Annotated in this window: 38 protein-coding genes and 1 pseudogene; 21 read left to right on the forward strand and 18 right to left on the reverse strand. The window is 73.1% G+C overall.

The window, feature by feature from the left end:
• Positions 1–48 precede the first annotated feature (48 nt).
• From ACGF3I_RS26465 to ACGF3I_RS26510, 10 genes are all read right to left on the reverse strand, one after another.
• Positions 49–954 (reverse strand): DUF6282 family protein, encoded by a 906-nt coding sequence (locus ACGF3I_RS26465; protein ID WP_393136143.1) that lies wholly within the window; start codon positions 952–954, stop codon positions 49–51.
• Positions 941–1,639 (reverse strand): RraA family protein, encoded by a 699-nt coding sequence (locus tag ACGF3I_RS26470; protein ID WP_393136145.1) that lies wholly within the window; start codon positions 1,637–1,639, stop codon positions 941–943. The genes ACGF3I_RS26465 and ACGF3I_RS26470 overlap by 14 nt, the downstream gene beginning before the upstream one ends.
• A complete protein-coding gene (locus tag ACGF3I_RS26475) occupies positions 1,636–3,855 on the reverse strand; it encodes an isocitrate/isopropylmalate family dehydrogenase (protein WP_393136147.1) in 2,220 nt (739 codons plus the stop codon). Before ACGF3I_RS26475 ends, ACGF3I_RS26470 begins: the two co-directional genes overlap by 4 nt.
• Positions 3,852–4,784, reverse strand: coding sequence for an alpha/beta fold hydrolase (locus ACGF3I_RS26480; RefSeq protein WP_393136149.1), 933 nt, complete (start codon positions 4,782–4,784; stop codon positions 3,852–3,854). Before ACGF3I_RS26480 ends, ACGF3I_RS26475 begins: the two co-directional genes overlap by 4 nt.
• Positions 4,781–5,713 carry a hypothetical protein gene (locus ACGF3I_RS26485; RefSeq protein ID WP_393136151.1) on the reverse strand — a complete coding sequence of 311 codons (933 nt, stop codon included), beginning with the start codon at positions 5,711–5,713 and terminating at the stop codon, positions 4,781–4,783. The genes ACGF3I_RS26480 and ACGF3I_RS26485 overlap by 4 nt, the downstream gene beginning before the upstream one ends.
• Before the next feature lie 281 nt (positions 5,714–5,994).
• On the reverse strand, positions 5,995–6,897 hold the full coding sequence (locus ACGF3I_RS26490; protein WP_393136153.1) for a LysR family transcriptional regulator: 903 nt from the start codon (positions 6,895–6,897) through the stop codon (positions 5,995–5,997).
• Positions 6,898–7,060: 163 nt separating this feature from the next.
• On the reverse strand, positions 7,061–8,344 hold the full coding sequence (locus ACGF3I_RS26495; RefSeq protein WP_393136155.1) for a multidrug effflux MFS transporter: 1,284 nt from the start codon (positions 8,342–8,344) through the stop codon (positions 7,061–7,063).
• A gap of 44 nt (positions 8,345–8,388) precedes the next feature.
• A complete protein-coding gene (locus ACGF3I_RS26500; RefSeq protein WP_393136157.1) occupies positions 8,389–9,831 on the reverse strand; it encodes an FAD-binding protein in 1,443 nt (480 codons plus the stop codon).
• Positions 9,832–10,035: 204 nt separating this feature from the next.
• Positions 10,036–10,239, reverse strand: a complete 204-nt coding sequence (locus tag ACGF3I_RS26505; protein ID WP_164265867.1) for a 4-oxalocrotonate tautomerase family protein — start codon at positions 10,237–10,239, stop codon at positions 10,036–10,038.
• A gap of 245 nt (positions 10,240–10,484) precedes the next feature.
• A complete protein-coding gene (locus tag ACGF3I_RS26510; protein ID WP_393136160.1) occupies positions 10,485–11,711 on the reverse strand; it encodes an MFS transporter in 1,227 nt (408 codons plus the stop codon).
• A 70-nt stretch (positions 11,712–11,781) separates the two neighbouring features.
• Here ACGF3I_RS26510 and ACGF3I_RS26515 point away from each other — a divergent pair, with 70 nt between their 5' ends.
• Positions 11,782–12,765 carry a LysR substrate-binding domain-containing protein gene (locus ACGF3I_RS26515; RefSeq protein WP_393136212.1) on the forward strand — a complete coding sequence of 328 codons (984 nt, stop codon included), beginning with the start codon at positions 11,782–11,784 and terminating at the stop codon, positions 12,763–12,765.
• Here ACGF3I_RS26515 and ACGF3I_RS26520 read toward each other — a convergent pair.
• Together ACGF3I_RS26520 and ACGF3I_RS26525 are read right to left on the reverse strand one after the other, a co-directional pair.
• On the reverse strand, positions 12,719–14,473 hold the full coding sequence (locus ACGF3I_RS26520; RefSeq protein WP_393136162.1) for an MFS transporter: 1,755 nt from the start codon (positions 14,471–14,473) through the stop codon (positions 12,719–12,721). The two genes, ACGF3I_RS26515 and ACGF3I_RS26520, sit on opposite strands and share 47 nt — an antisense overlap.
• A 21-nt stretch (positions 14,474–14,494) precedes the next feature.
• The gene (locus ACGF3I_RS26525) at positions 14,495–15,856 is read right to left on the reverse strand and encodes an NAD(P)/FAD-dependent oxidoreductase (protein WP_393136164.1); all 1,362 of its coding nucleotides are present in this window, start codon (positions 15,854–15,856) and stop codon (positions 14,495–14,497) included.
• Positions 15,857–16,079: 223 nt separating this feature from the next.
• Here ACGF3I_RS26525 and ACGF3I_RS26530 point away from each other — a divergent pair, with 223 nt between their 5' ends.
• The 8 genes from ACGF3I_RS26530 (at position 16,080) to ACGF3I_RS26565 (ending at position 25,078) form a co-directional block, all read left to right on the forward strand.
• Positions 16,080–16,346, forward strand: coding sequence for an acyl carrier protein (locus ACGF3I_RS26530; protein ID WP_393136166.1), 267 nt, complete (start codon positions 16,080–16,082; stop codon positions 16,344–16,346).
• A 13-nt stretch (positions 16,347–16,359) separates the two neighbouring features.
• The gene (locus ACGF3I_RS26535; protein ID WP_393136168.1) at positions 16,360–17,676 is read left to right on the forward strand and encodes an NAD(P)/FAD-dependent oxidoreductase; all 1,317 of its coding nucleotides are present in this window, start codon (positions 16,360–16,362) and stop codon (positions 17,674–17,676) included.
• Complete coding sequence (locus ACGF3I_RS26540) at positions 17,676–18,488, forward strand: thioesterase II family protein (protein ID WP_393136170.1); 813 nt, start codon at positions 17,676–17,678, stop codon at positions 18,486–18,488. The genes ACGF3I_RS26535 and ACGF3I_RS26540 overlap by 1 nt, the downstream gene beginning before the upstream one ends.
• 11 nt (positions 18,489–18,499) lie before the next feature.
• Positions 18,500–19,606 carry a phenazine biosynthesis protein gene (locus tag ACGF3I_RS26545; protein ID WP_393136172.1) on the forward strand — a complete coding sequence of 369 codons (1,107 nt, stop codon included), beginning with the start codon at positions 18,500–18,502 and terminating at the stop codon, positions 19,604–19,606.
• 1 nt (position 19,607) lies between these two features.
• On the forward strand, positions 19,608–20,987 hold the full coding sequence (locus ACGF3I_RS26550; RefSeq protein WP_393136174.1) for an aldehyde dehydrogenase family protein: 1,380 nt from the start codon (positions 19,608–19,610) through the stop codon (positions 20,985–20,987).
• 92 nt (positions 20,988–21,079) lie between these two features.
• On the forward strand, positions 21,080–22,324 hold the full coding sequence (locus ACGF3I_RS26555; RefSeq protein WP_393136176.1) for an LLM class flavin-dependent oxidoreductase: 1,245 nt from the start codon (positions 21,080–21,082) through the stop codon (positions 22,322–22,324).
• A 136-nt stretch (positions 22,325–22,460) separates the two neighbouring features.
• Positions 22,461–23,594 (forward strand): acyl-CoA dehydrogenase family protein, encoded by a 1,134-nt coding sequence (locus ACGF3I_RS26560; RefSeq protein WP_393136177.1) that lies wholly within the window; start codon positions 22,461–22,463, stop codon positions 23,592–23,594.
• Complete coding sequence (locus ACGF3I_RS26565; RefSeq protein WP_393136178.1) at positions 23,591–25,078, forward strand: amino acid adenylation domain-containing protein; 1,488 nt, start codon at positions 23,591–23,593, stop codon at positions 25,076–25,078. Before ACGF3I_RS26560 ends, ACGF3I_RS26565 begins: the two co-directional genes overlap by 4 nt.
• A 46-nt stretch (positions 25,079–25,124) precedes the next feature.
• On the opposite strand, the gene ACGF3I_RS26570 is transcribed toward ACGF3I_RS26565, so the two are convergent.
• Positions 25,125–25,697, reverse strand: a complete 573-nt coding sequence (locus tag ACGF3I_RS26570; RefSeq protein WP_393136179.1) for a histidine phosphatase family protein — start codon at positions 25,695–25,697, stop codon at positions 25,125–25,127.
• A 198-nt stretch (positions 25,698–25,895) separates the two neighbouring features.
• Here ACGF3I_RS26570 and ACGF3I_RS26575 point away from each other — a divergent pair, with 198 nt between their 5' ends.
• Both ACGF3I_RS26575 and ACGF3I_RS26580 read left to right on the forward strand, forming a co-directional pair.
• On the forward strand, positions 25,896–26,870 hold the full coding sequence (locus ACGF3I_RS26575) for an ATP-binding cassette domain-containing protein (protein WP_393136181.1): 975 nt from the start codon (positions 25,896–25,898) through the stop codon (positions 26,868–26,870).
• A complete protein-coding gene (locus ACGF3I_RS26580; protein WP_393136183.1) occupies positions 26,867–27,661 on the forward strand; it encodes an ABC transporter permease in 795 nt (264 codons plus the stop codon). The genes ACGF3I_RS26575 and ACGF3I_RS26580 overlap by 4 nt, the downstream gene beginning before the upstream one ends.
• Here ACGF3I_RS26580 and ACGF3I_RS26585 read toward each other — a convergent pair.
• Positions 27,639–30,800 carry an ATP-binding protein gene (locus tag ACGF3I_RS26585; RefSeq protein WP_393136185.1) on the reverse strand — a complete coding sequence of 1,054 codons (3,162 nt, stop codon included), beginning with the start codon at positions 30,798–30,800 and terminating at the stop codon, positions 27,639–27,641. The two genes, ACGF3I_RS26580 and ACGF3I_RS26585, sit on opposite strands and share 23 nt — an antisense overlap.
• Before the next feature lie 362 nt (positions 30,801–31,162).
• Here ACGF3I_RS26585 and ACGF3I_RS26590 point away from each other — a divergent pair, with 362 nt between their 5' ends.
• The 5 genes from ACGF3I_RS26590 to ACGF3I_RS26610 all read left to right on the forward strand — a co-directional run bounded on the left by ACGF3I_RS26590 (position 31,163) and on the right by ACGF3I_RS26610 (position 35,250).
• On the forward strand, positions 31,163–31,366 hold the full coding sequence (locus ACGF3I_RS26590; RefSeq protein WP_329286651.1) for a cold-shock protein: 204 nt from the start codon (positions 31,163–31,165) through the stop codon (positions 31,364–31,366).
• Between the two features lie 352 nt (positions 31,367–31,718).
• On the forward strand, positions 31,719–33,254 hold the full coding sequence (locus tag ACGF3I_RS26595; RefSeq protein ID WP_393136187.1) for a DEAD/DEAH box helicase: 1,536 nt from the start codon (positions 31,719–31,721) through the stop codon (positions 33,252–33,254).
• 89 nt (positions 33,255–33,343) lie between these two features.
• Complete coding sequence (locus ACGF3I_RS26600) at positions 33,344–33,637, forward strand: SCO5918 family protein (RefSeq protein WP_393136189.1); 294 nt, start codon at positions 33,344–33,346, stop codon at positions 33,635–33,637.
• A 210-nt stretch (positions 33,638–33,847) separates the two neighbouring features.
• Positions 33,848–34,180, forward strand: coding sequence for a MerR family transcriptional regulator (locus tag ACGF3I_RS26605; protein WP_393136191.1), 333 nt, complete (start codon positions 33,848–33,850; stop codon positions 34,178–34,180).
• A 182-nt stretch (positions 34,181–34,362) separates the two neighbouring features.
• Positions 34,363–35,250 (forward strand): GyrI-like domain-containing protein, encoded by an 888-nt coding sequence (locus tag ACGF3I_RS26610; RefSeq protein ID WP_393136193.1) that lies wholly within the window; start codon positions 34,363–34,365, stop codon positions 35,248–35,250.
• A gap of 232 nt (positions 35,251–35,482) precedes the next feature.
• On the opposite strand, the gene ACGF3I_RS26615 is transcribed toward ACGF3I_RS26610, so the two are convergent.
• The 4 genes and pseudogenes from ACGF3I_RS26615 to ACGF3I_RS26630 form a co-directional block, all read right to left on the reverse strand.
• A complete protein-coding gene (locus tag ACGF3I_RS26615; RefSeq protein WP_393136195.1) occupies positions 35,483–36,190 on the reverse strand; it encodes a GntR family transcriptional regulator in 708 nt (235 codons plus the stop codon).
• Between the two features lie 53 nt (positions 36,191–36,243).
• On the reverse strand, positions 36,244–37,656 hold the full coding sequence (locus tag ACGF3I_RS26620) for an NAD(P)/FAD-dependent oxidoreductase (protein WP_393136214.1): 1,413 nt from the start codon (positions 37,654–37,656) through the stop codon (positions 36,244–36,246).
• A 420-nt stretch (positions 37,657–38,076) separates the two neighbouring features.
• Positions 38,077–38,346 (reverse strand): annotated as a pseudogene (locus tag ACGF3I_RS26625) ((2Fe-2S)-binding protein); the annotation flags it as partial.
• Between the two features lie 10 nt (positions 38,347–38,356).
• Entirely contained in the window at positions 38,357–39,541 is a 1,185-nt protein-coding gene (locus ACGF3I_RS26630; protein WP_393136197.1) for an NAD(P)/FAD-dependent oxidoreductase, read from the reverse strand.
• 207 nt (positions 39,542–39,748) lie between these two features.
• Between ACGF3I_RS26630 and ACGF3I_RS26635 the strand changes: the two genes are divergently transcribed.
• From ACGF3I_RS26635 to ACGF3I_RS26655, 5 genes are read left to right on the forward strand one after another with little or no spacing between them, the layout of a single operon-like run.
• Entirely contained in the window at positions 39,749–41,500 is a 1,752-nt protein-coding gene (locus ACGF3I_RS26635) for an ABC transporter substrate-binding protein (protein WP_393136199.1), read from the forward strand.
• 14 nt (positions 41,501–41,514) lie between these two features.
• On the forward strand, positions 41,515–42,462 hold the full coding sequence (locus tag ACGF3I_RS26640; RefSeq protein ID WP_393136200.1) for an ABC transporter permease: 948 nt from the start codon (positions 41,515–41,517) through the stop codon (positions 42,460–42,462).
• Positions 42,459–43,445, forward strand: a complete 987-nt coding sequence (locus tag ACGF3I_RS26645) for an ABC transporter permease (RefSeq protein ID WP_393136202.1) — start codon at positions 42,459–42,461, stop codon at positions 43,443–43,445. The genes ACGF3I_RS26640 and ACGF3I_RS26645 overlap by 4 nt, the downstream gene beginning before the upstream one ends.
• Complete coding sequence (locus ACGF3I_RS26650) at positions 43,445–44,449, forward strand: ABC transporter ATP-binding protein (protein WP_393136204.1); 1,005 nt, start codon at positions 43,445–43,447, stop codon at positions 44,447–44,449. The genes ACGF3I_RS26645 and ACGF3I_RS26650 overlap by 1 nt, the downstream gene beginning before the upstream one ends.
• Positions 44,446–45,486, forward strand: a complete 1,041-nt coding sequence (locus ACGF3I_RS26655) for an ABC transporter ATP-binding protein (RefSeq protein WP_393136206.1) — start codon at positions 44,446–44,448, stop codon at positions 45,484–45,486. Before ACGF3I_RS26650 ends, ACGF3I_RS26655 begins: the two co-directional genes overlap by 4 nt.
• The last annotated feature ends 506 nt before the right edge of the window (positions 45,487–45,992 follow it).

The raw sequence follows: 45,992 nt of genomic DNA on the forward strand, positions 1-45,992 counted from the left end.
GCACGAGGGGCAGGGAGAGCAGCAGTGCCGACAGGACGGACGGTCCGGTCACGGACTCAGCATCTTCAGCGGGCCGCCGTGCGTGACCTCGGCGACGCGCTCGGGCGTCAAACCGGCGTCTGCGTACGCCTTCTGACTCCACGTCAGCCAGTCAGGGATGTCCATCTGGGAGGGCTGCCCCAGGTCCGAGCTGTAAACGACGCGGGGCAGCAGGGACAGCACGTCCGCGAAGTCCGCCCGGTCCTGGTAGTCGAGGAGGCGGGTCAGCGCGGTCTGCTCGGTCCACACCTGTTCCGCCGCCGCCACCTCCACCAGGTCCTTGCAGCTGAGCCCGGTCATCGGGTTGGCGGGCTGGTTGAGCATCAGGCGCGGCACGTCCAGGCGTACGACCTCGTCGACGAGCAGCCGCACCTCGTGTCCGTCGGCGTGCCCGGTGGAGATGACCACCGGCAGATCCCGTGCCGCGCGCAGGAGTTCGGTGACCTCGGGGCGCAGCGCGCCGCTCTCGTCGGCGACGGTCAGCGCGGGCTGGCCGTCGGCGAGGAGCGGGTGGGAGGGGGTGCGGGTCAGACGGCTGCGGTGGGTGCGGCCGGTGACCGTGGGCAGGTGCACGATCAGGCGCAGCCCGCTGTCGTCGCCGTGCTGGATGACGGCCTGCTCCACGACCCGCGGGTCGAAGCCGCCCGCGAGCCGGTTCAGGACGATCGAGCCGGAGACCGGCAGGCCCTGCTGCCGGGCCTCCCACGCCTGGGCCGCGGTCGAGCCGAGGTGGTTCTTCAGGACGACCCAGCCACCGTGCTCGGCGTACAGCGCGCCGGCCGTGGCGGCGGTGTGGCGGCGCAGGAAGGCGTCCGGGCCCACGTGGTAGTGGACGTCGATGAAGCGGGACTCGGCCGCGGGCAGCGGGGCCGGCCCCGCGGTGGCGGCCGCCCCGGTGGGCTCAGCGCTGCTCATCCTCGCCGCCCTCCTCCCACGGCCGCGCGTAGCCGAACCGCGCCCGCGCCTCGTCCAGACGGGCGCCGCCGAGCGCGGCCTCGCGGATGCGGGACTCGGTGCGCTCGACCGCCTCGGCGCGGCGCACGACCTCCTCGACCAGGTCGGCCGGGATGCGCAGCGCCCCGTTGTCGTCGGCGAAGATCCAGTCGCCGGGGCGCACCGGGGTGCCGGCGACGTCGAGCTCGACGCCGGTACGGTCCAGGACCACCCGGTTCTTGCCGCTGACCATCGTCACATCGGTGCTGAACAGCGGGTATCCGGCGGTCCGCGTCTCCAGCACGTCGCGCACCGAGCCGTGCACGACCGTGCCGGCCACCTCGCGGTGCTGGGCGACGGAGCTGAGCAGCGAGCCCCAGTTGGTGCAGGTGCGGCTGCCGCCGTTGTCCACGACGACGACCGAGCCCGCCGGCACGTCGTCGATGTAGTTCGCGGCGTTGTGGAAGGTGGTGGCGTCGTCGATGGCGCGGTAGCGGACCGTGAAGGCGGGCCCGCAGGCGACGCTGCCGGGGGTGCGGGTGGCGATGCCGGGCAGCACGCACGGCGGGGTGCGCAGGCTGTCCATCGCGTCCGACAGGGCGGCCGTGTCCAGGCGGGACAGGCGCTCGCGCAGGGCGTCGGCTGCCACGGGGGCGGCGGTGGTCATGCGGTTTCCTCCGTGAGCGGGTGGGGGTGTGCGGTGAGGTGGCGGGCCAGCGACCAGGCGGCGAACTGGGCCGCGTACGCGGTGACTTCGGCGCCGCGGTTGGGCACGGTCAGCGTGTCGGTGTGCTCGCCGGACCCGTCGCGAACGGTGCGGACGAGGTCGAGCGTGCCGGTGTACTCCGTGCGCGAGCCGCCGTGCCAGACGCCGGACAGCGAGACGGCGAGGGTGCGGGCACCGTCGCTGGTGTCGCGCTCGCGGGCCAGTTCGGCCGCGAACACGCCCCCGGTGAGCCGGTCGTCCAGGTCGAGGACCAGGCCGCGCTCGTCCAGCAGCAGGGCGAGTTCCTGGACGGCGGTGTGGTCGCGGTCGGTGACGATGTGGCCGGCGAGGGCCAGGTCGAGGCGCTTGGCGAGGTCGTCGGCGGCCTCGGGCGGGCAGCCGAGCCGGACGTCGACGTACGGGTAGTGCCAGCGGTAGGCGGGCTTGACCGGCACACCGCTGTCCTTGACCAGCTCGTCCACCAGGGCCGCCGCGTCCGCCTCGATGATGCCGAGGGTGCGGCGGAAGACGGTCGTCACCTCGGGCGGCTCGGGCAGGTGCGGCAGACCGTCGCGCAGGACCGCCTCCAGCATCGGCAGGCATTCGCGCGGCGGCCCGGGGAGCATGATCACCGTGCTGCCCTGGGACTCGGTGCGGCAGCCCCAGGCGGTGCCGTTGGCGTTGGGCAGCAGATCGGCGCCCTCGGCGAACAGCGCCTGGCGGCGGTTGTCGTCGTGGATGGCGACCTGGAAGCGGGTGAGGCGTTCCACGACGCCCTGCCACGCCTCCTCGCGGTGTTCGAGGGGGCGGCCGAGCGCACGGGCCACCCCGCCGCGGGTCACGTCGTCGGAGGTCGGGCCGAGCCCGCCCATGACCACGATCACGTCGTCGCGGCCGATGGAGGGGCTGATGGCGTCGGCGATGGTGGCCTCGTCGTCGCCGATGGTGTGCCGCACCCGGACCGGGACGCCGCGCTCGCCGAGCATCCGCGAGGCGTTGGCGGCGTTGGAGTCCTCCAGGTCGCCGCGCAGCAGTTCGTCGCCGATGGTGATGACGGCCGCGGTCGGGGTGTGGGGCACCTCGCGGCAGGCGTCGATGACGGCCCGCGCCGCCTCGCCGGTGCTCGCGGAGCCCCCGAGGTCGTAGGTGACCCGGTCGCGCCGGCGCGTGACGTGGCGCACCGCGTCCTGGATGTTGGCGGCCTCGTCCGGGAAGCCGAGGTGTTCCAGCATCAGACCGATGGTGAGGAACGCGGCCACCGGGTTGGCACGCCCGCGTCCGGCCATCGCCGGGGCGCTGCCGTGCACCGGCTCGAAGTAGTTGCCGTGCTCGCCGATGTTGGCACTGGGCGCGAGGCCGAGTCCGCCCATGACACCGCCGCCGAGGTCGGAGAGGATGTCGCCGAACATGTTCTCGGCCACGATCACGCCGAAGCGCTCCGGGCGGCGGGCCATCCACAGGGCCACCGCGTCCACGTTGAGGACCTCGAAGGGGATCTCCGGGTAGTCGGCGGCGACGGCTTCCAGGCGCTCCAGGACGTAGGCGCTGCTGTGGCGCAGGACGTTGGGCTTGTCGGCGAGGGTGACCCGCTCGTAGCCGTGGGCCCTCGCGGTCTCGAAGGCGAACCGCAGGATGCGGTCGAGACCGTGCGAGGTCTGGAGCCGGACGCTGGCGGTGGCACCGTCGCGGCCGCTGCGCCGGACGTTGGGGTGCTCGGCCACCAGCGGCCACATCTCGTCCGGTACGTGGTTCCAGTCCAGGCCCGCGTACAGGCCCTCGGTGTTCTCGCGGACCACGCAGAAGCGGTACGGGGTGCCGCCGCCGAGGTAGTTCTCCACCGGCCGCAGATTGGCGAACAGGTCCAGACGCTGGCGGAGTTGGATGATCGGCGAGATGTACTGCGGGTCGGTGGCGCGCAGTTCGGGGCTCAGGTCGGCCAGCGCCTCGCGGCGCGGCTTGCTGGTGGTGGCGCCGAGCAGCACGGCGTCACTGCGGCCGATCAGGTCCCAGGTGCGGTCGGGGACGGGGTTGGCCTCGGTGCGCCAGCAGTCCCAGCCGATGTCACCGAATGCGAGGTCGATGGGCAGGCCGAGGGCGTCGATCACCGGCAGCGCGGCGTCCAGGACCTCGGGCCCGATTCCGTCGCCGGGCAGGACTGCGACGGTCTTGCGGTTCATGATTCTTCAGCTCCCAGGAAGCGGGCGATGGTGCCCCGGGTGAGGGCGGCCTGGTCGGCGTGCGGGCGCATGCCGGCCCCGGGGATGCCCACGAGGTGGTGGTCGGGGCGGGGGCCGGTGGCCAGATGGTGGCGCCGCACGAGCAGCGACTGTTCGCCGTACACGTGCAGCAGGGGTCCGGGGAAGCCGCGGACGGGCTCCCGGGCGTCGGCGTCGTGCAGCAGGCGCAGTCCGGCGGCGAGCCGCACACCCGCCAACTGCTCGTCCAGGGACGGCGGTTGGACCGGCCCGGTGTTTTGCGCGGTGTCCTGCGCGGTGTTCTGCGCGGTGTTCTGCGCGGTGTTCTGCGCGGTGTTCTGCGCGGTGTTCTGCTCGGTGTTCTGCTCGGCGGCGGGACGCGGGCCCGGCCCCCGGACGACCTCGTCCAGCAGCCCGAGGGCCGCGGCGAGGCCCCGGCCGGTGACGGCGGCGGCGATGCGTTCGAGGGTGGTGTTCAGTTCGTCGTCGGCGACGGTGGGCCCGGACAGCAGCACCACCCGGGAGCGGTGCGTCCACTCCCGGTCGAGCAGCGCCTGGACGACGGCGCCGCCCAGTGCGTTTCCGGCCAGCACGCTGGGGGCGGCGTCACCGCCACCCGCCTCGTCGGCGGCGGGGCCGCCCGGTGCGAGGTACTGGCCCCAGCGGTCCACGAGCGCCTTCAGGTCGTCGCCCTCGCGCAGCAGCGACAGGGTGTCGTAGACCGTGATGCGGTGCCCGTCGGCGAGCAGCGGCTCGGCGACGTGCCGGAAGAACGCACCCTGGTCCCAGCGGGGCATGACGGGCGCGAGGACGACCGCGTGGCGCGGCGCGCCGCGGTCGCCCAGGACGGCGCGGGCCGGAGCCGGCGCGCTGGTGCGCGCCGGCTCCGGGTGCGGGGGACGCGAGGTCACCTGGCGCCCGCCGCGGTGAGCTCGCGGGCCGCCGAGAAGGCGTCGGCGATCCGGTCCACGGGGAGCTTGGCGCGCTCCTCGACGGACAGGTCGAAGTGGCCGAGCACCAGGTCGGGCAGCGGCAGCGACGGCGCGGCCTCCGCGATCTCGGACTCCATGCGGTGCGCGAGGCTGAGGATGCGGCCGAGGTCGTACGCCTCGGTGCCGGCGCGCCGTCCGAGGTAGGCGAGCCACTGCTCGGTCACCAGGTTGCCCGGACCCTTGCCCATACCGAGGACCGAGGAGTCGATCCAGGTGGCTCCCGCGTCGATGGCCGCGATGGCGTTGGCCAGCGCGAGACCCAGGTTGTTGTGGGCGTGCAGACCGATGGCCGCGTCGGTCACCGACCGCACCAGGGTGACCAGTTGGGACACCTCGCCCGGGTGCATGCTGCCGTTGGAGTCGGCCAGGTAGACCACGTCCGCGCCGGCGTCGCCGGACATCGCGGCGAGGTCGACCAGACGGCGTCTGGCCAGCTGGCTCACCCGGGTGATGTTGACCGTGGTGGTGAAGCCGAGCTCGGCGGCCCGGGAGAGCAGTTCGAGCCCGGGCTCGGGCGTCGCGGAGGGAAGGCAGAACCGCAGGAGGCGGGCGCCCGCCTCGTACATGCTGCCGAGGTCGTCCTCGGTGATGTTCTTCGGGTGCAGGATCATGCAGAGGCGCTCGGGCGGGACCACCTCGGCGACCGCCCGTATGTACTCGTCCGCCCCCGTGCCGGTGCGGCCGAGGCCGGGCTTGGTCTTGAACGACCCGTTGCGGTAGCCGATCTCGACCCACTCCATGCCGGCCGCGACGCTCTCCCGGGCGTGGTGGAGCGCGTAGTCCAGCGGGAAGTCGAAGTTGTTGCGGTAGCCCCCGTCGCGCAGCGTTACATCAAGATTGACGATCATTACCCCTCCAGGCATGAGTTGGCAGGGCGACAGGTGGCATGTGAATCCGTCGTGACACGACGAATTGATGGAGAGTTAACTCGCTGTTGTTTTGGCGGGACTCCCACCAGGCCATATCAAAAATCACCCCGTTTACGAACTTGGCGATTCCACAGCCGGACGCCCATCAGCCGGAAAGAACATCGGCGGGACACCGGGCTGGAAGCTCGTTGCTCAGAACGTATCGCACCGTCGCCACCAAAAGCTAATGAGAAGGCAAAGAATCCGCCAAGCAGGCGGCCTCAACCCTCGCCCGCAACCTTTCGTCGAACCTGTCTACTTGCAGCCGTCAACAACTCAAGACGTGCGGGGTCGGCGTTTTCCTGCAGGGCGAGAAACATACGGATAGTGATCGGCTCCCCGTTAAGGGGGAGCAGCGCGATGCGGCGCGAGGACACCGTGTTGGTCGCCGTCGGGTACACCAGGGTCCAGCCGGAGCCGCCCGCGCCGATGTCGGCCAGGGTGTCCTGGAGCCGCGCCGAGGGCGGCCCGAGGAGCGGCTCGAAACCGGCCGCCCGGCACGCCGCGACGACCGTGTCGAACAGCACCGGATTCTCCCCGCGCCCGGCGATGCGCAACGGAAGTTCGGCCAGATCGGCCAGATCCAGGCGCTCACGTTCGGCCAACGGGTGCGCGGCGGGCAGCGCGACCACGAGCGGGTCGTACCAGAGCGTGAGAAGCAGCAGGCCAGGAGCGCGCTCGATGCCCCGGATGAAGGCGGCGTCCAGGCGCCCGGCACGTACCTCCTCCAGCCGCGTGTGGGCGTCCAGGGTCTGGAACTCGAAGCGGGTGTCGGCCCCGTGGCGCGGCAGCGCGTCCAGGAAGTCGTCCAGGCGCTGACCGAGGGCGGAGCTGATCCCGACGCGGAAGGTGGCCGCGCTCTGGGCCGCGAGCCGCTGTGCCTTGGAGGCGAAGGAGTCCAGCGCCTTCAGCAGTTCGCGGCCCTCGGGCAGCAGGGCCCGGCCGACCGGCGTGAGGGTCACGGTGCGGCTGGAACGGTCGAAGAGCTGGGTGCCCAGCTCCCGTTCCAGACGGCGCACCTGCTGACTCACGGCCGGCTGGCCTATGTGCAGGCGTTCGGCCGCGCGGCCGAAATGCAGCTCCTCGGCCACCGCCACGAAGTACTGAATCTGGCGTAATTCCACAGGATCCCCCCTATCGCTGGGGCGACCCCTTTCATTGAAAGTGCAACCTTCGGTGTCTGAGGGATCGCCACGACGGAGGAATCCTCGCACACCGACGAGCGGCACCTGCCACCGGGAGGGCCGCTCTGTCGGTAAAGGAGTTTTGTTTACCTCGGGAATTTATTTACTCTGCGGTAGCTTTCTGGAAATCCACGGCACGATCGTTGGTAATGCGAATTTCCCGGTCGAGCGCCTGCTCGCGGGCGGTCTGCCGGGCGGCCAGCGAAAGGAAGAGGGCGAACGCGGCGATTCCCACCGAGGCGGCCCCGAGGACGAACCAGCCGAGCGCGAAGAGGTCGCCCGCGGGCAGCCGGCTCGAAAGGAAGATGCCGAGCGAGGCGGCGAGCAGCTGGAGCGCGCCCATGAGGCCGGACGCGGCGCCGGCCGTCGCGCGGAAGGTCGTCACGCCCGCGCTCATCGACAGCGGGAGCAGGAAGCCGTTACCGAAGGTCATCACCGGCATGAAGACGAGGACCAGGAGGCCCCACCGCCCGCCGGCCCCGCTCAGGCCGAGGCCGACCATCATCAGCGCGCCGAGCAGGAAGAACCCGTGGCCCATCCAGAGCAGCTGGTTGACGGGCCGCTTGCGCACCAGGGTGCGCGAGGTGAGGTTGCCCGCCACATAGGCGATCGAGACGGTGATGTAGCAGTAGCTGGTGGTCTCGGTGGCCAGGCCCATCTTCTCGAAGACCAGCGGGGAGGCGGCCAGGTAGCCGAAGTAACCGCCGTACGCCACCGCCAGGTTGAGGGTGTAGGCCCAGAACAGGGGGCGGGTCAGCAGCTTCGGATAGTTGCGCAGCGTGGCGCCCAGGTGCTTGCTGCGGCGCTCGGGCGGCAGGCTCTCGGGGATGGAGGTGACCATCACCACCAGCGTCGCGAGCCCGATCAGGGCGGTCACCACGAAGGGCGCGCGCCAGGAGACGTACGTCGTCAGATAGCCGCCGACCAGCGGAGCGATGGACGGCGAGACGCCCACGATCGGCATGACCGTGGCGAACATCCGGGCCGCGTCCTTCTCCTCGTACAGGTCGCTGATCACGGCACGGCCGAGCACCATGCCCGAGCCGGCGCCGAGTGCCTGCAGGAGGCGGCCGGCGCCGAACACCTCGACGGTGGGCGCCGCCGCGCAGATCAGGGAGGCCACCACGAACAGGCCGAGCCCGGAGACGATGACGTGCTTGCGCCCGTAGGCGTCCGAGATCGGCCCGTAGATCGCCTGCGAGACCGCGATGCCGATCATGAAGGCGCTGAACGTCCACTGCACGGACGCGACCGGGGTGTCGAAGGCGTGCGCGGTGGCCGGCACGCCCGGCAGGTTGATGTCGGAGGCGAACAGGCCACCGGCGTTCAGCGAGCACAGGACGGCGAGCAACAGCGCGTAGGGAGTGCGTGTTGATGCGGTCTTCATGGCAACTGGCAACTTCCTCGGTGTGGGGAGGGGACTGGCGGTTTTCAGCCGGCCGGCGCCGTCACCTGGGCGATTTCCGCCCCGGCGAGCCGGCCGAACGTGAGCGCGCGCAGCACCGAGGTCGCCCCCGGGTAGCGGCTGTAGTAGAGGCCGGCGGTCTCGCCGACGGCGTACAGGCCGTCGATGGGCGTGCCCGCCGGTGTCAGCACCCGCGACCGGGCGTCGGTCCGCAGCCCGCCGAAGGTGAAGGTGATGGCGCAGTGCACCGGCCAGGCCATGAAGGGCCCGGTGTCGAGCTCCACGGCCCAGTTGGACTTGGGCGGCACCAGGCCGACGGTGTGCTTGCCGTCCAGACGCGTCGGGTCGTAGGGCACGGAAGGCCGGCAGGCGTCGTTGAACCGGGCCACGGTCCAGCACAGTTCGTCGGGGGCGATGTCCAGCTTGCGCGCCAGCTCGTCGATGGTCGGCGCGGTGATCGGGTCCTTGTCCGTGAGCAGCGACCGCTCGTGGCCCTCGATCCCCGTCAGCTTGGAGTCGCAGATCAGGTACGCCGACTGGCGGGCCTCCCGCCAGATCCGGTAGGCCACTTCCTCGAACGTGTTGTCCGGGGTGTCCGAACCCTCGTCCAGGAAGCGGCGCCCGTCGGAGTTGACGAGGATCCCGTAGGGGTAGGCCATCACGAGGGCCTCGGCCTGGTGGCTGCGCGGGTCCACGGGCTCGCCGTGGAAGCGGTCGTACTGTCCGCTGCGCGCGGCGCCCACCGCCACCGCCATCTCGATGCCCTCGCCCTTGTTGTGCTTGCCGCCGGGCGCGATGGGGCGCAACTCCCGTCCGGTGGGGCCGATGTGACGGTCCAACAGGTCCGGGTTGCCCTGGAAGCCGCCGCAGGCGAGCACGACGCGGCGGGCGGCGATGTGCCGCAGCCTGCCGCCCTCGCGCACCTCCACGCCGTTGACCGCGCCCAGCGCGTCGGTGCTCAGGGCCGTGGCCCGCACTCCGTAGGCGATCGAACCGCCCAGGCGTTCAAGGGACTTGGCGAGCTTGTCCACCAGGCTCGCGCCGCCGCCGGCCGGCATGAGCCGCGGGCCGCGGGCGGTGACGAAGTAGGTCGGCCGGGTCTCGAACTCCACCCCGTGGTGCTCGGCGAGCCAGCGCACGGTGGGCGCGGCGCTGCGGCTGAGCTCCGCGATGTAGTCGGCGTCCGACTGCCCCTCGCTCAGCTCGTGCATCCGGCTCTCGAAGTCGTCGGCCGGAGTGCCGTCCGCGGCGAGCCGGAAGAACGAGCCGGTCCAGGTGGTGTTCCCACCGCGGTTGTACCGGCTGGAGCGCTCCAGGACCAGGACCCGGCTGCCCGGGGCGTTCTCGGCGAAGCTGACCGCCGTCGCGAGGCCGCCCGCACCGCACCCCACGACCAGCAGATCCAGGGGACCCGCGGTGTCGGCTGCGGTGTCGGCTGACGGGACGGCGGTGTCAAGCACGTCGCTCACGACGGCTCATCTCCTGTTCGGGGTGGGGCCAAGGGGCGGCCTGGGCGACCGGGTTCTGGTGCGGGGGGGCGCCTCCGGGCCCGGCCCGGGCGGCCGGGTGCGGAGGCGAGGAGGCCGTTTCCGGGCCGGAACGGGGGAATCACGGCCCGGAAACGGCGGCTGCGGGGCCCGCGCGTCAGGCCTGCGGCCCGACGGGGCCTCGGGTCACTTGGCCGCTGCGGCGGCGCGGGCGGCGAGGGTGTCGCCGGCGATCGACCAGCTGTCGGTGGCGATCTCCTGCACGGTCACCCAGACGCTCTCCGGCTTGCTGCCGGTCGCCTTCACATACGCGTCGGTCAGCTCGCGGACCAGCTCGGCCTTCTGCTCGGCGGTCTTGCCGGGGGTCTGCTGCACGTGGATGAGAGGCATGGTGTTCTCCGCTGGATCGAGGTGGAACGGCTGAGGCGCGCTCCCTCTGGCCGGGGGAACCGCCGTGGATCCAGTCCAACACCGGGCCGTGCGCCGTCCAAGACGCAATCCGATCTGACACCGATCACGAATCGTGATGCGTGAGGGGGGGGGCGGGCCGCGGGAGGGTACGGCCTGCTCATGACGGGCCGGCCGACGTGAGGGGGCGGCCCGTTCATGGCGCGCGGCCCGTTCATGGCGCGGGGTCAGATCCTGCGTACGGCGACGAGCGCCGCGAGGCCCATGGCGGTCAGGCACACCACGACCACACCCGTCCACCCCGCGCCGTGGTACGCGGAGGCGGCCAGGGTGCCGCCGACGCTGTTGGCGACGTAGTAGATCGTCAGGTAGACGGCGGACGCCTGGGCGCGGCCGGTGGTCGCGGTGGCGCTCACCGAGCTGGAGGCGATCACATGGCCGGTGAAGAACCCCGCCGTGATCAGGACCAGACCCGCCACGATCGCGGCGACGCTGTCGGCCACGGTCACCAGGACGCCCGCCGAGGCCACCACGATGCCGCCGTACAGGGCGGTGCGCCGGTCGAAGCGCTCGGCGATCCGGCCGACGCGGGCCGAGGTCACCGTGCCGACGAGGTAGATCAGGAAGAACGCGCCGATCACGCCCTCCGGCAGATGGAAGGGCGCGGCCGACAGGCGGTAGCCGAGCACCGTGAACACCGCGCCGAAGACCACCATGAACAGCGCGCCGAGGACGTAGAGCCGTAACAGGAGCGGGGTGCGCAGATGGCCCCCCACCGTGCGGGCCACGGCGCGCGGATGGATGGGCGCGGCGCGGAAGTGGGCGGCCTTCGGCACGGTGACGCGGAAGACCACCGCGCAGCACAGCGCGATGACACCGAGCACCCCGAGCGAGACCCGCCAGCTGCTCCACTGCGCGACGAGACCCGCCACGAACCGCGAGCTCATCCCGCCGATGCTGTTGCCGGCCAGGTACAGGCCGATCGCCGAGGACACCGCCGCGGGCGAGACCTCCTCGGCGAGGTAGGCCATGGCGGTGGCCGGCAGCCCCGCGAGCGCCACGCCCTGCAGGGCGCGCAGCGCGATGAACGGGCCGAGGCCGGTCACGAACGGCAGCACCAGACCGATCACCGCGGCGGTGAACACGGAGGCCGTCATGACCCGGGTGCGGCCGTACTTCTCCGACAGCGCGCTCAGCGGCAGCAGCGCGAACGCGATGGCGGCGGTGGTCGCCGAGACGGTGAGGCTGGCCTCGGCCGGGGTGATCCGCAGCTCGTCGGAGATCTCGGGCAGCAGTCCCTGGGTGACGTACAGGAGCAGGAACACGGCCACACCGGCGGCGAACAGCGCGGTGATGGCACGGCGGTAGGCGGGGTCGCCGGGGGCGAGCCGTGCGCCGCCGGTCGCGGGCGTCACGGGCGAGGGGGCGCCGGCCCCCGTAGTTGTCTTCACCATGCCCGTCACGCTAGGAAGGGGCCCCAGATGCGTCCAATGACGTCATAATGCGCCGCTGATGCGTATCCGCATGAGAGGAGGTGGGCGCGTGTCCCAGACCGCCGACGAGCCGGTCAACTCGCCCGCGCCCGGCCGCGTTTCCCTGTCCCCGGACTCCGCCGCGCTGCTCCTGTCCCCCGCGCTCACCCAGTTCGTCGCCGTCGCGCGGGGTGAGCACGTGAGCCGGGCGGCGGCCGAACTGGGGCTCCCGCAGCCGACGTTGAGCCGTACCGTCGCACGCCTCGAAGCCGGGCTCGGAGTGCAGTTGCTGTCCCGGCACGGCCGCAGCGTCCGGCTCACGCCCGCCGGCCGCACCCTGCTCGACCACGCCGAACGCGCCCTGGCGCACGCCGAACGCGGGGGCGCGGCGGTGCGGGAGGACGCCGATCCGGACAGCGGCCGGATCGCGTTCGGCTTCCCGCACACCCTCGGTCCGTCCACCGTGCCCGATCTGCTGCGCGAGTTCAGCGAGCGCCGGCCGCGCATCCGCTTCCAGCTGATGCAGGACTACGGCGCCGCACTGCTGTCCCGGCTGCGTACCGGCGAGCTCGACCTCACGCTGATCTCACCGGCTCCCGACGAGCGCGACGTCATCGCGCGCCGGGTCCACCGGCAGCGGCTGCGCCTGGTGGTGCCGGCGGGCCACGCGCTGGCCGGGCGCCGGCGGGCACGCCTGGCGGAGGTGCGCGAGGACGCCTTCGTCTGCCTGCCCGCGGGGTACGGGCTGCGCCAGATCACCGACCGGCTGTGCGCGGCCGCCGGGTTCACGCCGCGGATCGCCTTCGAGGGCGAGGAGGTGGAGACGCTGCGCGGTCTGGTGGCCGCCGGGCTCGGGGTGGCGCTGCTGCCGGCTCCGGCGGTGCCGCGGCCCGGCGTCGTCGAGCTCGGGCTCGACGGGCCGGGCGCGGTCCGCGACATCGCCCTGATCTGGATCCGGGGGCGCCAGGAGAGCGCCCCCGTCGCCGAGTTCAGGCGATTCCTGCTGGCTCAGCGAGACCGTCTGCTGCGCGACTGACGGCCACCGGCGGCTCCGCCCGCACCTCCTCCAGGTCGCGGCCCGCCGTCTCCCGTCCCTTGAGCGCGATGGCGAGGGTGGCCAGGGCCATCGGGGCCGCCGCGCACAGCGCGATGACCCGCATGCCGGGGTAGTGCGCGAGCAGCAGCCCGATGAGCGGCGGCGCGAAGAGCCCGCCGGTCTTGCTGCAGGCCGCCACATAGCCGCCGGCCGCGCCCCGCACGTCGGTCGGGTAGATCTCGGCGGCGTACGGGGCGAGCGTGGCGATCACGCCGCTGGTGCCGACGAGGAGCAGCGCGAGCGGCAGATAGCTGCCGAGGCCCGCGTCGGCCCGGCCGAGTGCGGCGAGGGCGAGCAGCGCGAGGACGGTCACCGCGCCGGACAGGACCATGGTGCGGCGGCTGCTCCAGCGGGCGTAGAGGTAGGCCACCAGGGCCGTGCCGGGGATGGCCAGGAGCGAGGACAGCGGCAGCACCCGGCCGCCGGCCGCCTTGCCCATGAGGGTGGGCAGGAAGGTCATGAACCCCCAGTTGACCACCGACCAGGAGAGCGCGTACGCCCCGACCACCAGGGACTTGACGAGCATCCGCCGCCCGAAGAGCGCCGCGAGCGCGCCCTCCTTGGCCTGCGGGGCCGGTGCCCCGGAGACCGGCCGCGCCGCACCGCCGCCGCCCGGACCCGTGGCGTCCGCCGGCGCTCCGTCCGGCCCGGCCGGCAGTCCGTCGTCGACCAGCACCATCCGGTAGTCGGCGACGATCCGCTCGGCCTCGGTGATGCGCCCGTACCGCAGCAGGAAGCGCGGGGACTCGGGGATCCAGCGGTTCACCAGGACGATCGCGACGGCGAACGGGAAGTGCACCAGCCACATCACGCGCCAGCCGAACACGGGGATCATCAGGGCGGCGAGCGCGCTGGTGAAGAAGTACGCGGCGACCGTGGCCAGGCCCGCCTGGAGCACCATGATGACGCTGCGCTGGCGGGTCGGCATCGACTCCGCCATCAGCGCGTAGGCGACGGGCAGCAGCCCGCCGGCCGCGGCCCCCATCCCGACGCACATCACGATGTTCCACGCGAAGGTCGGCATCACCGCGCACACGGTGGTCGTGATGAACATCAGCGAGGACAGCAGGATGGTGGCGCGCCGCCCGAGCCGGTCGGCGAGCCAGCCCCAGACGATGGAGCCGATGATGGTGCCGGCCAGCGCCCCGACCGGCAGCCAGGCCGCCTCGGGGGCGCTGATCCCGTACTCCTCGCGCATGCCGGGAATGATGAACGCGAGGGTGGCGGGCTTCATCACGTCGATGATGAGAGCGAGTGAGATCGCCGCGATCAGCCGCCGGTGGGCGGGGCTCAGCCGGTCCTGCGGGCCGGGCACGACGCGGTAGCGGCCGGCCCGCGAGGCGGCCTCGTCGGACGGGCGGTGCCGCACGAGGCCGTAGACCGCGGCGACCAGGCCCACGACCAGCAGGACCATCCCGGCCACCATGGCGGCCGAGGAACCCGCCCCCATGCCGTCCATGCCGCTGCCCGGCATGGGGTGGCCGGACATGGCGGACCCGGACATGTCCATGCCCGCCATGTCGTGGTCCCTCGCGCGCATGGCGAAGTACATCGGCAGGTGGAGCAGCACCCCGGCGCAGGAGAGCACCACACCGGTCCAGAACCAGCCGGGGCGCGCGATGTCGACGCGTGTGTCCGTACGGGACATGGTGACGGTCCGCCTTCGCCGTCAGACGCCGGGGGCGGCGGCGGGGGCGGGGGCGGTGGCCCGCAGCGAGCCGAGGTGGCGGTGCCACAGGTGCCCCGGGTCGGCCTCGACCTCGCGCAGCACCTCGCGCATCGCGGACAGCGCGGCCGGCTCCTCGTCGTCGTAGACGTCGCCCTGGAGCATCTTCAGGACGTCGACGCGGTAGCGCGGGTCCTGTACGAAGGCGGTGAAGAGGATGTTGAGCCGGTAGTAGACCGAGATGAACTCGTACCAACTGCTCACCGCCTTGCGCAGCTTGGTCTCGTACGTGGTGAAGCGCTCGCGGGAGAAGTCGCCGGCCGCGTGCGCGGCGATGATGTCGCTCGCCGCGAGGCGGGCGCTGTTGAGGGCCACGCTGACGCCGCTGGAGAAGATCGGGTCCACGAAGCGGGCCGCGTCACCGATCAACAGCCAGCCGTCGCCGCACAGTTCGCGCATCGCGTAGCTGTAGTCGCCCTCGGCCTTGAAGGGACGTACCCGCTCGGCCCCGCGCAGCGCGCGGCCCAGCTCGGGACGGGAGTCGACGCAGTCCCAGAAGAAGGACTCCAGGTCGTCGGCGGCGGCCTCCTTGAACCGGCTCTTCTGGGTGACGACACCGATGCTGGTGACGGTGTCGGTGATCGGGATCTGCCACACCCAGGTGTCGGACAGCGGCAGGAAGTGGATGAAGATGTAGTCCGCGCGGTCCTCGGAGCCGCTGACGGCCTGGCGGTCCAGACCCTCGAACCAGGCGTGCACGGCGTACTGGTTGAAGACCGGGTCTGGCTCCTTCAGCTTCAGCTGCCGGCCGAGCAAGGTGCCGCGGCCGCTCGCGTCGACGACCATCCGGGCGCGGACGGACGACTCGGCGCCGCCCTCGGTGAAGGTGACGCGCTTGGTCCCGCCCGCCAGGTCGACGCGCTGCACGCGGGCGCCCTGGCGTATCTCGGCGCCCTGCTGACCGGCGTGCTCCAGGAGGATCTCGTCGAAGCGCGCGCGGTCCACGTGGTAGGTGTGGTCCTGGTGGACGCCGGGCTGGTCGCGCTCGCTGAACTGGACGTCCGCGAGGCCGAATCCGCCGGTAAGACCCTGGAAGCCGAGCCGCGGGATGGACTCGTCCACCGCGGCGGTCCAGGCCGCGCCGAACTTCTTCGGGAAGCCCTCCTTCTCGATCTTCTCCAGGGCGCCGATCTCCCGCAGGACGGGCGTGGTGGCGGGCACCAGGGATTCACCGACGTGCGGGCGCGGGAAATGTTCGGCCTCGAGCACGACACAGGAAAGTCCTGCCTGCGCCAGATAGGACGCCATGGTCGACCCGCCGGGCCCACCGCCGATGATGACGACGTCGTACAGGGAATCAGACACAGAAAGTCCTTTCAGGGGTTGGCCGGAAAATTAGCAGCCCGCAGTCCCGCCATCAACCATTGCCGGAAAGGAGCGACGGGCTCCGTTGGTGCATACCAAAAGCCACCGGGGAATCGATCAGGAACCGTGATCGATTCATTTCGGATCGGGTATGGATCGCCCGCTGCGGCTGTGGTCAGCTAGCCCGGTCCGCATGGCACGGCCGTACGAGAGGTGCACCACGATGACCAAGGACGAGGCGGCCGAGGCCGTACGGGAGTACCTCCAGAACGCGGTCCTCGGCTCCGCGTCGGAGGAGATCGCGCCGGATGCGCCGCTCCTGGAATGGGGAATTCTGACCTCCCTCACCACGGTGCAGCTCATCGGCCACCTTCAGTCGGCCTACGGAATCACCATTCCGCACGACCAAGTTGTGGGCTCGAATTTCGCCACGCTCGACAGTATCGCGACCCTGGTCTCGAAATTGTCGGACACCGCGGCGCGGGCCTGAGGGGGAAATCACTGTGACCGATTTCGACATCGGAATCATCGGGGGCGGTCCTGGAGGTTCCACCGCCGCGTCCTATCTGGCCCGGGCCGGTCTTTCCGTCGCCGTTTTCGAGGGCGAGAATTTCCCGCGTCCGCACGTGGGCGAATCCCTGGTGCCGGCCACCACGCCCGTGCTGCGGGAGATCGGCGCCCTGGACAAGGTCGAGGCGGCCGGCTTCCCGAAGAAGTTCGGCGCCGCCTGGACCTCCCCCGGCGGCGAGCGCGCCAGTGACCGGTTCGGCGTCGCCGACCTCGCCTTCGCCGAGGACGAGGACGTGCTCGGCGGGCAGGCCCACACCTACCACGTCGACCGCGGCCGCTTCGATCAACTCCTCCTGGAGCACAGCGCCTCGCTCGGCGCGAAGGTCTTCGAGGGGGCCCGGGTGCGCCGCGTCGACTTCGACGGGCCGCACCCCGTCGTCGTGCACGCCTCCGGCGGCGGCGAGAGCAGCACCGGTGTCCGGATGGTCATCGACGCCAGCGGGCGCGGCACCGTGCTCGGCCGCCAGCTCGGCCTGAAGGTCAGCGACCCGGCCTTCGACCAGTACGCGGTGCACGGCTGGTTCACCGGACTCGACCGCGAGGCCATCGCCGGCCGCGACGCGATGTCCGACTACCTCTTCGTGCACTTCCTGCCCGCCGAGGACAGCTGGGTGTGGCAGATCCCCATCACCGACACCATCACCAGCGTCGGCGTGGTCTCCCGCAAGAGCCGGCTGCGCGAGGCGGCCGGCGACCGGGAGGCGTTCTTCTGGGGCGCCCTCGACCACCGCCCGGACCTCGCCGCGGCCCTGCGCGCCTGCACCCCCGCCCGCCCGCTCCAGGTGGACGGCGACTTCAGCTACGCGATGCGCCGGATCACCGGCGACGGCTGGGCGATGGTCGGCGACGCGGCCCGCTTCGTGGACCCGATCTTCTCCAGCGGCGTCGGCATCGCGATGCACGGTGCGCGCCTGCTGTGCCAGGACGTGCTCGCCGCCGCCGAAGCCGGCGACTTCACCCGCGCCCGCTTCGAGCGGTACGAGGAGAACCAGCGCCGCGGCCTGACGAACTGGTACAACTTCATCGCCCTCTACTACCGGCTGAACATCCTGTTCACCGTCTTCGTGCAGGACCCGCGGTACCGCCTCGACGTGCTGCGGCTGCTCCAGGGCAACGTCTACACCGCCGAACAGCCGCCCGTCCTCGCCACCATGCGCTCGGTCCTGGAAACGGTGGAGAACAACCCGGACCACCTGTGGCACCCGCACCTCGGCTCGCTGCGCGCCCCGGCCGGCACGCCGCTGTTCTGATGTCCGGCCCACGGCAGCGGGAGCGGCACTGGCTGCGCGCCCTCGCCGACAGCGACGACGCGCACACCACCCTGGTCTGCCTCCCCTACGCGGGCGGTACGCCCCGCATCTACGACGGCTGGCTCCCCCATCTGCCCGACGGGGTACGGCTGTTGGCGGCCGACCTGCCGGGCCACGGGTTCCTGCGCGGCGACGAGGCGGTGTGCGACGACCTGGCGTACGTCACCGGACGGCTGTGCGCCGAACTGCCCGCGCCCGAGCGGGCCGGGCGGCTGGTCCTGTTCGGCTACAGCCTCGGCGGCTGTCTCGCCCACGCCCTCGCGCACGCCTGGCGCGAGCGGTGGGGGCGGGCGCCGTACGCCCTGGCCGTCGCCGCGCTCGACGCGCCCTGGGCGCCGCGCGCACTGCCGTACTTCGCCGGGCTCCCGGCCGACGAACTCTGGTCGCGCGTCGGTGCGTTTGGCGCCATCCCGGAACCGCTGCTCGCCCACCGGGAGCTCGCGCCGCTGCTGGTGCGGGCGCTGCGCGCCGACATCGCCATGGCCGAGGGCTACCAGCCGAAGGCGCCGCCGCTGGAGTGCCGGGTGTCGGTGTTCGGCTGGAGCGGCGACCCGCTGACGACGCGGCCGGGCCTGGCCGCCTGGTCGGCGGAGGCAGCGCCCGGCGCACACCGCGAGCACCTGTACGCCGATCCGCCCGGCGGCCACTTCTTCGCCGAGCGCGACCCGGGCCCGGTCGTCGCCGCACTTTTCGCCGACCTCGCCACCCCGGCCCCGGCCCGGCCGCTCCGCCCGACTTCCAGCACTGTGTGAAGGACACCGCGATGAGCACCCCGACCATCACCCCCCTCGCCCCCTCGGGCGGCTCCGGCTTCCGCGCCGACGACCTCGTCGGGGCGGCGATGGACTGGCACTTCGGCCCGGAGACCGGGTCCCGTTTCTGGCTGGAGAAGGCCCGCGGCTTCGCCTTCGACCCGCGCAAGGACATCACCACGCTCGCCGACCTGGCGCTGCTGCCGGACGTCACCGACGACATCCGCCGGGTCCCGGTCGCCGACCTGGTCCCCCGGGGGCTCGCCGGCTCCGGACCGATGCGGGTCTTCGAGACCGGTGGCACGACCGGGCGCCCGCGCCGCATCGTCGACTTCACCGAGTTCCGCCGCCAGGCAGGCTGGTGGTCCTCGTTCCTGGACCGCGAGCAGGTCCCGCACGGCGGCACCTGGCTGCTGATCGCCCCGACGGGCCCGCACGCCGTCGGCCACGTCCTGCGCGAACTGAGCGCGCAGCGCTCGGCGGTGCCGCTGCACATCGACCTCGACCCGCGCTGGGTCAAGGAGTTGATGCGCGCGGGCCGCGGCGCCGAGGCGCAGGCCTACATCGAGCACCTGGTCGGCCAGACCATGGACCTGCTGACCACCCAGAGCGTCGACGTGATGTTCTGCACCCCGCCCCTGCTCGACGTGCTCGCGCAGTCGCCGCGCGCGGTGGAGCTGATCAACCGGACCGTCCACACCATCTTGTGGAGCGGTGCCTCGATGGACCGCGACACCCGCGACATCCTGCGCCACGAGGTCTTCCCCGGCATCAAGCTGCGCGGCGCCTACGGCAACACCATCACCGGTGTCTCGCCCGAGTACGTGCCGCTGGACGGCGAGAAGCCGGTGCTCGACGACAGCAGCGCCGTCTTCGTGCCCTGCTACACCGGCTTCCTCATGGAGATCGTCGACCCCGCCACCGGCGAACGCGTCCCGTACGGCTCCCGCGGCCGGGTCCTCGCGCACACCCTGACCCGCGAGACCCTGCTGCCCAACAACCTCGAACGCGACGTGGCGACCCGCGTCGCCCCGCTGCCGGGCCACCCGGCCGACGCGGTGGCCGACGTCGCGCCGTACACCGAGGGCGAGAGCGAGATCATCGAGGGCGTGTACTGACATGCCCGCCACCACCACCGCCGTGCGCACCGTCAACGCGCTGGTGCCGAGCGGCAGTTACGCACCGCACCGCCGCGAGGCGGTCCCCGACGTGGCCGGCCGGCCCTTCGCCGACCTGGCGATGGTGCCCCGCCTCGCCGTGGCCCGCACCGTCGAGGCGATGCGCCGGTCCGCGGCCCCCGTGCCCAAGGCCGCCCGCGAGGTGATCGCCGCCGCCGGCCGGCTCTTCGCCACCGCCACCCTGGACGGCGAGAGCCCCGCGGACTACTGCCACGCGGTGTCCCGCACCGCCGGGCTGCCGCTGGCCACCCCGCGCGCCGCGCTGCGCCTGTTCGAGACCGGCGCCGGGGACATCGCGCGGGGCGCCGAGGGACAGCGGCCGACGGCGCTCGCACCGCATCGCCCCCACCGGGGCGATGCGCCGGGCGCCGTGTGGACCCGCCGGGGCGACGTGCTCGCCGTCCTGGCCCCCGGCAACCACCCCGGGCCACACCTGGAGTGGCTCACCGCGCTCGCCCTCGGCTACCGCGTCGCCGTACGCCCCTCGCGCCGTGACCCGTTCACCCCCGCCCGCCTGGTGCACGCGCTGCGGGCGGCCGGGCTCGACCCCGCGCACTGCGTGCTGCTGCCCGGCGGGCACGAGGTGGGCGACGCGCTGGTGGCCGCCGCCGACCGGTCGGTGGTGTTCGGCGGCGACGACGTGGTGCGCCGCTACGGCGGGGACGCGACGGTCTTCACCCAGGGCCCGGGCCGCTCCAAGATCCTGCTGGCCGACGGCACGGACGGGCGCCAACACCTCGGCGTCATCGAGGAGTCCCTCACCTCCGGCGGCGGTCTCGGCTGTGTGAACGCCACCGCCCTGTTCGTCGAGGGCGACCCGCGGCCGGTCGCCGAGGCGCTCGCCGCCCGGCTCGAAGCGCTCCCGGCGCTGCCGCCCGAGCACCCCGATGCGGCCCTGCCCGTGGTCCCGCTGGCCCGCGCCCACGCGCTGCGCGACCACCTCGCCCGGCGGGCGTCGGGCAGCACCGCGCTGCTCGGCGCGGACCGCCTGGTCGCCGACCTGGGCGACGGCAGTGCGGCGCTGCGCCCCGCCGTGCACCTCGTGGCGGACCCGTACGACGAGGTCGTGGGCGCCGAAATGCCCTTCCCCTGCGTATGGGTGGCGCCCTGGAGCCGCGCCGACGGCCTCGCGCCCCTGCGGCACAGCCTCGCCCTGATGACGCTCTCCGACGACCAGGAGCTGATCTCCGCGGCCGTCGCCGACCCCACCGTCCGCAACGTCTTCCTCGGCAGCCGCCCGACGAGCACCTACGTGCCCGGGCTCCCGCACGACGGGCACCTCGCCGAGTTCCTGATGACCGCGACCACCGTCGTGCCGTAACCGGGCACCGCCCGCCACCGCACACCCGCACCGCCCGTCACGTCACCGCAGTTGCCCCAGCCACCCAGCTACCGGAAGCAGAACGGCGCCCCATGAAGTTCCTGCTCTTCATCACCCCCACCATCCCGGCCACGTTCGAGGAGCGCGAGCGGCTGCGCCCGATCGGCCGCAACAACGAGAAGTACCAGGAGATGCTCACCGAGGTCCGCGAGATCGCCCAGCTCGCGGACGAGGTCGGCTTCGACGTGCTCTCCACCACCGAGCACCACTTCCACTCCGAGGGCTTCGAGATCTCCGTCGCCCCGCTGCTGCTCTTCGCCGACCTCGCCGCCCGTACGCAGCGGATCAAGTTCAGCCCGCTCGGCCTGGTCCTGCCGTCCTGGGACCCGCTGCGCGTCGCCGAGGAGATGGCGATGCTCGACCACCTCACCCAGGGCCGCGTCTACGGCGGGTTCGCGCGCGGCTTCCAGGACCGCTGGCTGAACGTGATGGGCCAGCACACCCGGGTGCGCGGCACCCCGATGGACGGCTCCGAGACCGACGACCACAACCGCGCCGTGTACGAGGAGTACATGAAGATCGTCAAGAAGGCCTGGACGCAGGAGACGATCGACCACAACGGCGACTACTACCAGGTGCCGTTCCCCTACGAGGAGGGCATCACGCGCTGGCCGGCCCGTGAGTGGACCAAGAAGTACGGCGCCCCGGGCGAGCTCGACGAGAACGGCGTCATCCGCCGCGTCTCGGTCGTCCCGGCCCCCTACCAGCAGCCCCACCCGCCGCTGATGCAGCCGTTCTCGCTCAGCGAGAAGACCATCCGCTACACCGCCCGCGAGGACATCACGCCCTGGATCCTCGGCCCGCGCCCCGAGAAGTTCGTCGAGCTGTGCCGCGCCTACCAGGAGACCGCCGCCGAGCACGGCCGCGACCTGAAGCTCGGCGAGGGCGTCGGGGCGATGCGCTCGCTGCACTTCGCGGACACCCCCGAGGAGCTGTACGACATCACCGAGCGCACCACCTACGCCGCGTTCAACGAGTACCTCGGCGACTTCGGGTTCTGGGAGGCGTTCCGGCTGGCCGAGGACGACGAGAAGTACCCGGGCCAGATGCTGCCGAAGAGCGAGTGGACCGTGCAGCGGATGTTCGACTCCAAGTACGCGCTCGGCGGCACCCCCGACCAGGTCCGCAGCCAGGTCGCGGACGTCGCCTCCTGCTACGGCAACGGCGGTGACCTGAGCTGGTTCGGCATCTACGTCGAGCAGGGCCTGATGCCGCTGGAGGAGACGAAGAAGCAGCTGCGCCTGTTCGGCGAGCACGTCATCTCCCAGTACCGCTGAGCCGCGGCCCGCGGGGAGCCCGGCCCGCCGCCGCGCCGGGCCCCCGGGCCGCCGCCCCGCCCGTCCGCCCGCCGGGCCCGGCCCGCACGCCCGCCCGCCGTGCCCCCGGCCCCGCCACCGTGAAGGACCCCCGCCCATGGACTTCTCCTGGACCGAACGCCAGCAGGCCGCCCACGACCGCGTACTGGCCGGCGCCCGCGCTCTCGGCGCGCCCGGCCCGGCCGCACCCGCCGACCTGCGCGAGCGCTGGGCCGCCTGTGCCGCACTCGGCCTCACCGGCCTCTCGGTCCCCGAGGAGCTGGGCGGGCAGGGGTACGACGCGCTGACCACCGCCCACGTGGTCGAAGCGGCCGGGCGGGGCTGCCCGGACATGGGCCTGCTCTTCGCGGTGACGGCCCACCTCTTCGCCACCGTCATGCCGATCGTCGAGCACGGCGACAAGGCGCTGCGCGAGGAGGTCGTGCCGCGCCTCGCCGACGGCACCTGGATCGGCGCCAACGCCATCACCGAGCAGGAGGCCGGCTCGGACGTCACGGCGCTGCGCACCACCGCCGTGCGCCACGACGGCCACTACGTCCTGAACGGCACCAAGACCTTCGTCAGCAACGCCCCGGCCGCCGACCTGCTGCTCGTCTACGCGGTCACCGACCCGGCGTTCGGCTTCCTCGGCGTGACCTGCTTCGCCGTGGACCGCGACACCCCCGGCGTCACCGTCGGCGCCCCCTTCGACAAGCCGACGCTCGACAGCTGCCCCGCGGCCACCGTGACCTTCACCGACGCGCGGGTGCCCGCGAGCCGGGTCGTCGGGCAGCCCGGGCAGGGCGCGGCCATCTTCCAGTCCTCCATGCGCTGGGAACGCACCTGTCTGTTCGCCGGCTACCTCGGACAGATGGCACGGCTGACCGACGAGGCGGTCCAACACGCCCTCGACAGGCGGCAGTTCGGGCATCCCATCGCCGCCAACCAGGCCGTGTCGCACCGCATCGCCGACATGCGCCTGCGCCTGGAGACGGCCCGGCTGCTGCTCCACCGCACCTGCTGGCTGATGGACCGGGGCGAGCACACCCCGCTCGACATCGCGCTGGCCAAGCTGCACACCGCCGAGAGCGCCGTACAGACCGCCCTGGACGCCACCCAGCTGTTCGCGGGCTCGGCGTACTCCACGCGTACGGACATCGCGCGGGCCCTCGGCGACGCGCTGCCCGCGCGGACGTTCTCCGGCACCTCGGACATCCAGCGCGAGCTGATCGCCAAGGGGCTCGGCCTGTGACCGCCGCCGTCCTCCTCCACGACCTGGTGACCCGGGCCGCCCACCGCACCCCCGGCGCGAGCGCCGTCAGCGACCCGGCCACCCGCGCCACCTACGCCGAACTGGACGCGCTGGCCGACCAGTTGGCGTACGAGCTGCACACGCTGGGCGTGGCGGCGGGCGACCGGGTGGTCCTGTGGAGCGACAAGAGCGTACGGGCCGTCGCCGCCACCCAGGCCGTCCTGCGGCTCGGCGCCGTCTATGTGCCGGTCGACCCGCGCAACCCGGCGCGCCGCGCCGCGCAGATCGTCGAGGACTGCGCGCCCGCGGCGGTCCTCACCACAGCGGACCGCGCGCGGTCCCTGGCCCTCGCGGACATCCCGGTCCTCCTGGACGAACCCGGGCCGCCGCCCACCCTGCCCCGCCCCTCGCCGCGCCCGCGCCTGTCCCCCGACGCCCCGGCGTACATCCTCTACACCTCCGGCTCCACCGGCCGCCCCAAGGGCGTGTGCCTGAGCCATCGCAACGCGCTGGCCTTCGTCGACTGGGCCGCCGAGACGCTCGGCGCCCACGCGGACGACCGCTTCGCCAACCACGCGCCGCTCAACTTCGACCTGTCCGTCCTCGACCTCTACGCCGCGTTCTCGGCCGGCGCCTCGGTCCACCTCATTCCGTCCGAACTGGCCTACACGCCCAGGGCGTTGACCGATGTACTGCACGAGCGGCAACTGACGGTCTGGTACTCCGTGCCCTCCACGCTGATGCTGATGATGCGCGACGGCGGCCTGCTGGACCGGCCGCTGCCGCACCTGCGCGCGGTGCTGTTCGCCGGCGAGGCCTTCCCGCCCGAGGACCTCGGGCGGCTGCGCGAGCACTGGCCGGCCAAGCGGTTCTGGAACCTGTACGGCCCGACCGAGACCAACGTGTGCACCGCGTACGAACTGCCGCAGCGTCCCGAGCCGCCCCGGCCCCTGCCCATCGGCCGCGCCGTCTGCGGCGACGAGCTCAAGCTCCTGCCGCCCGAGGACGACCCCGACTGCCCGCCCGGGACGGGGGAGTTGGCGGTGTCGGGCCCCACCGTGATGCTCGGCTACTGGAACCAGGCTCCGCACCAGGGCTGGTACCGCACCGGCGACCGGGTCCGCGTGGACGAGCACGGCGACCTCTTCTACCTCGGCCGCCTCGACGACACCGTGAAGATCCGCGGCGTACGGATGCACCTGACCGAGATCGAGGCCGCGCTGTCCACCCACCCCCAGGTCGCCGAGGCGGCGGCGCTCGTCACCGGCTCGGCCCTCGACACCCGGCTGACCGCCGTGGTCGTACCGGCCGAAGGCGCGGCCCCCTCGCTGCTGGCCCTCAAGCGCCACTGCGCAGCCCATCTGCCCCGGGGCGTCACCGTCGACACCCTGCGCGTCCTGGACGCCCTGCCGCGCAACACCAACGGCAAGCTCGACCGCCACCGGCTGCGCCGCGAGAGCGTCCAGGACGCGCGGGAGGCCTGAGGCCGCCCGGGCCCGGCGCCCGGGAGCGCTCGCCGGGCCCGCACCCTCACAACTCCCCTCCCACCCGCAGGTTCCAGCGCCCCGCCCGGCCGCTCAGTACGGTCGCGGTCAGCGGGGGCACGTCGAGGCGCCAGAACGCCGCCCCGGGCGCGTCCAGGGCCCGCAGCACCAGGGCCCGTACCAGCTCGGGCTCCACGACCACGAGGGTGCGGCCGTCCTGCGCGCCGGCCGCGTCCAGCCAGGCACCGGCCCGGGCGCACAGCTCCCGCACCGACTCCCCGCCGTGCGGTGCGGCGCCCGGATCGCTCAGCCAGGCCCGCACCGCGTCCGGCTCGGCGGCGCTCACCTCGGCCAGGGTCCGCCCCCGCCAGCGGCCGACGTCCAACGCGGCCAGCGCGGGCGCCCCGGTGATCTCCGCGTCGGCCGGGGCGAGCGCCCGCGCGGTCTCCCGGCACCGCACGGTCGGCGCGTGCACCACGCGGGCGGCGTCCGGCACGGCGCCCGCCGCCGCCCGCGCCGCCGCGAGCCCGGCCGGCTCCAGCGGGGCGCCGTCGTCGAAGCGGGCCTCGCGCAGTGCCCGGCTGAGGGCGGGCGAGATCAGCACCAGCCGCGTCGTCATGCGCACTCCCGGGTTCGACGGTGGTCGGCGGCCGGACACCGGGCGGCGTCCGGCACGGTCGCGCCACTGTAAGCCGGACGCCGGCCGCCACCGCGTACGGTCCCGCGCACCCGGCACCGGTCCGGGGGTTCAGCCCGCCGGCGCCCCTGAAACCCGCCTGAAACCGCGCTGAAGGCGGCCCCGCGCACTCTTCGGGACATGACGACAACGACCCACGCACTCGCGATCGAGGCCACCGGGCTCCGCAAGTCCTACGGGGACAAGACGGTCCTGGACGGCATCGATTTCCACGTCACGCCCGGCACCGTCTTCTCGCTGCTCGGCCCCAACGGCGCAGGCAAGACCACCGCCGTCCAGATCCTCTCCACCCTGATCGGTGCCGACGCCGGACAGGTGCGCATCGCGGGCCACGACATCGCGACCGCGCCCCAGGCGGTCCGCGCCGCGATCGGCGTCACCGGCCAGTTCTCGGCGGTCGACAACCTGATCACGGGCGAGGAGAACATGCTGCTCATGGCCGATCTGCACCACCTCTCGCGGCGCGAGGGGCGCCGGGTGGCCGCCGAACTCCTGGAGCGCTTCGACCTGACGGAGGCGGCGAAGAAGCCCGCCTCCACCTACTCCGGCGGTATGCGCCGGCGTCTGGACATCGCCATGACGCTGGTGGGCGATCCGCGGATCATCTTCCTCGACGAGCCGACCACCGGCCTCGACCCGCGCAGCCGCCACACCATGTGGAACATCATCCGCGGCCTCGTCTCCGGCGGCGTGACCGTCTTCCTCACCACCCAGTACCTCGAAGAGGCCGACGAACTCGCGGACCGCATCGCGGTGTTGAACGGCGGCAGGCTGGTCGCCGAGGGCACCGCACGCGAACTCAAGCAGCTCGTGCCCGGCGGCCACGTGCGGCTCCGGTTCACCGGACCGCAGGCGTACGAGAACGCGGCCGTCGCCCTGCGCGAGGCCACCCGCGACGACGAGTCGCTCTCCCTGCAGATCCCGAGCGGCGGCAGCCAGCGCGAGCTGCGCGCCATCCTCGACTGGCTGGATGCCGCGTCCATCGAGGCCGACGAGCTGACCGTGCACACCCCGGACCTCGACGACGTGTTCTTCGCGCTGACCAGCCACCCCGCCCCGACCGCCGCCGCCGCCCTGAAGGAGAACGTCCGATGAGTTCCCTGTCCCTCGCCCTGCGCGACTGCTCGACCATGCTGCGCCGCAATCTGCTGCACGCCCGGCGCTACCCGTCGCTCACCCTCAACCTGCTGCTGACGCCGATCATGCTGCTGCTGCTCTTCGTCTACATCTTCGGCGACACCATGAGCATGGGCATCGCCGGCGGCGGGCCCGACCGCGCCAAGTACATCGCCTACATCGTGCCCGGACTGCTCCTGATGACCATCGGCAGCACCGTGGTGGGCACCGCCATCTCCGTCTCCAACGACATGACCGAGGGCATCATCGCCCGCTTCCGCACCATGGCCATCCACCGCGGCTCGGTGATCGTGGGGCACGTCATCGGCAGCGTGCTCCAGTCCATCCTCAGCGTGGTCCTGGTCGGCGCCGTCGGCGTGGCCATCGGGTTCCGCTCCACCGACGCCACCGTCCTGGAGTGGCTCGCCGCGCTCGGGCTGCTCGTCCTGTTCGCCCTCTCGCTCACCTGGATCGCCGTCGGCATGGGTCTGATCAGCCCCAACGCCGAGGCCGCCAGCAACAACGCGATGCCGCTGATCCTGCTGCCGCTGCTGTCCAGCGCCTTCGTGCCGCTGCACTCGATGCCGGGCTGGTTCCAGCCGATCGCTCAGTACCAGCCCTTCACCCCCGCCATCGAGACCCTGCGCGGCCTGCTGCTCGGCACGGAGATCGGCAACAACGGATGGCTCGCCATCGGCTGGGCGCTCGCCCTCACCGTCCTCGGCTACTTCTGGTCGAAGGCCAAGTTCAACCGCGACCCGCAGCGCTGATGGCCCGCAGCACCCGCACGGCGGCCGCCTCAAGATCGTCGCGCCCCAGGGCGGCGTACTCCGACACCGCGTCGGCGTACGCCGCCCCGTCGGCGTCCTCGGCCGAACGGCGGGCCGCGGCGGCCGACATCGTCGGGAAGTCCCGGTGCACCCGCATCCGCTCGGCGAGCGCGAGCAGCCGCACGCCCGCGGTGCGGCCACGGGCGAGTTCGGCCAGACCGAGCGCGAGCAGCGTCGTGCCGGACACCGGAAGCTCGGCGGGCTGCGCCTCCTGGCCGGTGTGTGCCAGCAACTCCTCGGCCGTGGTCCGCAGTTGAGCAGCCAGCTCGGCGACCGGTTCGAGGCGGCCGTGCCGGGCGTGCGCGGCCACCGCGGTCGCCTGGATCTGGAGCGTCCAGGTGGTCACGAACGGATCGTCCGGATAGAGCGCGTCGGCCTCGCTCAGCTGCGCCACCGCCTGCCGCCACAGCCCGAGCCCCACCTCGGTGAGCCCCCTGAGCAGGGCGATCTCCGCCCGCGATCCGAGTTCCGCGCTGAAGACCTGCGCCGCGTCGGACGCCTGCTCCAGGGCCGCGAGCTCCAGCCAGCGCTCCGCCTCGTCCAGCTCGCCGCGCTGCAGACAGGCGAGGACCAGCGCCCAGCGCACCCCGACCGCGTCGTACCAGCCGGCCGCGTCCGCCCAGTCGCCGGCGCGCTCCAGGACCTCCATCGCGGCCATCAGGTGCCGGTAGGCCTCCTCGCCCCGCTCGGTCTGCAGGCACAGCTCGCTGATCCGGCCGTGGCCCAGCATCTCGGTGGCCGGATTGCCGAGTCCGGTCAGGGCGTCGAGTCCGCGGCGGGCCGACGCGAGCGCCCGGTCCACATCGCGCTCGGACTCCCACACATAGCTGGCGAAGCACTCGGCGACGCCCGCGAGCAGCGGCCTGTCCGAGGCGCAGAGCTCCAAGAGGCGTTCGTAGTGCGGTGCATGCACCTCGGGCAGGGTGCGCAGCACCACGTCCAGGGCCCGCATCAGGGTGTCCGGCTCGGCGTGCGGCAGCCGGCGCAGCGTCACCAACTGGCGTACGGCGTGCGGTCCGTAGCCCATGAACAGGCTCAGGGTGCACACCACGGCCGCGCTGCGGGCGGGCTCGACGTCGTCGGGTCCCGGTCTGAAGTGCGAGAGGGGGGCCGCGGTGTCGGCGGCGAGCCCGGTCAGCCGGCTGTAGTTGGAGTCGGTGGCCCACAGCGAGGCCAGCACGGCGGTGAGGCCCGCGATGGTGGGGCCGTCCTCGCGCGCCAGCGCGTGGCGCAGCGCCAGGACCAGGTTGTCCTGCTCGATGCGGGTGGTCTCCCACGAGCGCAGCGAGTCGGGGCTGAACAGCGCGTCGTGGTGCTCACGCCCGAACGCCCGCGCCCAGGACAGGAGTTGACCGATGACGGTGTCCTCACGCCCGGCGTCGGTACGGCGCGTCGCGCTGAACTCCCGGACCGTCTCCAGCATGTGGAAGCGCACCCCGGTCGGGGTGTCGGCGGCCTTGATCAGCGACTGGTCGGCGAGCTGTTCCAGGAGGGACAGGGCGTCGCCGCCGTCCAGGACGTGTTCGGCCGCCTCCTCGCCGAAGCCGCCGGGGAACACCGAGAGGACCTGGAGGGCGTCCTGCGCCTCGGGTTCGAGCAGGTTCCAGCTCCACTCCACGACGGCCCGCAAGGTGCGGTGGCGCTCGGGTACGTCCCGGCCGCCGCCGCGCAGCAGCGCGAAGCGGTCCCGCAGCCGGCGGGCGATCTCCGGCACGGACAGCACCCGCACCCGCGCCGCGGCCAGCTCCACCGCGAGCGGCAGCCCGTCGAGCTGGCGGCACAGCTCCTCGACGGCCCGCTCGGGCAGCTCGGCGTCCGGGCGCGCGGCCCTGGCCCGCTGCCGGAACAGCTCGATCGTCGAGCGCAGGCCCAGCTCGGGCAGCGCGTACACGGACTCGGAGGTGAGCCCGAGCGGCGCCCGGCTGGTGGCGAGCACCCGCAGCTCCCTCGATCCCGACACCAGGGACCGCACCAGGGCGGCGGCGCCCCGGATGACGTGTTCGCAGTTGTCGAGCACGAGCAGCGCCGGGCCGGTGCCGAGCGCCCCGGCGATCCCGGCGAGGACACCGGCGGGCCCGGGCAGGCCGCGGGCCGGGGCCGCGCCGAGCACCGAGGCGACCTCGGTGGCCACGTCGTCGTCGGCGGTGACACCGGCCAGCGGCACGAAGTGCACCACCCGCTGTTCGGCGGCCCGGCCCACGGCGTGCGCGATACGGGTCTTGCCGAGGCCGCCGGGGCCGACGACGGTGACGACGCGGGCCGCGGCGAGCAGCCCGCCGATCGCCGCGAGGTCCTCGTCGCGGCCGAGCAGCGGGTTCGGTTCGTGCAGCACGCCGTGGCGCACCAGCGGCGCCTCCCCGCGCAGCAACTCCTGGTGCAGCGCCGTGAGTTCGGCGCCCGGGTCCGCCCCGAGCTCGTCCCGCAGGGCGCGCCGGTAGAGGTCGTAGCGGGTGAGGGCGGCGGCCGGGCCCGCCGTGGCGGCCTCGCAGCGCAGCAGCTCCGCAAGGACCTCCTCGTCGCGCGGCAGTTCGCGGGCCAGCTGGGCCAGCGGACGCACCGCGTCCGCCTTGCGGCCGAGCCGGGCCAGCGCGAGCGCCCGGGACCGGGTCAGGGTGCGGTGGGCGCCGGCCCGGGACAGGCGCAGGGCGGCGACCGGGTCGTGCAGGTCCTCGCCGTCCCCGCCGCCGACGGCGCCGTCCCACAGGGCGAGCCCGGCCTCCGCCTCGGCCAGCGCCTCGGCGGGCCGGCCGGCCCTGGCCCCGGCCTCGGCGGCAGCGGCGTGCAGCAGCACGGCGGAGCTGTCGACCTGCTCCTCGGCTAGCGCGAGGCGGTAGCCGGCCGGGGTGCTGGCGACCACGTCCGGGCCGAGCTGTGCGCGCACCCGCGACACCAGGACCTGGACGGCCTTGCCGGGCCGCTCCGGCAGCTCGTCCGTCCACAGCCCCTCCACCAGACGTCCGGTGCTGCACCCGGCCCGCAGGTCTTCGGCGAGCAGCGCGAGGAGCCCGCGCAGTCGGGGCGCGGTCACTTCCCGGCCCCGGTAGGCGACGCGCGTCAGCAAGGTCAACTCGGTGGTCACCCGTGCAGAGTAGCCAGCGCGCGGCCCGCCGTACCCTCCCCGTCCGCACCGCGGCCCTTGGGGGAGCAGCGGTGCGCCCGCCCCGCGGGCCGCCGGGAGCGGCGGTGCGCCGCGCCGCGGTCCCCGCATTCCCGTTCGCCGGGTGCGCAGAATATCTGTCACCGCCGCACAAGAAATCGACCGTGCGCCGCCCTTAGAATTTCTCCCGCGACCGGCCGAGCGCCGTTATTGACCGTGCTCCCGCGATTGCGCCGTGCTACTGTCGATATCAGTTGCAGTTGTGGTTCCCGCTGGGGCAATCATCACAGTGACGCGGAGTCCGCACAGTGCCGGCTCCGGGAAATGCCCCGAAGGAGAATGACATGGCTGCAGGTACCGTGAAGTGGTTCAACGCTGAAAAGGGCTTCGGCTTCATCGAGCAGGACGGTGGCGGTCCGGACGTGTTCGCCCACTACTCGAACATCGCCGCCCAGGGCTTCCGTGAGCTCCAGGAAGGCCAGAAGGTCACCTTCGACATCGCGCAGGGCCAGAAGGGCCCGACGGCCGAGAACATCGTTTCGGCCTGACGCTCACCGCATACGTCGCAGCTGGGGCCCGCACCTTGGGGTGCGGGCCCCAGCTCGTCGCGTTTACGGGCCTCATCGGCCCGCCCCGCCGTGAGCGATCCGCCGGCGACAGCGCGTTTTCCCCGGCCCCGGATTTTCGCAGCGCCTCCGCGCGCGTCCGGGCACCCGCACGGCGGCGGCCCTCCGCCACCGCCGACCGGGCAATTTCCACCCCCTCATTCCAGCGACGCGCCCCGAACCACAAATTCGGCACGATGCGCTTTCGCATCCGCACGGCTCGTTCTTGCGATTCCCCGTACCGCTCGTTCTTCCGGGAATTCCTTGATACGCGCCGCATCAAGGAAGGTTCCGCATGAACCGCATCCGTACGAACGACCGCACCGCCCGCACCCGCTCCGCCGGCTCCGGAGCGCCCCGTGGCGCCGGCCGCTTCGGCGGCTCGTCGGGCTCCTCGGGCGGCAGCCGCTCGGGCGCGGGCCGCGCCGGCTCCACGGGCCGCTCCGGCTACGGACGCCGCCCGGCCCCGCAGGGCGAGTTCGCGCCGCCGGTGACGCTCACCCCCGCGCTGCCCGCCGTCGAGACGTTCGCCGAACTCGCCCTCGCGCCGCAGCTGTTGGCGGAACTCGGGTCCCAGGGTCTCAGCGTTCCGTTCCCGATCCAGGGCGCCACCCTGCCGAACTCGCTGGCGGGCCGCGATGTGCTGGGCCGTGGCCGTACCGGCTCGGGCAAGACCCTCGCCTTCGGCCTCGCCCTGCTCACCCGCACGGCCGGCCGCCGCGCCGAGCCGCGTCAGCCGCTCGCCCTGGTCCTGGTGCCGACGCGTGAGCTGGCGCAGCAGGTGACGGATGCGCTGACGCCGTATGCGCGGGCGTTGCGGCTGCGGCTGGCGACGGTGGTGGGCGGGATGTCGATCGGGCGTCAGGCCGGTGCGCTGCGCTCGGGTGCCGAGGTGGTGGTGGCCACTCCGGGCCGGTTGAAGGACTTGATCGAGCGGCGTGACTGCCGTCTTGACCAGGTGGACATCACGGTGCTGGACGAGGCCGACCAGATGGCGGACATGGGGTTCATGCCGCAGGTCACCGAGTTGTTGGACCAGGTGCGTCCGGGTGGGCAGCGGATGCTGTTCTCGGCGACCCTGGACCGCAATGTGGATCTTTTGGTGCGCCGTTACCTGAGTGATCCGGTGGTGCACTCGGTGGATCCGTCGGCGGGTGCGGTGACCACGATGGAGCACCATGTGCTGCACGTGCAGAGCGCGGACAAGTACGCGACGACGACGGAGATCGCGGCGCGTGAGGGCCGGGTGATCATGTTCCTGGACACCAAGCACGCGGTGGACCAGCTGACCAAGCACCTGTTGCAGAGCGGGGTGCGGGCGGCGGCGCTGCACGGGGGCAAGTCCCAGCCGCAGCGCACCCGTACGCTGGCCCAGTTCAAGACCGGTGACGTGTCGGTCCTGGTGGCCACGAACGTCGCGGCGCGCGGTATCCATGTCGACAACCTCGACCTGGTGGTGAACGTGGACCCGCCGACCGATCACAAGGACTACCTCCACCGCGGCGGGCGTACCGCGCGGGCCGGGGAGTCCGGCAGCGTCGTCACCCTCGTCACGCCCAACCAGCGCCGCGAGATGAGCCGCCTCATGGCGAGCGCCCGGATCGTCCCGCAGACCACCCAAGTACAGTCCGGGGACGCGGAGTTGACCCGCATCACCGGTGCCCAGGCGCCCTCCGGCGTCCCGGTCACCATCGCCGCGCCCGTCGTCGAGCGCCCGCGCCGCGGTGCCTCGTCCTCCTCCCGCGGACGCCGTGGCCGCCCGGCCCAGCGCTCGGGCCGGCCCGCCGGCGCCCGCGCCGCCGCACCCCACCAGAGCGGCACGGCGGCCTGAGCGCCGAAGCGCTCCCCCAGCCGGGCGTCCGCGCCCACCCCGCCGGCCGGAACCCCCGGCCGGTCCACCCCCCGAGCCCTGGAGGGCCCATGCGCTGCGTCATCGCCCGCTTCCCGTTCGACCTCTCCAAGAGCCAAGTGGTGGCCGCGATGAAGGGCGTCAAGCCCGAACCCGTCGTGGGCGAGTCCGTCCTCATCGGCCGCCGCCACTACCCCGTCAAGCAGGTGGGCGAGGTCGTCACCCGGCAGGACCGCCGCGACTTCACCGCGCAGGAGGTCACCCGGGCCATGACCCGCCTCGGCTTCACCTGCCAGGGCGCCCCGCAGGCCGCGCCCGCCCGCGCCCTGACCCCGCTCGAAGAGGCGACCGCCATGTTCGCCTGATCCGCCGCCGGGGCGGTGGCGCCGACCGCGCCCCGCCCCAGCCACGACGAAGGCCCCGCCGGATCACCGGCGGGGCCTTCGTCGTGCGCCCCTTCGGGCGCCCCGGCCGGTCGGGGCGGCGGCGGGACCGGGCGATGGTGTTGAATTTCCCCTCGGGTCCGCGGCCCGCAGGGGGCACGCGGGCCTTCGACGCGTTGCGAAAGAGGTGACATGACAGCGGACAGCCCGCTCGGCGGCCGACTGGACGACGACGACTACCCCGCCTACACCATGGGCCGGGCCGCCGAGATGATCGGTGCGACCCCGGGCTTCCTGCGGGCCCTCGGCGAGGCCCGGCTGATCACCCCGCTGCGCTCCGACGGCGGCCACCGGCGCTACTCCCGCTACCAGCTGCGCATCGCCGCCCGCGCCCGCGAACTCGTCGACCAGGGCACCCCCGTCGAGGCGGCCTGCCGCATCGTCATCCTGGAGGACCAGCTGGAGGAGGCCCAGCGCCTCAACGCCGAATACCGCGCCCGGGCCGGCGGCGACACGGCGCACTGACCTGCCCGCCCCGCTCGGCCGGCGCGGCGCCAACCTCCTCGTCCCGCAGGCCAATTGTGCGCGGTCCTCCACACGACGGCGCGGCTCCCGCGACCCGACCGGAGCGGGCACAGAAGGTCGGGCGGCGGGGGGCGGAGGGCTCCTAGCGTGGAGGTCACAGGGAAGGAAGAAGGGGGGCCGGGATGCTGAAGCGGCTCAACGAGGCGATGGCCCGGATCGAGGAGCACCTCGACGGGACCGTGCCCGGCGACATCGACGTGGCCGAACTCGCCCGCACCGCGATGACCTCGGAGTACCACCTGCGCCGGCTGTTCTCGGCGCTGGCCGGCATGCCTCTGTCGGAGTACGTGCGGCGCAGGCGGCTGACCATCGCGGGCGCCGAGGTGCTCGCCGGGCGGTCCACGCTGCTCGATGTGGCCGTCCGCCACGGTTACACCTCGGGGGAGGCCTTCGCCCGGGCGTTCCGTGCCGTGCACGGCATCGGCCCGGGGGAGGCCCGGCGCACCGGCGCGGCCCTGCGGTCGCAGCCCCGGATGTCCTTCCGCCTCGTCGTCGAAGGGAGCACCAGCATGCGGTACAGGGTCGTGGAGAAGGAAGCGTTCCACCTGGTGGGCAGAAAGGCGCGGGTGCCGCTCGTGCACCAGGGAGTGAACCCGGCTATCGCCGCGTTCGTCCAGGGCATCGGGCGGGACACCTCGCTGCGCATCCACCAGCTGTCCGACCAGGAGCCCGCGGGCATCGTCTCGGCGTGCGACGGGCTCGATCCGAGCCGGGCGGAGGGCACCGAACTCGACTACTGGCACGCCGCGTTGAGCAGTGCGCCGCCGCCCGCCGATCTGGACGCGCTGCTCGTGCCGGCCGGCACCTGGGCCGTCTTCGAGAGCACCGGGCCCTACCCCGAGGCGCTCCAGCTCCTGTGGCGCGACGTGTTCACCGAGTGGTTCCCGTCCAACCCGTACCAGAGCCGCCCGGGCCCGGAAATCCTGCGCACCCGGCCCGCGGAGACGGGCGCTGACACGGATGCCGTCCTGTGGATCCCGGTCGAGCGGACCGGGCCGGGCGGGGCCTAGGGAGTGTCTTCAAAGTGGCGTCGTCCGCCCGAAGGGCGGGGTCGGCGGGGTCTGGTGCGTGCGATCGCAAGGCGGAGGAGGGAGTCGACGCGATGGGGGTCCCCCCTGTTCGAGCGGAGCCGAGACCTCGGGGGAGTCGGCGACCGACGACAACGCCGCGAGCGTGCGTGCCAGACCCCGCCGACCAGACGGGACTTTGAAGACACGACCTAGAGGTCCGGGCGGCCCGGGATCAGCGGGCGGCGCCCAGGCGGCGCTTCGGCTTGAGGTCGGCCGCGTCGCTCCTGGCCCACAGCGAGCGGACGTGCCCGAGGTGGCGGGTCATGCACTTCTCGGCGCCCCGGGCGTCGCCCGCCAGCATCAGGTCGAGCAGCTCGATGTGCTCCTCGGCGGAAGGGATGAGCTCGTCGCGCTGGTCGAGCGCGGTCAGACCGTACAGACGGGAGCGCTTGCGCAGGTCGCCGACGGTCTCCACCAGGCGCTCGTTGCCCGACAGGGCGAGCAGCGAGAGGTGGAAGCGGCGGTCGGCCTCCAGATAGCCGATGAGGTCGTGGTCGCGGGCCGCCCGCACGATCTCCTCGGCGTCGGGCCGCAGCGCCTCCAGGGCGGCGCGGTCCGCGGTGCGGGTGATCCGGCCCACCATGGGGACCTCGATCAGGGCGCGGATCTCGGTGTACTGGTCGAGGTCGCGCTCGTTGACCTCGGTGACCCGGAAGCCCTTGTTGCGCACGGGCTCCACCAGGCCCTCGCGCGCGAGGTCGAGCATGGCCTCGCGCACGGGGGTCGCGGAGATGCCGAAGTCCTCGGCGAGGCCGGGCGCGGAGTAGACCTGGCCGGGGCGCAGTTCACCGGAGATCAGCGCCGCCCGCAGCGCGTGGGCGACCTGGTCGCGCAGTCGCTCGGTGGTGGTGATGACCTTGCTCTGCTTCAGGTGTCCCATGCTGCTGTTCCTCCGTACCGAGCGGAGAGCCAGAGTACAATGTCACGTTGCGTTTAGGGCCGGATCGGCTCCTCGTCCGCCCCCGCGAGGGCCTCCGGGGCCGACGCGGCGAGCGCTCCCAGCGGTACGGGAGTGGCGAACGGGCGCCGCGGGGCGGGGGGTTCGTCGTCTCCGGCCAGGCAGGACACCGCCTCCCCGCACGTGCGGCCCTGGCACCAGCCCATGCCCGCCCGGGTGAACAGTTTGACGGTACGGGCGTCGCGGGCGCCATGGTCGCGCACGGCTTCGCGGATCCGGCCGGCCGTCACCTCCTCGCAGCGGCACACCTCGGTGGCGTCGGGCAGCCAGTCGCTCCAGCCGGGGCCCGGCGCGTGCGTGGCGGCCATCGCCTCGGCGAAGGCGCGCAGCCGGGTGCGGCGCGCGCGCAAGCGCCGCACGCGCCCGCCGCGGCCCGGGTCGGCGCCGAGCCGCGCCGCGATGGAGAGTGCCGCCAACTCGCCCTCGATCATGGCCAGTTGGGCTCCTCCGACGCCGCCGGGTTCGCCCGCGGCCCACACGCCCCGCACCGAGGTCTCCAGACGCGCGTCCAGGGCCAGGGCGAGGGTGCCGTCCGGGGTGCGGCGGGTGGCGCAGCCGAGCGTGATGGCCAGGTCGATCGCGGGCACCAGGCCGTGGCCGACGGCCAGCGCGTCACAGGCGATCTCGCGCTCCGTGCCCGCCACCGGACGCCACCGGGCGTCGAGCCGGGTGACGGTGACGGCCTCGACCCGTCCGTCCCCGTGCACCTCGGTCACCGCGCTGCGGGTGCGCAGTGCCACGCGGTGGCGCAGCAGGGCGGCGCCGTGCGTCACGGCCTCGGTGAGCTTGTGCGGGTTGGCGGCGAGGGCGCGGGGGTGGCGGGCGTAGCCGAGGTAGCCGGATGCCTCGATCACCGCGGGGACCTCGGCGCCCGCCGTGACGAGGGAGGACGCGGCGGCCAGGAGCAGGGGGCCGCTCCCGGCGACCACGACGCGTCTGCCCGGCAGTACGAGGCCGCCCTTGAGCATGGCCTGCGCTCCGCCGGCGCCGACGACGCCGGGCAACGTCCAGCCCCGGAAGGGAAGTTGGCGCTCGTACGCGCCGGTCGCGAGCAGTACGGCCCGGGCCCGGATCCGTACCGGGCGGCCCTGCGCGCCGTCCGCCCCGGCGAGGGCGTGCACCGTCCAGTCCTCGTCGCCGTGCCGCTCCACGGCCCAGACGTGGTGGCGCCCGCGCCGCTCGACGCCTCCCGCCCGTCCGCGCAGGGCGGTGTACGCGTCCCAGTCGTGGTGCAGGGCCTCGGGGCGGGTGGGGGACAGGGCTGCGCCGGGCTGTCGGTAGTACTGGCCGCCGAGGTCCTGGGCCGCGTCCAGGAGCACGACTCGCAGGCCGGCCTCCGCGGCGCGGGCACCCCCCGCCATCCCGGCGGGCCCACCCCCCACCACCACCAGATCCCACCGCCCCGCGGGCCCGGGACTCCCAGCTCCCTCCCCAGAAGGTGCGGCCCCGTCCGCGCAGTTCCCCGCGCCCCTGGGGAGCTTCCCTTCTTCCTCATCCGCAGACCGTGCTGGGTTGCCCGCGCCCCCAGCAGTACTGCAACTCGGCCCAGCGGCAGGCCCCGAGGCCACGGAATCCGCATCCCCCAACCCTGCCAGGGGCGCGGGGAACTGCGCGCCCGGCCCAGCACGATCCGCACCCGGAACAGAACCGCCCGCCCCCGTCAGGGGCGCGGGGAACTGCGCGACAAGCCCAGCGCCATCCGCAGCCGAACCGGACTCGGCACCACCCCCCAGGGGCGCGGGGAACCCAGCACCATCCGCACCCGAACCGGACTCGGCCGGATGCCCGTGGCCGGGCTGGGTCGTGAGGGCGTCCCCGGGGGACGCGGGCACGAGGCAGGCCCGCCGGTTCGGCACCCCGTTCACCGTCGCGAGGCACTCGTAACACGCCCCGATCCCGCAGAACGCCCCCGCCCCCCGCTCCCCCACCCGCGTCCGGCGCCAGACGAACACCCCCGCCGCCCACAGCGCCGCCGCGAGGGACTGGCCGGGCAGGGCCGGCAGGGGGCGGCCGTCGAGGGTGATCTCGAACGGGGGGCCGGGCCGGGCGCCGGCCAGCTCCTCGGGGGTGCGCGCCACGAAGGCCTCCTCAGTGGTCAGAGCCCGCGCCGAAGCGGGAGGGGTCGAACGGGCTTGTGTCCAGGGGCGGTTGGCGGCCCACCAGGCAGTCCGCGATGATCCGGCCCGTGACGGGCGCGAGCCCGATCCCCGCCCCCTCGTGCCCGCACGCGTGCAGCAGCCCCGGCACCCGGGCGTCCGCCCCGATCGCCGGCAGGTGGTCGGGCAGATACGGCCGGAACCCCGCGTACGTACGGATCGCCCGGACCTCCGCGAGGAGCGGGAAGAGCGCGGTCGCCCCCGCCGCGAGCCGGCTCACCGCCTCCACCGAGAGGCTGCGGTCGAAGCCGACCCGTTCGCGGCTCGCCCCGATCAGGACGGGCCCGGCAGGCGTCCCCTCGACGACCGCCGAGGTCTGCAGCGCCGCCGAGCCGCTGGCGACGTCCGCCACGTAGTCGGCCGCGTACACCTTGTGCCGCACCACGCGGGGCAGCGGCTCCGTGACGAGGACGAAGCCGCGCCGGGGCAGCACGGGCAGCAACACCCCGGCCAGCCGGGCCAGTTCGCCGCCCCAGGCGCCGGCCGCGTTGACGACGTACGGCGCGTGCAGCACCCCGGAGGCGGTGCGCACCCCGCGCACCGCGCCGTCCGGGGCCGTGAGCAGCCCGACGACCTCCTGCCCGAGCCGTACCTCGGCGCCCGAGGCACGCAGCAGGTGGGCCGCCGCGAGGGCGGGCATGACCTGGGCGTCCTGCGGATAGAGGAAGCCCCCCGCGAGACCCGGGGCCAGGTGCGGCTCCAGGTCGTGCAGCCGGTCGGCCGCGATCTCGCGTACGGTCACGCCCGCCGCGTCCTGGCCGGCCGCGAAGGTGCGCAGCGCGGCCAGGCCGGCCCCGTCGGAGGCGACGACGAGGCCGCCCTTGGGCTCGTACTCGACCCCGCGCGGCAGCAGTTCGGCCAGCTCCCGCCACAACTGGGCTGAGTGCAGGGCGAGTTCCAGCTCGGGGCCGGGTTCCTTGTCGGAGACGAGGAGGTTGCCCTCGCCCGATCCCGTGGTGCCGCCGGCCACCGGCCCCCGGTCGAGGACGGTGACCCGCAGTCCGGCGCGGGCCGCGTAGTAGGCGCAGGCGGCCCCCACGACCCCCGCGCCCACCACGACCACGTCCGACACACTGCGCGCCGGGTGGGCGGGCGTCGCGGATCCCGTGGATCCCATGGGTTTCCTGGGCACGTCAGTAATATTTCACATGGCACTGCCTCTGCCAAGGGACCGCCGCCCCGGATGCCGTCCGGAGCGGCCAGAACGGCCAAGGCCGGATAAAAGAGTTCCCGACACCTTGTCAGTGCAATTTCACATTACTATGTTACGGGTCACATTCCAGCCGCTCCCCGGCTGGCCGGACCGTTCACGGAGTGACCACTGATGAACAAGCGCACCCGCACCGCCCTCGCCGCCGCCGTCGTGGCGACCCTCACGCTCGGCGCGGCCGGCTGCTCCGGGGAGAAGCACCCGGGCGCGGGCCCGGGGCAGGGCGGCAAGAACCCCGCCGCCGCCAACGACGGCAAGGTCGTGGGCGGCACACCGGTCAGGGGCGGCACCCTCACGGTCCTGTCCAACCAGGACTTCACCCACCTCGACCCGGCCCGCAACTGGGTCATGAACGACATGGACTTCGGCACCCGGCTGCTCTACCGCACCCTGGTCACCTACAAGGCGGCCCCCGGCACCGGCGGCAGCGAGCTGGTGCCCGACCTCGCCACCGACCTCGGCACCCCCTCCAACGGCGCCCGCACCTGGACCTTCCACCTCAGAGCGGGCCTCAGCTACGAGGACGGGTCACCGATCACCGCGCAGGACGTCAAGTACAACGTGGAGCGGTCGTTCTCGCCCGACCTGCCCGGCGGCGCCGACTACGCGGCCCGCTACCTCACCGGCGCCGAGGGCTACCAGGGCCCCGCCCAGGGCAAGCACCTCGACTCCATCAAGACCCCGGACGACCACACGATCGTCTTCGAACTGCGCAAGCCCTTCGCCGAGTTCCCCAACGCCACCGTCATGCCGACGTTCTCCCCGGTGCCGCAGTCCAAGGACACCGGGCCCCGCTACGACAACCGGCCCTTCTCGTCGGGCCCGTACAAGGTCGAGTCCTACGACCGCAACAAGCAGCTCACCCTGGTGCGCAACACGCACTGGGACGCCGCCGGCGACCCGGTGCGCAAGGCGTACCCGGACCGCATCGTGGTGACCATGGGCCTCAAGGCGACCCAGATCGACGACCGGCTCATCGCCAGCCAGGGCGCCGACGCCTCCGCCGTCTCCTGGGGGGCGCTGCGCCCCGAGAGCGCCCCCAAGGTGCTGCCCAGCGCGGAGGTGCGCTCGCGCCTGGTCGCCGAGTCCACCAACTGCACCGACATGATCCAGATGCACACCGGGCGGGCCCCGTTCACCGATGTGCGGGTGCGCCAGGCCGTGCTGTACGCGCTCGACAAGGACGCGGTGCTCACCTCCTCCGGCGGCCCCGCCTTCAACGACCTGTCCACCGCCTACATGCCGGCCACCCTCTTCGGCGGCAAGCAGCCCGACACGCTCAAGGTCCCCGTCACCGGTGATGTCGCCAAGGCGAAGGAGCTGCTCAAGGAGGCGGGCAAGGAGGGCGGCTTCGAGACGAAGATGACCGTCTCCACCGGCGACAAGGGCCGGGCCGAGGCCATCCAGCAGTCCCTCGCCAAGGCCGGGATCAAGCTCACCATCGAGACCGTCGACCCGTCCGCGTTCTACGCCACCATCGGCGACGTCAAGAACCGCACGGACCTCGTGTACTCGGGCTGGTGCCCCGACTACCCCTCCGGCTCCACGTTCCTGCCGTTCGTCTTCGACGGCCGCTACATCAAGGACAAGGGCAACTCCGGCAACCACTCCCTGTTCCGCGACGACGCCACGATGAAGCGCATGGACGAGATCGCGGCCATGACCGACACCAAGGCCGCCGACCAGGCCTGGCAGCGGCTCGACGGCGAGATCCTCGCCAAGGCGCCCGCGGTGCCCGTCCTGGTCCGCCGCTGGCCCCTGGTCCTCGGCAAGAACATCGCGGGCGCCTACGGCCAGACGTCCTTCGGCGGCCAGCTCGACTACGCCACCATCGGGCTCAAGAACCCCGCCACGAGCGGGAACTGAGGGAACGCGCCGCCATGACCACCACCCTCCTGTTCCGCAGGCGCCCGGCGGCAGGGCCCGCCGCCGGGCGCGGCCCCTGGCAGCTGGCCCGCGCCGAACTGCGCCGCCGCCCCGCCGTCAAGATCTCGCTCGCCGTCGTCGTCCTGTTCCTCGTCATGGCCGCCGGCGCCCCGCTGCTCGGCGCGCTCGGCGGCTGGTCGCCCGACGCGTTCGACAAGAGCGCCATCGACCCCTACCTCGGCGGCCAGCCGCTCGGCCCGCTCGGCGGGATGTCCGCCGAGCACTGGCTCGGCGTCGAGCCCGTCACCGGACGCGACCTGTTCGCGCGCGTGGTGTACGGCGCCCAGGTCTCCCTGCTCATCGCCCTCACCGCGACCGCCATCGTCGTCGTCGCGGGCACCGCGGCCGGGATCGCGGCCGGCTACTTCGGCGGGCGCACCGACACGGTGCTGTCCCGCCTGATGGACCTCACCATGTCCTTCCCGTCCCTCATCTTCATGATCGCGATGATGTCGGTGGCCAAGGACGTCAACCGCATCCTCCTGATGACCGCCGTCATCGGCCTGTTCGGCTGGCCCGGCATCGCCCGTTTGGTGCGCGGCCAGACCCTCTCGCTCAAACACCGCGAGTACGTGGACGCCGCCCGCATCGGCGGCTCCGGCCCCTGGCGCATCCTGACCCGCGACATCCTGCCCGGGGTGGCCGGACCCGTCATCGCGTACACCACCCTCGTCGTCCCCGGCATGATCGCTACCGAGGCGGCGCTGAGCTACCTCGGCGTGGGCGTGCGCCCGCCCACTCCGTCCTGGGGCCAGATGATCGCCGAGAGCGTCTCGTTCTACGACACCGACCCGATGTACTTCATCATCCCGAGCACCTGTCTCTTCCTGACCGTGCTCGCCTTCACGCTGCTCGGCGACGCCCTGCGCGACGTCCTCGACCCGAGGGGCAGCCGCACATGACCCGCTACCTCGCCCGCCGGATCCTCGGCGTGCTCGGCGTGCTCATCGCCATCGCCGCCGTCACCTTCACCATCTTCTACGTCCTGCCCTCCGACCCGGCCGCCGCCGCCTGCGGCAAGTCGTGCAGCGCCGAACGCCTGGAGGCGATCCGCGCACACATGGGCCTCGACCGGCCGCTGTGGCGCCAGTTCTGGGACTTCGCCTCCGGGATCTTCACCGGCCGCACCATGGGCACCGGCCAGTACGCCCTGCACTGCGACTTCCCGTGCCTGGGCTACTCCTACGAGAACAGCCAGTCCGTCTGGTCGCTCCTCATGGACCGCCTCCCCGTCTCCGCCTCCCTCGCCCTCGGCGCGGCCGTGCTCTGGCTGCTGCTCGGCCTGTCCGCCGGCGTCGCCGCCGCCCTGCGCAAGGACACCTTCACCGACCGCGCCCTGATGGTCGGCGCCGTCGCCGCGGCCTCCATGCCGGTCTACTTCACCTCCGTCATGCTGATCTACGGTCTGATCCGCGTCGCGGGCCTGCTCCCCTATCCCCAGTACGTCGCCCTCGCCTCCGACCCCGTGCACTGGGCGTCCAACCTGCTGCTCCCCTGGATCGCGCTGGCCGTCCTGTACGCCGCCATGTACGCGCGCCAGAGCCGCAGTTCGATGATCGAGACCATGGCGGAGCCCTACATCCGCACCGCCCGCGCCAAGGGTCTGCCGCGCCGCACCGTCGTCGTCAAACACGGCCTGCGCTCCGCGATGACCCCGATCCTCACCCTGTTCGGCATGGACCTCGGCGGGCTGCTCGCCGGCGCCGTCATCACCGAGTCCATCTTCGGGCTCCCCGGCATCGGGCGGCTCTTCTACGGCGCCCTGTCCACCGGCGACCAGCCCGTCATCCTCGGCGTGACCCTGCTCGCCGCCACCTTCATCGTCGTCGCCAACCTGGCCGTCGACCTCCTGTACGCCGTCGTCGACCCGCGAGTGAGGCTCTGATGGCCGACACCCAACCCCTGCTGTCCGTACGGGACTTGACGGTGACGTTCACCACCCCGCGCGGCCCGGTGCGCGCGGTGGACCACCTCTCCTTCGACGTCCACCGCGGGCGCACCCTCGGCATCGTCGGCGAGTCCGGCTCCGGCAAGTCCGTCACCTCGATGGCCCTGCTCGGCCTGCACACCGGCGCCGAGGTGACCGGGTCCCTCACCCTCGACGGACATGAACTCGTGGGTCTTTCCGAACGCGCCCTCAACCGGATCCGCGGCCGACGCATCGCGATGATCTTCCAGGACCCGCTGTCCAGCCTGCACCCCTACTACACGGTCGGCGAGCAGATCGCCGAACACCACCGCGTCCACTTCGGCTCCGGCCGCAGGGCGGCCCGCAGGCGCGCGGTGGAGATGCTCGCCGAGGTCGGCATCCCCGAACCCGAGCGGCGCGCGGGCGAATATCCGCACCAGTTCTCCGGCGGCATGCGCCAGCGCGCGATGATCGCGATGGCGCTCGCCTGCGAACCGGAACTGCTCATCGCGGACGAGCCGACCACCGCCCTCGACGTCACCGTCCAGGCCCAGATCCTCGAACTCATCGCCCGCCTCCAGGCCGAACGCGGCCTGGCCGTCGTCATGATCACCCACGATCTGGGGGTGGTCGCCCGGGTCGCCCACGACGTCCTGGTGATGTACGGGGGCCGGGCCGCCGAACAGGCCCCCGTGGACGCCCTGTTCGCCACGCCCGCCCACCCCTACACACGCGGCCTGCTCGACTCGCTGCCCCGCCTCGACGACAGCGACGACCAGCCCCTGCGCGCCATCCCCGGCAGCCCGCCCTCCCTGCTCGACCCCGCCCCCGGCTGCGCCTTCGCACCCCGCTGCCCGAGGGCCGCCGGGGCGGACGCCGCCCTGCGCGACCGGTGCGCCACCGAACGGCCCCTGCTCGACGGCCCCTCGGAGCACCCGGTCGCCTGCCACCTCCCCGCGTACGAAGGCGTTGCGTCATGAACGGTGTTGCGAGTTCCCCCGCGCGTACGGACGCGCCCGACGGCGCGGCCGAACCCCTGCTCTCCGTACGGGACTTGAGGATGCACTTCCCCGGACGCCGGGCCCGCTCCGCCCCCGTGCGGGCGGTCGACGGCGTCAGCTTCGACGTCGCGGCGGGCGAGACGCTCGGGCTCGTCGGCGAATCGGGCTGCGGCAAGTCGACGACCGGCCGCATGATCGTGCGCCTCCTGGAGCCCACCTCGGGGACGATCGCCTACCAGGGCCTGGACATCAGCCGCCTGAGCCGGCGCGAGCTGCGCCCGGTGCGCAAGGACCTCCAGATGGTCTTCCAGGACCCGCACTCCTCCCTCAACCCGCGCCAGACGGTGGCCCGCGTCATCGCCGACCCGCTGCTCGCCCACGGCAGTACGGAATCCGCCGCGCGCGCCCGGGCCGCCGAACTCATGGACCTCGTCGGCCTCATCCCCGAACACATCGACCGCTACCCGCACGAGTTCTCCGGCGGCCAGGCCCAGCGCATCGGCATCGCCCGGGCGCTCGCCCTCGACCCCCGGCTCGTCGTCGCCGACGAACCCGTCTCCGCGCTCGACGTCTCCGTCCAGGCGCAGATCGTCAACCTCATGGAACGGCTCCAGAAGGAGCTCGGCCTCGCCTACCTCTTCATCGCGCACGACCTGTCGGTGGTGAAGCGGGTCTGCGACCGGGTGGCGGTGATGTATCTGGGGCGGGTCGTGGAGATCGGGCCCAAGGAGCGGGTGTACGGGACGGCCGCCCACCCCTACACCCAGGCCCTGCTGTCCGCCGTGCCGCTGCCGGATCCCGCGGCGGAGCGGGGTCGGGAGCGGATCACTCTGCTCGGGGATCCGCCCAGTCCCGCCGCGCCGCCGCCGGGGTGCGCCTTCCACCCCCGGTGCGGACGGGCCCGCGACCTCTGCCGCACCGAGGCACCCGTACTGCGCCCGCTGCTCCCGGGGGTCCCCCACGAGGCGGCCTGCCACTATCCGGGGGGGGTGACCCTTCCGGGGGGTGGGGGGTAGGGGGTTGGGGGTAGGGGGTAGGGGGGCTGGCGGGTGCTGGGGGTGCTGGGGGTGCTGGGGGATCCGCCCCAAACCCCGGGGCGCTTGCCCACCCGCCCGCCCGTGCAGCGGGTTGCATCGGCTGAGCCCCGGGGCTCCGCCCCAGACCCCCCGAGGGGCTCCGCCCCTCGAACCCCGGGGGGTTTGCCCACCCACCCACCCGCCCGTGCAAGGGACTTGAAGGGCCCGGGCCCTGGGGCTGCGCCCCAGACCCGCCCAGGGGCTCCGCCCCTCGAACCCCGGCGGGTTTGCCCACCCGCCCGCCCGTGCGGGGGGCTGGAGGGTGCCTGCGCCCTGGGGCTGCGCCCCAGACCCGCCCAGGGGCTCCGCCCCTCGGACCCCGGCGGGGGCTGCGCCCCCTGCACCCCCGCTTTCGCGCCTGAACGGCGCTCGTCCTCAATCGCCGGACGGGCTGAGGATGCGCATGCTGGCCCGCACCGGTCCTGCCAGGGGCGCGGGGAACTGCG

This window comes from Streptomyces sp. NPDC048111 (assembly GCF_043202815.1).
Taxonomy (GTDB): Bacteria; Actinomycetota; Actinomycetes; order Streptomycetales; family Streptomycetaceae; genus Streptomyces.

Bases quoted from the DNA above. Each gene is read 5' to 3' on its own strand.
- ACGF3I_RS26465 (WP_393136143.1), bottom strand. From the start codon at position 954: ATGAGCAGCGCTGAGCCCACCGGGGCGGCCGCCACCGCGGGGCCGGCC.
- ACGF3I_RS26470 (WP_393136145.1), bottom strand. From the start codon at position 1,639: ATGACCACCGCCGCCCCCGTGGCAGCCGACGCCCTGCGCGAGCGCCTG.
- ACGF3I_RS26475 (WP_393136147.1), bottom strand. From the start codon at position 3,855: ATGAACCGCAAGACCGTCGCAGTCCTGCCCGGCGACGGAATCGGGCCC.
- ACGF3I_RS26485 (WP_393136151.1), bottom strand. From the start codon at position 5,713: ATGATCGTCAATCTTGATGTAACGCTGCGCGACGGGGGCTACCGCAAC.
- ACGF3I_RS26495 (WP_393136155.1), bottom strand. From the start codon at position 8,344: ATGAAGACCGCATCAACACGCACTCCCTACGCGCTGTTGCTCGCCGTC.
- ACGF3I_RS26505 (WP_164265867.1), bottom strand. From the start codon at position 10,239: ATGCCTCTCATCCACGTGCAGCAGACCCCCGGCAAGACCGCCGAGCAG.
- ACGF3I_RS26510 (WP_393136160.1), bottom strand. From the start codon at position 11,711: ATGGTGAAGACAACTACGGGGGCCGGCGCCCCCTCGCCCGTGACGCCC.
- ACGF3I_RS26515 (WP_393136212.1), top strand. From the start codon at position 11,782: ATGAGAGGAGGTGGGCGCGTGTCCCAGACCGCCGACGAGCCGGTCAAC.
- ACGF3I_RS26520 (WP_393136162.1), bottom strand. From the start codon at position 14,473: ATGTCCCGTACGGACACACGCGTCGACATCGCGCGCCCCGGCTGGTTC.
- ACGF3I_RS26530 (WP_393136166.1), top strand. From the start codon at position 16,080: ATGACCAAGGACGAGGCGGCCGAGGCCGTACGGGAGTACCTCCAGAAC.
- ACGF3I_RS26540 (WP_393136170.1), top strand. From the start codon at position 17,676: ATGTCCGGCCCACGGCAGCGGGAGCGGCACTGGCTGCGCGCCCTCGCC.
- ACGF3I_RS26545 (WP_393136172.1), top strand. From the start codon at position 18,500: ATGAGCACCCCGACCATCACCCCCCTCGCCCCCTCGGGCGGCTCCGGC.
- ACGF3I_RS26550 (WP_393136174.1), top strand. From the start codon at position 19,608: ATGCCCGCCACCACCACCGCCGTGCGCACCGTCAACGCGCTGGTGCCG.
- ACGF3I_RS26555 (WP_393136176.1), top strand. From the start codon at position 21,080: ATGAAGTTCCTGCTCTTCATCACCCCCACCATCCCGGCCACGTTCGAG.
- ACGF3I_RS26560 (WP_393136177.1), top strand. From the start codon at position 22,461: ATGGACTTCTCCTGGACCGAACGCCAGCAGGCCGCCCACGACCGCGTA.
- ACGF3I_RS26570 (WP_393136179.1), bottom strand. From the start codon at position 25,697: ATGACGACGCGGCTGGTGCTGATCTCGCCCGCCCTCAGCCGGGCACTG.
- ACGF3I_RS26575 (WP_393136181.1), top strand. From the start codon at position 25,896: ATGACGACAACGACCCACGCACTCGCGATCGAGGCCACCGGGCTCCGC.
- ACGF3I_RS26580 (WP_393136183.1), top strand. From the start codon at position 26,867: ATGAGTTCCCTGTCCCTCGCCCTGCGCGACTGCTCGACCATGCTGCGC.
- ACGF3I_RS26590 (WP_329286651.1), top strand. From the start codon at position 31,163: ATGGCTGCAGGTACCGTGAAGTGGTTCAACGCTGAAAAGGGCTTCGGC.
- ACGF3I_RS26595 (WP_393136187.1), top strand. From the start codon at position 31,719: ATGAACCGCATCCGTACGAACGACCGCACCGCCCGCACCCGCTCCGCC.
- ACGF3I_RS26600 (WP_393136189.1), top strand. From the start codon at position 33,344: ATGCGCTGCGTCATCGCCCGCTTCCCGTTCGACCTCTCCAAGAGCCAA.
- ACGF3I_RS26605 (WP_393136191.1), top strand. From the start codon at position 33,848: ATGACAGCGGACAGCCCGCTCGGCGGCCGACTGGACGACGACGACTAC.
- ACGF3I_RS26610 (WP_393136193.1), top strand. From the start codon at position 34,363: ATGCTGAAGCGGCTCAACGAGGCGATGGCCCGGATCGAGGAGCACCTC.
- ACGF3I_RS26615 (WP_393136195.1), bottom strand. From the start codon at position 36,190: ATGGGACACCTGAAGCAGAGCAAGGTCATCACCACCACCGAGCGACTG.
- ACGF3I_RS26630 (WP_393136197.1), bottom strand. From the start codon at position 39,541: ATGGGATCCACGGGATCCGCGACGCCCGCCCACCCGGCGCGCAGTGTG.
- ACGF3I_RS26635 (WP_393136199.1), top strand. From the start codon at position 39,749: ATGAACAAGCGCACCCGCACCGCCCTCGCCGCCGCCGTCGTGGCGACC.
- ACGF3I_RS26640 (WP_393136200.1), top strand. From the start codon at position 41,515: ATGACCACCACCCTCCTGTTCCGCAGGCGCCCGGCGGCAGGGCCCGCC.
- ACGF3I_RS26645 (WP_393136202.1), top strand. From the start codon at position 42,459: ATGACCCGCTACCTCGCCCGCCGGATCCTCGGCGTGCTCGGCGTGCTC.
- ACGF3I_RS26650 (WP_393136204.1), top strand. From the start codon at position 43,445: ATGGCCGACACCCAACCCCTGCTGTCCGTACGGGACTTGACGGTGACG.
- ACGF3I_RS26655 (WP_393136206.1), top strand. From the start codon at position 44,446: ATGAACGGTGTTGCGAGTTCCCCCGCGCGTACGGACGCGCCCGACGGC.